Below are 57,671 nucleotides of genomic sequence, written 5' to 3'. Positions count from 1 at the left end.
CATAGTTTTTGTGGAGCTTCACGTAAAACCGTCACAAAGGTTTTCGTTGTAATGGAAAGATTAGGGCAACCGTAAGCCCAAAGGTTTATGAACGCCACAAAAAGCCGATGGAATCTACAATGTAAAAATTAGGGTCCATGACAAAGGAGAGAAAAATTCATTGATACGCCTCATTTTCTTTCTTTAAAACAACTCACCAAAGTGAAAGGAAAAAGAATTTAGTATTAAAGATCCCTTTGTCCTGGACATAGTTGGCAAGAAGCTAAAGGACTACCGTAAAACGATCAGTGAGCTTGAAGATAAGCTGGTTTTTTTATAGCCGAATTGTTAAGAGAGTATCTAAAAAACAAGTATGAAAAAGATTGTTTCATCAAATTCTGTGGTAACTATATTCAACAGGAAAAAGATAATGGACGAGATGGTTCCGCTGCCAATCATTGAGCGGTTAGGAATCATTTAATTGATTTTTCAAACGGAGTAGTGTTTCAGCTAATAAAATTCATTACAATAGGTACTAGTACAAATAGTTAGACAGTTATATGTATCCGTTCCTGCTTCGAATTATCCTCAATTTTTACAGAGAGCAGTTACATTTCTATCTTGACTCTCATTATGCTAAGGGAAAATAGGGTCAATTCTACCTGTGTACTCGAAAAATTTCAATGACGATATCAGCAAAAGGCATTGCTTGGTTTTTACCTTTATTTGTGAATGCTGCGACTTTCATTTCCGCATCCCTGGCCGCAATCATTTCGCAATTTGAGTCCTTAATAGCGATGTATTTATGAGGAAGGATATTAAGCTGCTTGGCTGTTTATAGATATATCTCAGGATGAGGCTTACCGTGTGTAACGAAATCAGCTGAAGTAATTACTTGGAAGTACTTGTGTAGTCCGATATTTTGAAGAACATCCGGAATTAAGCTATATAGCGAATTAGTTGCTAATTCTAGCAAAAGATTTTCTGATTTCAGATAATGTAGAAATTCAACTACGTCAGGTAGAGCACAGTCCTATTCTTAAATTAGCTCCTTCACTCGTTCTATCACCGTATTACTGAAATAATTCCCCACGGATGCAATTTGTGTCAGAACTCCGTAACTTCTGGAGTAGCCATTGAGCTCGTTAACAATGCGTTATCTTTCATTACTATTACTCACAGAGAACTAAATATTTCATACTATGCCTATTTTCAGCGGCCTCATGAATCCATAATTACACCATCGATATCAAAAATTACAGATTCAACACTTCTCCTATTTTTGGTACACGATTTTTTAAGTAATCCGAGCATCAATGCTAGTAAACCTATTAATATTAAATATCATTCAAAAAGTCAAAAGAGTACCAATTGAACATGCTGCATTTTAACACCATATGAAAATAAATCATAGCTTCTTCAACTTTATTTCCGGGTAAGATCAGGTGGTTTTCATTAGTAAAATTTCTTGTAATTTATTCTCCTCTATTACTATAATAATATATTTTGATCCCCCCCCAAAATATTTTTTTCATACGCTTACGTTACGAATTAGTTATGCGTCCACTTAATGAAATGGGAAATGGCTCCAGCAGTCTTCGTGCATCTTCCGGATCTTGTCAATAAAGTATGGGTGACTATAATTACTGCAATCTTATCGAATATCTTACTACTTATTATAATAAAACCCTAGTTTTCGTGGATTGATTTGCAGGATCTAGGCTAGTAAATTTGAATTCGATATATAAAGAATAATGCCATGAAAAAGTTGTTTAGCATTGTCGTGCAGATTTTTACATTCTTAGTATTCGCCTCTTGTTCAAAAGATAACGCCGGAGGATCCAGTCCTTATCCTTCTTTATTGAAAGGTACCATTTATTATGACTGGGCTACTGAAGGTATTCTTAAGATGAGCCTACCAGGTGGTACGGGTGGATCTTTTATCCCCGACGATTCCAAGCTTAATAATTTTGATATTTCTCGCGATGGAAAATGGAAGCTAACAGCCGTGAATGCAAGTACATTTGGACAATATGAGGTCAGGTTCACGATCAGCGATATGAACAGCGGAAAAATAGTAGAGGAATTTATATACAATAGCCCCGCAGGCAATAGCTATTGTAAAGGGTATCTATCGCCTGACAATAGTTTGATCCTGGTCACATCAAACGACTTTCAAGACGGTATCACGATCTTAAAACGAAACGGTGAATTTGTAGCACGTATCGTGGACATCAATGGTGAAAGGCTTGGTATGAATGAATCTCGCTTATGGCTACCGGGAAATAACGTCATCTTTACACATGGTAAATATATTATTAAGATGGCCCCTCCCTTTAATTCGGGAACATTAGTTAAAGAAATGAGCTATCAGGATTGGGGCAAGCTAACAGTTAACCAGGCTGGTACCCAGTTTGCCCTAAATATTGGTAATCATATTTACACGATGGATATAAATGGGAATGACCTTAAGCAGGTGACTGTAAGCAATTTTAAAGAATCTGTACCGGAGTTTTCTCCAGATGGAAAACATTTATTGATTGGTACCAATTATCGATCTACCGGAACGCTCGGATATTTATGGGATTTGAAAATCATTCCCAATGATGGAAAGCAATATAACGTTGATGCAGATGCAAATAATTCTCGGGGAGTTATTCCTGTAATCTGGAGAGGAAAAGACAAAATTGAAAGTGCTGGTGGACAAATGATCTGGAGGTGATATGATGTGCTGTTAGATACGATAGGTTTGGTATTTTATGCCGTAACTCTCAATGGTTAGTTAAAAATTATTTTTTATTTTGAGAATTCAATATAGTGCTTCAGGAGCATGAATAAAAGCTTAATATGTATTGCAGTACTTTATGGACTTACGATAATCAATAGCTTCGCTCAGACTAAGAATGAACTTCAACAGCATAGTGATAGCTTATATCAGCAATTGCTGCACCTCAAAGATCAGGAGCAAAAGGCTAGAGCACTTTATGACTTAAGTTTTTTTTGGTCTGATTTCGATACTGTAAGGGCCCTGAGGTATATAGACGAAGCGGAACAATTACTGGGGGCAAAAAGCAAATCCAGCTACTATAGAGGATTATCTAGTTTTTACCGTGCCGCAGTCTATTTTGACACAGCCCCATTAAAGGCGAAGCAGCTTTATTTACAGGCGGAGGTTCAACTTAAGCAAACTGACAAAAAGAATGAACCGGACGCCCAAAGACATCTTGCAAGGCTCTGGGGAAGTTATGGAGCATTGCTTCAACGCGATGGAAAATCGGATGACTATGTAAATATATTGCTGAATAAAGTGATCCCGATAGCCAAACATCTCAAAGATTCTACCCTACTGGGCAATAATTACCAAAATGTTGCCATGGCCTTAATGAACCTAAAAGCATTTAATAAGGCTCAACAGTATTATGAAAATGCTTGGAATTTATTAAAGGGAAAGAAAGATGCGAATGAGCAGCTTTTTACACTATGTGTAAACGCTACCCGAAATGCCCTGTTTCTTAAAGATGATATAAAATCCAAAATATTTTTGGACAAAGCGGATGTATTAGCCCAGCGTATTCCCAACTCAGCATATATCCCTATGTACCATAGTGTGGCAGGAAGCTATTGGGCAGCGAAAAAGGATATGTCTAAAGCAAATTGGCATTTTGACCAAGGGCTCCATACGGCGAAAAAACAGCATAACGACGATATGGTTGCCACCATAATTTTTGACCAGTTCAGTGCCTTGCAGTCCGCTAAGCAATACCAGGCTGCTATGAACAAATTGTTAAGGGTACTCCCTTATGTACAAACCAACAAGTCCTTAAGAAATAAACAGATGGTATACTATAACCTAGCAAATACCGCTGTTAAATTGGGACAATATCAAAACGCGATCAATTGGTACGAAGCCCATAAAAAACTGTCAGACACTCTCTTCTTGGACAAAGGCGAAGAGCGAATCATGGAACTGGAAAAGATCTATCAAACTACGGAAAAAGAGAAAGAACTTTTGCGGATAAGGACAGAGAATCAGCAACATCAACTCTCCCTACACAAGACCCGCATGTGGGTCGGTATTCTTGTCTTAGCCATTCTTGTCTTATCGTTATTATCCTTTACATGGTACTCTGCACTCAATAACAAGAAAAAATTGACGAAGCAGAAAGAAATGTTCCTAAGAGAGGAAATGAAAAATCGCAGACAACAGGAAAAATTGAATCTTTATAATGCGATGTTACAGGGCCAGGAAAGAGAGCGTAATCGCATAGCACGGGACTTGCACGATGGATTGGGTGGCATGCTGGCAAGTACTAAATTAAAACTTTCTGCGGTTGCCGCGAATATTAACCCTAAAAGAGAAACAACTATAGATTTGAATATAATTATTAGTCAGTTGGACCATTCTGTTGACGAGCTTCGGCGGATAGCACGCAATATGATGCCAGAATCTTTATTATATATGGGGCTCGAAGCCGCACTAAGGGATTTATGCAATGCCATGTCACAGAGGGACTTGCAAATTGATTTTCAAGCATCAAATCTACGTGAGGATTATCCGCAGGCTTTTCTGATTGCAGTATACAGGATTTTACAGGAGTTACTGACCAATGCCGTAAAGCATAGCGGAGCTTCGCAGGTGTGGGTACAGTGTACCGAAGTTGAGGATAAATTTCATATCAATGTTGAGGATAACGGCAAGGGATTTGATCCAAAAAATGAGCTATTGTCTAAAGAAGGAATTGGCATTTCCAACATCCGCAACCGGGTAGATATATTGAATGGACAATTGGAGATCGATGCCGCCATAGGTAACGGAGCATCATTCCATATTCAACTTAATGTAAATGGATAAAATTATTTCAGTAATTATCATAGACGATCATCCTCTGGTGTTGAATGGGTTTGAATTTATCTTGAAAAATACGACCGAAATTGTATTGAAAGGTACATTTACTCGTGCTGAAGATGCTTTGGAATTTTTAAATAAGCAGCCGATAGATGTTGTCTTGGTCGACATTAACATGCCGGGAATGAACGGTATTGACACTACCGCGGTGATAAAGAAGGATTATCCAAACACGCAGGTTATCGCAATCAGTAACCTGAACGAAGGAAGCATTGCACTCCGTATGCTCCAAACTGGGGCTTTGGGTTATCTACTTAAAAATACATCAGCTGAAGACCTGATTACGAGTATTCATGCCGTCCATAAGGGGGAACAGGTCTTAAGTCGGGAAATGGAATTTATAAAAATGGCTAATCAACAGGACACTATTCCAAAAATCACCGAAAGGGAACGGGAAGTACTTAAATGGATGGCCCAGGGGTTTACGACTCCTAAGATAGGAGAATTGATGTTTATTAGCCCACTAACTGTTGAAAGCCATAGAAGAAATCTATTACAAAAATTTGACGTAAGCAATACAGCCTCATTGATTCACAAAGCAACTGCAATGAAGTATATCTAGAGATGTTACAATACCATAACACATATATACCGATCTTCATAATCTAACTTAAAAATATAGACTCTCTCAAACTTATTAAATTTGAGAGAGTCAAGATACCAATTGAGTCTTAGTTTAGGCAATTGAATACTAGTGGCATACGGGTACATAGATAAGATCAATGCCCCCAGAATAGAGGTTGAAAGTCGGTCGGCTTTCCCAAACGATTGTGCAGCCTTGTTGCCCACCACCAGCTTGTTGACTACCAGATCTTACGAGTTCAAAATGCGTATCTAAGATGGACTCCTCTGGTATCCCACCTTCTTCACTGAGGTATTTAGTCTTTACATCTAGCATGAGCTTGTCGTCAAAAAGACGACCCTTCCACGTTATCTTCTTAGCACTGGTTGTAATAGACCCGTTTATTTCACCATTGTCTTTGATAGATACCTCGCTGGGATCAGCACTAAACTTCCAGGATTGGCCATTTTGCTTCCCAGGAATGGATAAGGAAAATCCCTCTTGCCCAGAAAGTTCCATCCGCAGCACAAGCCTTGAACTATCCCCTTTGATTTTATCTATGCTGAATGATCCTGTACCATTAATAGGTGTTAAGCGGTCGTAACCGCGTAAGTACATCGTGGACCGTGCCGTACCCATATATGCCTGTCTATTCATGCGTTCATTGAATGAATGCAGCTCTGAGTCAGGATTTTGCGACTTTCCACATCCTAAAGTTGTGAATAAAAACAGTAGAATTAAAAAATTGATAGTGCAATTCATAGCTATATGTTTAGTATTACCTGATTCGTAAGTTGTGTTACCTACGGCTAATAATTAGTGTAAAATTAAGTGTTATGCTTTTTTCTTACTATCCACGAAAACCGTGATTTTATTACTTAAGCTATTTATAAGAATTATGTTATATGAAGTTAAAATATATTATAGTAGTTGACAATTTCAATTCTTCCACACAATTAAATCCTCACAAATACTTCGAAGACATAAATTTTGAATAGTACTAAATTGTTTATGAATACCCTTACCAACCGTTTGAAGTTTATCTCTATACTAGCTTGCCAAGGAGCTTGGAGAATTGCGAACAAAGTCCTTCTCGATCATTCTTTCTACCTACATCTTATTTGCTTTTTCTAGTATTAATGAATTACAAAAGACATAAAAAAAGCACTTATCTCTACAGATAAGTGCTTTTCTATCAAATTGTGATACTTACAAATTCATTAGCGATTCACGACGACGCATTTTGCCGGCAGGAATGCCAAACATCATTTTAAAGCGACGACAGAAATAAGCCGTATCCTTATAGCCTACTTCGGCACCAATGGCACGAATACTTTTTTTGGACGTACGCAGCAAATTCACCGCCGCTTCCATTCGCTGGTATTCGATGTAATCCTGAGGGTTGATACCCGTCAACATCTTGAAATACTGACCGACGTAATCTTCGGAAACGTTGGCTACGTTGGCGAGTACCTTATTGGACAGATCACCGCCAATATTATCCTTGATATAAGTGAAGATGTCGATCAGACGAGGATCTTTGAAATACGTACTGTTGGTAGCTAATTGCTCCACAAACAGACGGTGTTTCAAAATATACCGAATGATATTGATGACGATCTCTTCCGTCTTGATTTTGATAATACGACCTCGACCCGCTTCGTCCCGGAAATCTTCCGCCAGAATCTCTTTCAAGGCGTGAGCCAACGATTCTTCGCCTTTAATCAGGAAAGGCGGTACATCCAGAGACGTAAAGAAGTTAACGGAATCGAAAACCTTGGCTTCAAATGCTACCAGACCGAATGAATGGGGCAATTTTCCAATCTCAGCCGGGTCCCGACGCGAATCGAAATAGCGTTCGCGGAAGGTAAGAAATTCTTCGTTTGAGATAGCCTTTGGGCTTTCACTGCTACCGTAGGTAATATTCAACGACTTCCCACCGGGGATAAATAGCATATCGCCGGGTTCAGCTAAGGTTCCGTCTTCGCCAAATGACACCTCTCCGTCGTATAGAATCAACAGCGAGTTTTCGATGTCATAAAAATTCTTGATTCGGATGGCTTGTTGCATCCGAATATGCCGGGCCTTGATGAATCGGACGCCCAGCGACTCAATGATTTTGTTGTAATCTTCCATTGCGATGGGGTAAGGCCGGTGTTTTTCGAAAGTCTGGCCTTTCTAAAATTAGGACAAAACTAATAATTGTATTTTTAAAAGCAAATTGGACAAAAAAAATAAATGCGATTCGAAAACCGCGTTTCTTTAAAAAGAATGCCCGTTTGTACTAACGAAAATTTCACACCAGGGGATGTAGAACCTGCCCATTTTTTGTATTTAGCAGGTTATATGGTCTTTTCTTTACTATAAAAACAAGCCTGAAGCTACCGAAAGGAAAGCCGCATGAGGCGTTGAGACGTAGACTAACGAAGGATTCTCGGAGACGAAAATTTAGCATGATGTACTAAATCAACTCTGCCACTATACGTACTTGTTTACCTGCGAAAGGAAGTTTTAAGCAGGGGAAAGCCTATAAAAGGAGATTTTTAGCTGGACGCTTATGGATCCGTTAACGATGAAGTAATGATTTAGTATTTGCGAAGGCTTGATTCACGGGGGAAGAAGAAAAAAACATAAAATTGGTATGCTAGCATACCAATTTTATGGCGGAAGTAGCTATAAAGCAATGCTTTAGCAAACGATACTTTAGAAAGTAATAATGAATCTATGTTTTAATCGGCGTAAGGATTTTGTAAAGAAAAAGTACAAATTCTTCCTCAAGCCTAGGCTTTTCTTGAAAGAACATCCAACCAGTAAAGGCGTTTATAGGCTAAGGCATTAGATTGAAACCTTCACAAGTATGACTCAATACACCCCATCTGAAAGTTTAGTACAGTTGTTGATAGAAAATGGATTTCGAGAAGTAACCGAACAGTATTTTCCCCACAGTCACGTTCGGTTAGAGCTAAAAGGTGAATCCTACCACCCAGCCTACTTTCAACGAGCCTTTCGTTTTAGTACCGGCACTGCTCTGCTCATTCTGAATTACCTTACCATTCGAATGATTTATAAGTCGTACGTACTCGTAGAAAGTCGTCGACTGACGGAAGAAGAAGCTCAGGCAATTATGGCTTTTTGTAAACTCCCTGCCAAGCAACAGGGAATTCTATCCCGCAAAATTTCCAATCTTACGGATCTTCAGTCCGCTTTGCAGCAACACCTGACGATGCCTGAACCTCGGCTCAGACCTTATCTGGTACGCTAAAGAAGGGAAAGCTCCCAACCCTATTAATTAGGGGTTGGGAGCTGTAGTATTTTGAGTGGCTTTAATAACGACCCGATGGGTAGGACGTAGATCTACGTTGGTTTTCGACGTAGGAATACAGCCGGGGCAGTTGGCCGTCCAGGTAGCGGGATCATCCCAGTTACCCGACTGAGCCGAGATATAAGACGTAATCACTTGTACCGGTTTGCTCGTCGTAGCCGTGCAACCGTAAATGTTCGTCGTCGTTAAGTTGTAAGTACCCGTTTGAGTAGCTGAAACATCGGCTAGTTGAATGGACTTCTGGGCAGAGGTGTAGCCATTCGGGCCACTCCAGCTATAATACGGAGCATCGGCAGCCGTCAGTCCGAGTGTGTGGCCCGCTGACAGCGGCGTATTGCCAGTAATGGTTGCGGCAACCGTACCCAGTGAAGCAGGAACGATGATACGCGGCGAAACAACTACATTGCCCTTACTGTCGCTTACTTTCAACTGATACGTACCGGCCGTGAAATCGGCTGAATTACCTGATGCTACGGAGTTCACGCCATTATTGTTTAGCGGATTTACCCACGTATACGAAGCCCATCCATCCTGGCCTTTCACTCGCATTTGGGTACTGCTCAAACACGAGGGGTACAGGCGAGCCGGAGCCAAAGCCGCATACGGAGTCGCCTGCGAACGAATGCTAGCCGCATCCAGAGCATCCGCCCAAGCTTTGGCTAAAAGCAGAAGCCCCTGACCTTTAAAGTGAACATCTACAGCATCGCGGTACTCGGGGCCGTGAATATCATCCGTAGCGGGTCCAGCAAAGATTTGCTTGGCAGGATTGATCAGGGCGTTCTGAGCACTGATAATCGTCGGATTGTTGATACTAGGACCGGATACGTTCGTACGGTCAAAGTAACGACTGGCTCGGGAAATGACCCAAGGAAGATTTTCTTTACCCGAATTTGATCGACTGGCCGTAATAACCGCATTCCAGTTCGATACATAGGTTTCTTGAGAAGTATTGGCAAAGTTGTCCGTTTCGCCCTGGTGGAGCAGTACCGCCCGAACGCCATATTGCGAGGCGTAGTTATTCAGGCTAATTCGCAGGTTTCCGTAAGGTTGACCTTTAGGGTAGGAATAGCTAAAAACGGGATTTAAAGCCGGGTCTTGCGAAGGATCGATACTCGTCAGCCAGTTTACACTGCCCGTACCCGACCAGCCGCCCTGGAAAAAGGCAACAGGCACTCGCCAACGTTGAACCAGCAGATCGCCCAAAGCTCCCCAGCACCAAGCCGAAAGGCCGAAAGGAGCTAACGTAGTCGTAGCGTCCAGGTGAACAAACTCGGGAGTAGCTACTTTGTCCTTGATGTTCGAATAACTCCAGGGACCCCATTGATCAGGTTGATTAGGATCGGGATTCTCGGCGATTTTGTAGCCAATGCCTACTGCACTTACCTGATCATACGTTGCCGAAGGACCCGTATTGTCAGGATCCGCAATTCCGGTTGCATTTGACTGTCCGGCAATTACGAACACTTCACCAACACCAACTTTTGACAACGTAGTTTCTTGTCCCAGTAAGGAACCGTTCTGGTAAGCCCGTACTTTGAGGTCATACCAACCACCTTTGGCCGTAACTGAACCCTGAAAATAGCCGTTGGAAGGAGTACTGGTGGTGTTGCCAGGGTACGTCCACAACGTTTGCCATTGCGTATCGACGGCATCGTTAGGTCCAATCGAACCACCCGCCGGAATCGGTACTAAGCGAACTTCAATCCGCTCTACTTTTTCCGTATAAACACCCGCTACATGGACAGAAGCTTGGTTGGATAAGTCACGCTGAAAAACTGCTCGCGTGGTAGGAAAAGTAATGCTTAACTGGGCTAAACTTTGGTGATACGTAAGGATGAAAAAGAGTAGACTAGCTAATTTGTAAAGATGTTTCATAAAGGACAAACCAGTTCGATGGGTGGGTAAAAATACAGACAAACGCCTGAATAAAAGCTATAAATCTAAACGAATAATTTGCTTTTCCTGTAATAAACTCATTTGATGATAACGCAAGTATAATTGAGCTAATACAACAACATCTTCCCGGCAATATTGAGCAATAGAAAGTAGGCCATCCTGATGATAGTACGAGGTATTAACTTCACTCCCCGACAGGGTACCCTTACTGGACGGAATGCCGAACAAAGCTGCCAATAATTCAAGGCTGGTGTAGTTTTTAAAATCGCCAAATTTCCAGTAATCCATGGTATCCAGATGAGGGGAGTCGTAGCGTTTCCAATGCGTATTCCAGAAAGATCGGGGAATGGGTATACCGTGAATCATCATCCGCCGACAGAGATACGGATAGTCAAACTCCCGACCATTATGAGCACAGAGAATCAAATTACGGGGATATCGCTTTTCAACCAGCGTGCAAAATTGGCGAAGTACGCTGGCTTCATCATGGCCATGAATGGTACGAACCCGGAAGGTAGGCTCATCCGCTTCCTCCCCGTGGAAAAAGCCTAAGCCGATGACAATAACTTTACCGAATTCTGCGTAAACAGCCGCTCGGTCAAAGTACAGCTCTGCGTCTGTAAAACTTTCCGTTGTGCGAATTCGGCTCGCTTTTCGTAGCCATTCTTTCTGTAATCGTTCAGATACTAACTCCAACGAGGATTCGCCCGAAACGGTTTCTATGTCAATGAATAAGAGGGGTTTGGCTGAAGATTGAAAGGCAGCATTCATGAGCGAGCATCGAAGGTTGGCTTCTAAATTACACACCAAGTTCCTGCCTTCATTCATCCAATGAGCGAACGGTACAGGTAATAAACTACCGGGAAGTGAGTACAAAAAAACGTGGATCTTACTACTGTAAAATCCACGTTTTTTAAAACCTGAAAAACTTTATTCGTGCAGAATACCTTCCTGGGCCAATTGGTTGATTTGAATCAGATTAGCCTCGTCCAGACTACCCGGTACGAAAATAAATCGCTTATCGTAAACCTGATTATCGATGAAATAACTCACCCAGTATTCATTCGTTAAATGAAATACGGACGAATCAATGGGTTCGATTGGCTGGTGACTATGGGCGGGAACTTCCTGGAAAAAATGGCGTAAAGTTGAAGTTTCTTGTCCCTCTTCGCCTTGATGTTGGGGTTTACTGTAACCACGAGAAGTTACAAAAACGTTTTGAATGGCTTTGTCATTGCGGTTGAGTAAGTACACCCGCCAGGCAACTTCATTGAATTCGTTTACTTCGCGGGCTATGGCTACTTTTACCCCTTCTACGGGTAAAAATGGGATGTCTTTTTTCATGGGAATGAATGGTTTTATGGGTTACTCAAACGGTCGGCATGGTGAGTGATTCTTCGACAAAAACCATTTCGAACAAATCGGCCAGATGAGCTTTTAATCGCTGCGAAACTTCCTGGAAATCGAGGGAATGTCCTAGCTCTTTGGCCAGTGAGGTTACTTCTTTTCCCTCCAAACCACAGGGTACAATATACTCGAAAAAAGCCAGGTCATTATTGACATTCAGGGCAAAACCGTGCATGGTTACCCAGCGGCTGGCTTTTACGCCCATCGCACAGATTTTCCGGGGATTTTTCTGTTCAACGTAATCCAGCCATACGCCCGTCATACCCGGAATGCGGCCCGCTTCCAATCCGTAATCCGCACAGGTACGAATGATAGCCTCTTCCAGCGTTCGCATGTACCAGTGAATATCCGGCCGGAAATTATCCAGATCCAGAATCGGGTAACCTACCAACTGACCCGGGCCGTGATAGGTAATATCACCACCCCGATTGATTTTGTAGTACTGAATGCCGAGCTGTTCCAGCTTTTGTTCATCCTCCAGCAGATGTTCGGGTTTGCCACTTTTGCCGAGCGTAAATACAGGTGGATGCTGCACAAAAAGAAGGTAATTATTCGTGGGCAGTTGCTCCGCTACTGCGGCCTGCCGATTCTGAACCTTACGGGCTACGGTAGCGGCTAGCAGCTCTTCCTGGGCGTCCCAGGCCGACTGATAGTCCCGAAGGCCCCAGTCCTGAAAAATCACTTGCTTATTCATGAATACGCTTAAAATTCATTCTAAAGGTAACAAGAAGCCCGTAGATATAATTCCCTGCTTGAGTCTAAGCCTCTTGTCGTTAAAAAAGTAGTGCGATGCACTCAAAGAAGCTTTGAATGCATCGCACGTATAATGAAGTAACAAATCTAAAGTTTGATCGGATTTGAGGTTTCAAACATTTCGTGGAATCCTATCAAAGGAATCCAGCAAAACCCCTTAGGGGTGACTTATTTAAAAGCCTCGGATTAAAAGCCCAGGTAGCCATTAACCCCGCCTAACCAATCAACTCCGCGAATCAAAAAATTGACCGTTTTGCAGAAATTCCTGCCAGTCGGTAGACGGCGTTCCCGAGCCGTATCGAACGACTTCGCCCAATACAATCACCGCTGGATTGGACAATTTATGCTCCAAAGCCAGCCGGGGCAACTCCTGAGCGGTACCGATGGCGGTTCGTTGTTCGGCTGTTGTACCACTTTGCAGAATGGCTGCGGGTACATCCGCCCGGCCCATTTGTACGCAGAGGTCCGCAATCTCCTGAAGTTTGTTCATGCCCATCAGGACGACAATCGTAGCCGTTGAGCATAGAGCCAGACAGAGGTCGCGGGAAAGCGATCCATCCGTCTTCGTACCCGTAATGACCCAGAAGCTTTCACTCACGCCGCGAGCCGTCATGGGAATGCCCGCGTTGCCGGGCACGGCCAGAGCCGAAGACAATCCGGGTACGTAATCCGTTTCGATACCGAACGGGCGGGCATAGGCCAGTTCTTCCTGACCCCGTCCAAACACGTACGGATCGCCCCCTTTCAGGCGGACTACATGGCCTGCAGCAAACGCTTTTTCCACGATCAGTTCATTGATCCAGTCCTGCGAATGGCTTTCTCCGGGGCGTTTGCCGACGTAGATTTTCTCTGTTTCAGCCCGACAATGTTCCAGTAATACGGGATCAATCAGGGCGTCATATAAAACCACGTTGGCATTCTGTAGAGCCTTGACTGCTTTCAGCGTAATTAAATCGGGGTCACCCGGTCCTGCTCCGACAACGGTCAGTTTAGGGTTCGTTTTTCTGCTCATGCGTAGTAATCGCGTCTCAGGCTTTAGCCGCAACCGCTTCTTCGCGGAACGCCTTCGCCCGTTGAAGAAAATCCAGGGCCTCTCCCAGAAAACGCTCGGCGAACTCCGGCGAGGGTTCCTGTTGATTAATCTGTAGTACTCGCTCCGTAAAGGTTTGACCAGCGAACGAGAATTCACCACTTTCCACAAATTGCTTGTCAAATTCTTTAATGACCGCATGTTGCGTACTTACGCTAACGCTCTTGTCCAGTAACAGAGCTTTCGCTCCCGATACAAAAACGCTGTAGCTATAGTAGATCGAATCGGCGTAGCGACCTTCTTTCAAGGCTTGCTCAGCCCAGTCGAATTTCTCTTCGGTTTCAAATAGCAGCGTAGCGACCAGATCGATAATCACGCTGGCACATTCACCCACGCCAATTTCCGTAGCAAAAGATTCGGTCTGACCCCAATCCACAAAATCGCTGTCTACCACCGTCGAAAGGTCCGTCAGCGGTTTCAGAATTCCGTAGAAGTATTTTTCACCCTGACGATCGTAGTAATCGTTGAAATACTCGCCGTCAGTAGCGTTTTGTTCGTAATCATTCAGAATCCAACGCAGGGCTTGCGGACCACGTTTCGACGGGACTTTGATGACTTTATCAGCTACCCGACCCGAGCCATCGCCCAGCGTTCCACCACCCAGCAGAACCTGTAAAGCGGGCAGTACGCGTTTATCCGGAGCTTTCATCGAGCTGCCGTGCAAACCAATCTGGGCCATACTGTGCTGACCGCAGGCGTTCATACAGCCCGAGATTTTAATCAGAATATCATTGTTGAAAATCAGGTCGGGAAATTCCTGGCCAATGACTTTTTCCAGCTCCAGTGAAATGGACGTCGAATCGGAGATCGCCAGATTACAGGTATCCGTACCGGGGCAGGCCGTAATGTTGGCCGTGCTGTTGGCACCGGGCTGAGCCAGCACGTGAGCCGCCAGCATCTCAAAGACACGGGGTAAATCTTCGGCCTTTACAAAACGAAACAACAGTCCCTGATTGATCGATACCCGAACATCATTGGCCACGTACGGCTCGATCTGTCCGATCAGGCTACGGCTGGTTTCGGAACGAATATTGCCCAGCGGTACGCGTACGAATATGCCGTAGTAGCCATTCTGTTTTTGCGGGAATACGTTGGATTTCAACCATTGGTTGTAGACCTCGTCCGTTGCATAGGCCAAAGATCCTGTCGGTACTTCCAACGCTGTTTCTGCCGGAGCTTCAATCGTGTAGGTTTTGGATTTCAGGGCCGTCCATTCTTCCGTAACCAGTCGCTTGAATTCGTCGAAACCGATTTTAGCAATTAGGAATTTCAAACGAGCCTTATGACGGCTGTTGCGTTCGCCGTGACGGTCGAAAATGCGTAAAACCGCCTCCACCGTCGGAATGAGCTGATCGACGGGTAGAAATTCGTGGTACAGGTGAGCCAAAGCAGGCTGGGCACCCAGGCCGCCGCCCACGAGTACTTTAAAACCCCGCTGTCCATCCTTGATTTTCGGAACAAAGCCTAAATCGTGCATGTAAGACAAGGCCGTATCGGCGTCGGAGCTGGAGAAGGAAATCTTGAATTTCCGGCCCATCTCCTGACAAATCGGATTTCGCAGGAAATAACGGAAGGTGGCATCCGCGTAAGGCGTGACGTCGAAGGGTTCTTCCGGATCGATACCCGCCGTTGGCGAGGCCGTTACGTTCCGTACGGTATTTCCACAGGCTTCGCGGAGGGTAATATCATCCTGTTCGAGTTTGGCCCAGAGTTCGGGCGTACGATCCAGGCTAACGAAGTGAATCTGAATATCCTGACGCGTCGTTAGGTGAAGATTCCCCGTGGAATATTCGTCCGAAATATCCGCAATGCGTTTCCACTGGTTAAACGTCATCTTGCCGTAGGGCAATTTGATGCGAACCATCTGAACGCCCTGTTGCCGCTGACCGTATACTCCCCGGGCCAGACGCAGGCTTCTAAACTTTTCCTCGTGAATTTTTCCCTCCCGGAAAAGGCGGATTTTTCGCTCTAAATCGACGATATCTTTTTCTACGAGGGGATTCTCCAGTTCGGTACGGAAACTTTGCATGGCTCTGAGAAGTCTTTTATTCTATCGAATAACTAGAATTAGCTTACAAACGTAGGACTCTTACGCGTAACGGCCAAACCCGCGTACGAAAATTTTAGTGCCTTTTAGGTCCGATTTATTCTGAAAAACAATCGCTTATCCATCATACGTTCAGTGGTGGTCCAGACCTAAGTGATTCTGATGGGACATCTACTTAATACCCCCGTTCATCGACGAATTTATGAAAAGAGTCCTACGGCCTCTATTGGCCACTAAACTTCCACTACCCCAGCCAATCTATGAGACAATTCTTTACGAGCCTTCTAGCCAGCACCGCCGCGTGCGATAGACAATGAAAACGAACCATTACCTCTCTTTACTGATCGCTACGCTATCATTTTCCCAGGCCTGGGCTCAGGAAGGTGCCATCAGCGGCCGCGTGACGCAACCCACCCGAAAGCCAGTTTCTGAAGCTAAAGTAGTTTTACTCCAGCCCGCTGATAGTACCAAACGACTCACCAGCCAAACCGATACCGCAGGTCGATTTCTGTTTCGTGGATTGGAACAGGGACCCGCGTACCGCATACGCGTAGCTAAAGCGAATTTTCAGGCTCGTGAAGTGGAAGTAGCTCCCTTACGGGCTCAGGTGGATGTCGGTGCCGTAACCTTGTCGCCGGTTAGTGCTATAGCGATTGCGGACACGATTCGCCCCGCTACGCCTCAACCCAATCCGACGCTTCCTTCCAACACACCCGTACTGCCCGCCGATACCAGCCGTAAAACAGTGGTAACGACGCCCGCTGTTCGGGATACCTTACCCCCCACGACACGTCCTGTCACGCAACCCGTGCCTACGACCCCACCCACGCAGGCAACGACAGAACCCGGCGTGAATGGAACTGAACTACGGGGACGGGTCACGGATAAAGCCGACGGATCAGTGCTCTTTGGTGTAACGGTCCTGCTGATCAATGCCAGCGATAGTACCAAACGCAGTGGAACCACTACCGATGCCGATGGACGTTTTGCTTTCCCGAATCTGAGTCGGGGTAGTTATCGCTTACGTCTTTCAAATATTGGGTACAATACCGAACAGATTCAGGTACGGCCTTTCAACAATGTGCTCGATCTGGGTACCTTACCGCTGTCTTCCAATTCCAGAAACCTGAAAGAAGTGACGGTGAAAGGCATGCAGGAACGCGTGGAGCAGAAAGCCGATACGCTGATTTACAACGCCGATGCCTATAAAGTAACGAAAGACGCCAACGTTGAGGATCTGGTTACGAAAATGCCGGGGATTACGATGGAAAACGGAACCATCAAAGCCCAGGGACAGGATGTCAAACGCGTACTGGTGGATGGACGCGAGTTTTTTGGGGATGATGCTTCGCTGGCTTTGAAAAACCTGCCTTCTGAAGTAGTGGATAAAATTCAGGTATTTGACCGGCTGAGCGATCAGTCCCAGTTTACAGGTTTTGACGACGGTAATGCCGAACGTACCATCAACATTACGACGCGAAGTGGGAAGAATAATGGTCAGTTCGGAAAAGTATACGCCGGTTATGGTACTGACAACCGGTACTCGGCTGGGGGAAACATCAACTTCTTCAACGGAGCTCGCCGGATTTCACTCATTGGCCTAAGTAACAACATAAACCAGCAAAACTTCGCCATGCAGGATTTGCTTGGAGCCCTGGGCTCCGGCGGCGGAGGCGGCAACCGGGGTGGTGGTAACTTTGGTGGCAACCGGGGCGGCGGTGGTGGAGGTGGAAATCGTGGCGGCGGGGGCGGTGGGGGTGGATTTGGCGGAAACTCCGCCGGAAACTTCCTGGTAGGTCAGCAGGGCGGTATTACCTCTACGAACGCCATCGGACTAAACTATACCGACAACTGGAGCAGTAAAGTGAAAGTGACGGGTAGTTACTTTTTCAACAATGCCCGGAACCGATCCGAAACGACCTTGAGCCGTACTTCATTTGCTACGGGAGGCAACGGTCAGATTTACGATCAGAACAGCCAGTCTAGCAATAATAACAATAACCACCGGGCCAACCTGCGGCTGGAATATCAGATCAGCAAACGAAGTTCGTTGATCTGGACGCCGCGGATTAGCGTTCAAAACAACAACAGCAGCAGTACCGTCGAAGGAGCGACCCGCGAGAGCGAAACCGGAGCCCAGATTAGCCAGACCAGTACCCGCAATACGGCCCAGAGTAATGGCTACAACTTTGGTCAGAACCTGTTATTCCGCCATCAGTTTGCCAAGCCTGGACGAACGATTTCGGTAGGGTTAGGAACGACGTTGAATGCCAATAACCGTGATGGATTACTGAATTCAGAGAACCGCTACGCCCGCAGAAATGGGGTGGATTCGCTGGCCTTAATCAGACAACAATCGGAAACGGAAACCAACAGTAATACCTGGAATGCGAACGTGAATTATACCGAGCCGCTGTCGAAGATGAGTCAGTTGCAGTTGAGCTACAACGGTTCGATTACCAACAGCAAAAGCAACAAGGAAACGTACGATTACAACGAAGCCACACAGGGATACACATCGCTGAATTCCATTCTGAGCAACCGTTTCGACAATCAGTACTCGACCAATCGGGCGGGGCTTTCGTATCGCTTACGCAGCCAGAAAGGTTTTCTTTCGGCGGGTGTCGATTATCAGTTAGCGGATTTATCGGGGAATCAGTTATTCCCCCGGACGTTCTCGGTGGATAAAACTTTCCAGAACTGGATGCCGAATATGGACGTGAACTACAAATTCACGCAAACGAAAAACCTGCGGTTCAATTACCGAACCTCCACAAATGCTCCTTCCATCACGCAGTTGCAGAACGTGTTTGATAATACCAACCCGCTGTTTATTTCCAGCGGTAACCCGAACCTGAAACAGGAGTACTCGCATACGCTTTCTTTGCGGTATAACAGTACGAATGTAGCTAAGTCGGTGAATTTCTTTGGGGGGATGTTCGCCACTTTCACGGCCAATAACATTACCAATGCTACCGTAATCGCCAATCGGGACACGACGTTGACCGAAGGTGTATTACTGACGCGTGGGTCGCAATACAGCCGTCCGGTGAACTTGCAGGGCTACCGGAATTTGCGGGCGTTTATGAACCTGGGGCTGCCGATTCAGTCGATCAAAAGTAACCTGAACCTGAACGGCGGCGTGAACTATTCGCGTACGCCCGGTTTGATTAACGAAGTAGAAAGCTTCTCGAATAATTTCGCCATCAACGGCGGAGCTGTAGTAAGCAGTAACATCAGCGAAAATCTGGATTTCTCTGTTTCGTATTCAGGGGCGTATAACATCATTCGGTATACCATTCAGCCGCAGCAGAACAGTAACTATTTCTCGCATACGGCCCGTTTTCGTTTGAACTGGATTTCAGCCAAGGGCTTCACTATCAACCCGGACGTAGCCAATACGCTGTATACGGGTCTGGGTGCTGGCTACGACCGGAGTTTTACGCTATTCAATCTGGGCGTAGGGCAGAAGATCCTGAAAGATCAACGCGGCGAAATTCGTCTGACGATTTTCGACTTGCTCAATCAAAACAACAGCATCAGCCGGAATACGACAGAAACGTATGTGGAAGACACCCGCACGCTGGTGCTAAGCCGGTACTTTATGCTAACGTTCACGTATAACCTCCGGAACTTCAGGGGAGCCGTGGCGAAAAAGTAGGTGCTTGAACGAATAGTGAATGGCGAAGGCTTTCCCCGAGAGGGGAAAGCCTTTCTTTTAGAAAGCAATGAATGAATTAGTATAAGAACCAGAAGAGTCCTATTCAGCACCGCCGGTCCCAAATGGTTGTCAGAGGAAGGAGGGGAAGTAATAGCTTGCGGGAAATCAAGAGCGTTGCCCAATGTCCGAAATTCTGACGTTACTAGCGGAATCTATCTTAAGAATGATAGTCAGGGAATTGCTATGCAACGTGCCCGTAGGTACCCTGCGATGGCTTTTTTTTCGTGTAGGTCTGCGAAGAAATCGGGCGTGGATGGGTTTTATATCGGATGACTTTACCAATGCTAGTTTGGCAATCATCTTCTTCGCAGCTTGGATGATTTATACCCTTACCTATCAGAACGGAGTCGTTCCTTGAGCATCTTTGCAGGAATAATGTCACCGTATTATGTGGAAAACCCTGCCCTCGTATCTGCTCCTGGCAAGCGTATCGCTGCTTTTTGTGTTTGGACTGTTAACGGGTTATGACTTGTACCAATCCTATCAGGACGAAGCAACCTACATCCGTCTGTATGCGAATCTTGCTGATTATCGCAATCGAAGTGTACTGATTATTGGGCTGGCTGGAAGCGGACTACTAATCTTCAAATACTGGACCTACGCTCCTAGACGCATCACGCTACTCGTGTATCTAGCTTTACTGGTGGCTACGATAATCGTAGTTCTGATGGGTCCGGAACGCCAGTCGATCTAATCTGATTCCGGTTTCTATACACTTTCCCGGACTGCCAATACGGTATGATCCTGTAAAAGCGTCGTGAGAAACACCCAGTCGTCGAGATCGGTTTGAATACCCGTAACGTCTTTTACCCGTTGGGCGGTCATGGCCAGCAGATCGAACGTATGGTGGTGTTGCGTCTTGCGAAGTACCCGGCGGATGGTGTTCAGATCCCGGTCAGAAAGTAGTAAAGCCTGTGGAAATAGCACCTGGTACTCAGGATGGTCTTCTTGGGTGAGTTCATCCAGCCGTACGGATGGTCGCAATTTCACCACGGCCGTTTTAGCGGCCCGGTCACCCAGCCGTTGACCCTGATAAATCGCCATGGTAATCAAACCTATCAGTCCCGAAAAGATCCAGATGTCGAGCATTCGCAATAGCCATCGCAGGAAATAATCGCCTACGCTGGCGGGTGTACCGTTGAGGCGTACGACCCGAAGCCCCAGTACCCGTTTACCCACCGACTGGCCGTTCATAAAAATCTCCGACAGTAAACTGTAGCTCATGACAGGTAGAGCAATCACCAGCATATAGAAGGAGAATAGAAGACTCGTATTCTCTACTATCCTGCTTAAATAGCTACTGAACAGCAAAGAACCCAGAATCAACCACGCTCCCAGAATCACGAGATCAATAAGAAAAGCCAGAATCCGGTCGCCAATGCTGGCGGGCAGGAAATCCAGCGTAACATTCTGGGTCGTTTGGATGGATAAATGCGTAGACATGGCTGATTTAGGCAACTAATGGTTCTCGGGAATTAACAAACAGAAAATTCGTTCTGCGGAAAGGATCCGATGAATCCTTTGGGATTCGCAGCGAATTACGAAAAAGTTTTTGCTATTTTGGCCGATAGCCCGATAGTTTAGTCGCAGTTATCTGGTTTAAGCGGAGAAGCCCATGCGAGAAGCGGTATTTATCAAGAAAAATAAGGAAAAGTGGAAGTACTACGAAGACCATCGGACCAAGAATCCCGATGAATTATCGGAGCAGTTTATTGAACTGACCGACGATCTTTCGTACGCCCGTACGTTCTATCCCGATTCGCCCGTTACCCGCTACCTGAATACGCTGGCAACGCGGTTCCACCAGAAAATCTACGCCAACCGCAAGGAAAAAAGTAATCGCTTCGTCCAGTTTTGGGCGTACGAGTTGCCCTTTCTGTTTTACCAGTCGCACCGAACGCTGCTGTACGCCTTTCTGTTCTTTTTCGCTGCTACGGTGCTGGGGGTCATTTCGACGCTGTACGACGAGAGTTTCGTCCGTCTCATTTTAGGGGATCAGTACGTCAACATGACGCTCGAAAATATTCAACGCGGTGATCCGATGGCGGTGTACAAATCCCAACAGATGACCGTATCCTTCCTCACCATTACGCTCAATAATGTACGCGTAGCTTTTGCGGCTTTCGTCTACGGCATTGCTTTGTCGGTAGGAACGGTGTATGTACTGTTTCAAAACGGCGTCATGCTCGGAGCGTTTTTTACGTTTCTGTACCAGCAGGGCGTCATTCGGGCGGCTCTACTGACGGTCTGGATTCACGGCACGCTCGAAATTTCGGCCATCATTATTGCCGGTTGTGCGGGACTGACGATTGGGAATAGTATCCTGTTTCCTAAAACCTATTCCCGACTTGAGTCCTTCCAGCGGGGGGCTCGTCAGGGGATGAAAATCGCGATTGGCCTGGTTCCTATTTTCATTACGGCAGGTTTTCTGGAAGGCTTCGTAACCCGACAGCCGCTGTACCCGGCCGTTAGTATACTCATCATTGCGGCTTCGGCCTTTTTTATTGGCTGGTATTTCGTCTGGTATCCGATCCAGTTGAACCGGAAAGCCACCTTGCGACTTCCCCAATCCTAGCCTAAAAACGTACTTATGCGTACCATTCAACTTCGCGAAGAGCGAAATTTTAGCGAAATCATTAACGTTACCTTCCAGTTTACCTTTCAAAACCTGCGTACACTGGGGCCTATTCTGCTGTATTTCGCAGCTCCTTTCTCGCTGATTTCCGGAATTGCCACGGGCTTATACCAATCGCAGCTTTTCAGTTCAGGGCTCGGCTTGGCCGGAGCTACTCGCTTCAGCAATTTCTTCGGCCCTTCGTACCTGATGAGTATTTTGTTCAGCCTCCTGGCGAGTATTACCATTTCCCTAGTCGTTAGTAGTTATCTGGTACGGTACATGGACAGCGACGAGCCCATCGAGCCCGCCGAGGTTTGGCGAATCGTACTGCGGCATCTACTTCCTACGTTACTTCTGTACGTGATCTACGGGTTCACGTTACTACTGGGCTTTGTGCTGTGTTTTCTACCCGTAGCCTATCCCTATACCACGTTCAGTTTAGGTACGATCAGTCTGGTTCGGGAAGAGCGGCGACCTTCGCAGGCTCTACAACGTTCGCACGAACTGGTAACGATGAGCTGGGGCGACGCTCTGACTACCTTCGGTATCCGAATATTGGTCACGCTGGCGGCTAGTTTTTTAGGAGGAATTCTGTCGATCCCTATGTATCTGGTCATGTTTCTGCAAACCTTGAAAGTAGTGGGAGATGACCTGCAGTGGGTAACGATGCTTAGTTCGATCATAGCCGTAACGGGTACGACCATTCTTTCAGCCCTGGTCGATGTAGCTCTCGGATTTCAGTATTTTTCGCTCGTGGAAAAGAAAGAAGGTATTGGCCTCATGCAGGAAATTGAAGCCATTGGCCAGCAAAATCGTCGTGACGATGCGTATTAAAGGACTTTACTACTGGCTGATCGCCTGCTTGCTCTGGTTTCCGCTTTCGGGGGCATACGCTCAGAAGGATGCTACGGGCGTAGGTAAAAAGGTTCTTCCTGCCGAACCTGCCAGACCAACATTACGGCAACCGCTGTCCGAACGCTGGAACGAGATTAAAGAGGCCCGCGAATACCAGTATGGTCACGATGTGGAACCACCCACGGGTTTGATCGATGAGCTTTGGCAACGATTTCTAGCCTGGCTTTTTGAGTTTCTCTACAGTACCGATACCCGAAAAAGCCGCGAATGGGTACAGATTCTGTTCATTACGGCCGTGGTCGTATTTGTGCTGTATAAGTTCATGGGCATGGACAAAATGGGCCTGTTCCAGCGGAAATCGAAACGATCTACGCTTCCCTATTCCCTGATGCAGGAAGATATTCACGCGATTGATTTTCGGGAGGCGATTGATCAGGCGGTTCATCAGCACAATTATCGACTGGCCGTGCGACTGTTGTACCTGCAAACCCTCAAGACGATGGCCGATCGACAGCTGATTTCCTGGCAAATCAATAAAACCAACCGTACGTACGTCTATGAGGTGAATCAGCCGGGCTTACGGCCTACATTCGAACATTTGACTTCGTTGTTTGAATATGTCTGGTACGGCGACTTTCCGGTAACCGAAGAACGGTACCGTGAAATTCAACGGGAGTTTAATGAGTTTAGGGTGTAGCGTTCTTAGTTAATAGTTGTACTAATTCCGTAGGAGTTCCATAATCACTAGCCTAGGTGCAAGCCCAGGTCTCCTCCGATTTATATTTATAACGTTTTTCCGTTCGTGAAGCATTCGAAATTTCTGTTCTTTCTGCTTAGTATCATCGTCTTGTTTGTGGCGGTAGAATACTTCCGTCCGCGACCCATCGACTGGACGCGGACGTATCGGAATGACCAGAAAATGCCTTTCGCTACCCAAGCTCTTTATGACCTGTTGCCGGGACTGTTTCCCAAACAGCCCGTTCGCTCGGTACGTCTGCCCTTTTATAATCTCTGGAAAGAACAGCAACTCGCTCCTCGGAGTACCTACTTATACATCAGCGAAAACTGTACGTTCGAAAACGCCGACGTAAAGGCTTTGTTTGCGTACCTGAAACGCGGAAATGTCGTTTTTCTCTCGGCCAACGGTTTCCCAAAGCTTTTACTGGATTCACTGCATTTGAAAATAGGTACCAATCATCTGGTTGATTTCAACCGGGCGTACCAGGAACAGGCCCAGCCGGACGAAGATCAGCAAGCCTTTTACAACCGCTTTCGGCTCGATACCATGGCTCTGAATTTAACGAATCCAGCCTTCAAACGACCGGGTAAGGGCTTTGTCCTAGAAAGAGAAACTGCAGAAAATCATTTCCTTACCACCGAGTCTACACAGAAAGCCACTGTTTTGGGCGTAAACCAGCACGGTCAGTATAATTTCCTAAAATTCAACTTCGGAGCGGGTACGCTGTACCTGCATTCGGCTCCGGAAGTTTTCACCAATTACTACCTCCTGCAACAGGGTGACGCCAATTATGCCTTTCGGGCCCTTTCGTACTTACCCAATCTACCCATTCTTTGGGATGAGTATACGGAACAGGGTCGCGAGGGTGAAAAAAGCTTGTTCCGCTTTCTCTTTACCAGTCCGAGCCTAACCTGGGCGTATTACCTGACGCTGGCGGCTTTATTTCTGTTTGTACTCTTTGAAAGTAAACGACGACAACGCGTCATTCCGGTACTGGAGCCGCTACGAAATAGCTCTCTGGAATTTGTTGAAACGGTAGGCCAGTTGTACTACCATCAAGCCGATCATAGCGTGATTGCCGAAAAGAAAATTCAGCACTGGCTGACGTACGTACGCCAGCGATTTGGTCTGAAAACGACGGAGCTGGACGAAGAATTCAAAGAACTACTGACGGCAAAAAGTGGACTCGAACGTTCCGAAATTGATCGATTATTGGGTCGAATCGGGCAGGTACGATACTTTTCAGGAAATTTGCCCGAAAACCAGCTGGTTGATCTGAGTAACCAGATTGAACAATTTTACCAGCGTACCCAGTAACTCATGACCCAGATTCAGGAAACCATTCGGCGTATTCAGGAGATTGCCCGCTATCTGCAAAGGCTGGAATCGGATGATGACGCTTTGTTTGCTGAACTGAATGCGATCGACAAAGCCGTGATTGCTCAGTTGCTGGAAGAGTACAAAGTCGTTGAAAAACAGTTCAAGCCCATTAAACTGCTCCGGTACGAAGTGCTGAATCAGTTGCAGGAAGAACGCCCGCCCCTGCGTGCAGAAGACGTGGATTTTTACCGCGAACGCATCGAACGGAGAGATACCGAGTACTTTCAAAAGTACGGATTAAAAGTAGTTGAAGGGTTGGCTAATTCTCAGCCGCGAGATTCGTTTAGTGTGTATCGCCGTCAGGGCAAAAGTCTGTACTTCCGGCTGCTGTACCCGATTTTCTACCGGAAACTGCAATCCAACCTCATCAAACCGGCCCTAAAGGATATTACTACTGATATTGCCGAAACGCTGGGATTGAGTGAGTACCGTACGCATACCGTCGATTTTCGGGGAAGCACCAATTTTGGTTCACTCGTGTGCTGGCTAGCCCTGTACCCGGCTCGCTTTCGCTCGCATCAGGAATGTCATCACCTGTTTCTGACCATTACGGCCGATGGATTAAAGGCTGGTTTATGGTCGGGGCTTACTAATAAGGCTTCCTTTGAGGGTTCCGTCCAGAACGTTCAATCGTACGAAACGGCGGTAGAGTTCTTGAAACGATTGCGTAGCGATTACTACGTATTCAATCAAGAAGGAAAAACGCCTAAGAAATCCACAAAAAAAGCGGTTGTATCGACACCGGCCCCGGTCTTTGCCGAACCCATACCAGCGTATCAGCCCCGACCTTATACGGCAGCGGACGCTTTGCAGGAATTATTTCTTTCGGACGAACGCTTTCAGGAAATTCAGGATGCGTTGGCCTACAAGCAAAATTTGATTTTGCAGGGCCCACCCGGCGTGGGAAAGACCTTCGTCGCCAAACGGCTGGCCTATACCTTATTGGGTGCTCGGGATGAAAGCCGTATCGAAACCATCCAGTTTCATCAGTCGTACGCTTACGAAGATTTTATGCAGGGACTGCGGCCCGATGGAGCCGGTAATTTCTATTTGCGAAACGGCGTATTTTACGAATTCTGTAAGCGAGCTGGGCAATCTGACCAACCCTTCGTATTCATTATCGACGAAATCAATCGGGGCAACTTAAGCCGAATTTTTGGGGAATTATTTCAACTGATGGAAAGCGATAAACGGGGCCCTGCTCACGCCATTACGCTGACCTATTCGGAAGAACACTTTTTCGTACCCGCCAATGTCTATTTGATTGGGACTATGAATACCGCTGACCGCTCATTGGCCCTGGTAGATTACGCCCTAAGGAGACGTTTTGCGTTTATCGAGCTAGCTCCAACCTTCAGTACTAAGTTTCAAGCATTACTGGAAAACGAAGGCGTATCTACGGAGTTTATCCACATTTTGGTGAATAAATTGGAGTTTATCAACAAAGTTATCCACAATGATCGCAATCTAGGCAGTGGATATCTCATAGGTCATAGTTACTTCACCCATCCACAAATGCCCGAGAAAGAATGGTTCCTACGCATCATTCGACTGGAAATTGCTCCGCTGTTGCGAGAGTACTGGTTTGATGAACCGGATCAGGCGGAAGAACAAATTCAACGGCTACTGGCGTAATTTCACAAAATTCTATTTGGCAGGCCGGGGGGAAACCCCGAATTTTGTCCTCGTTTTATTAAAAACGATTTACTGTTACGTAGGCGGTGGTTTTCAGGCAAGAGGCTGCTGGAAAGACGGAACGGTAAATTGAAAACTTATTCGGATGAAACTATATTCCACCAAGCACCAGAGTCCTGACGTTAGCTTAGAAGAGGCTGTTTTTCGTGGGCTGCCCCCCGATAATGGGTTGTACATGCCCGAATATATTCCGACCCTTCCGCTTTCATTTTTTGAAACGATTCAGGACTTATCGCTACCCGAGATTGCTTTGGAAGTTTCCAAAGCGTTGATTGGCGACGACATTCCCGAAACCGACCTCAAACGCATCATCGATCAGGCCATTACGTTCGATGCTCCGGTGGTAGCGGTGGAACCTGATACGTACGTGCTCGAATTATTCCACGGCCCTTCCATGGCCTTCAAGGATTTTGGGGCTCGTTTCATGGCGGCATTGATGTCCTATTTTCTGGAAAAATCAGCCAAGGAAATTCATATTCTCGTAGCCACCTCTGGTGATACGGGCGGAGCCGTAGCTCAAGGGTTTTACCAAACTCCGGGCGTTAAGGTTACGATCTTGTACCCCCGTGGAAAGGTTTCTGACATTCAGGAGAAACAATTGACCACCCTTGGAGCTAACGTTACAGCGTTGGAAGTCGAAGGTACGTTTGACGATTGCCAGCGATTGGTGAAAGAAGCATTTTTGGATGCTGATTTGCGGGCGAAATTTAACTTAGCTTCAGCTAACTCAATTAATATCAGTCGTTTAATTCCCCAGGCGTTTTATTATTTCAATGCCTACGCTCGTCTCAAACATCTGGGTAAGCCCCTCGTATTCAGTGTGCCGAGTGGAAACTTTGGCAACCTGTCGGCGGGAATCATTGCCTACCGCATGGGTCTGCCCGTACGTAAGTTTATCGCGGCGACAAATAGTAATCACGTCGTTCCCGATTACCTGTCCACGGGTGTATTCGAGCCTAAACCTTCACAGGAAACCATTTCGAATGCGATGGACGTGGGTAATCCCAGCAACTTCCCGCGTTTACTGCTCCTAAGCGGCGGTGAATGGGAAACTGCTAAGGATTTGATAACGGGCATTTGGTATGACGACGCACAAACGCAGGATGCCATTCGCCACGCCTATGATTCGACGGCTTATCTGCTGTGCCCGCATACGGCCATTGCGTATCAAGGGTTAAAAGACACGGTAGCGGAAATGGAGGAGGATGTAACGGGTGTTTTCCTATCTACGGCTCATTACGCGAAGTTTCTTCCTACCATGGAAGCGACACTCGGTACTACACTACCCGTTCCTGAACGATTGGCTGAATTACTCGACAAGACGAAGGAAGCTATTCCTATGAGCAGCAATTTTGCCGACTTTAAAGCTTATTTACTAGGTTAATTACGTACTTGTTTTTTATGAAAAGGGCCAAACGAAAGACGTTTGGCCCTTTTTGGTTGAACAGATTGTAGAGGAATCGTGTAGAGTACTCAACGTAACGGTCTGCTATACGGAGGAATATTGGGATTTTATTTGCCCAATTTCTAGGCAGATACCGGTTTGGTATCGGTTTTTAACCTGTAGATTCATCTGAGATTCCTTCAACGCATTTAAAAGTAATAAACAACCGTCAACCAACCTTTGAATACATAGTACTTCAACCTGAACGATTGAATTTATAACCAACCTGCGTTACCATCAACTTATAGAGTGTCAACCTATCACTTAAAATTATTCCAACCTGCGTTATTGCCATGAAAAAAAGTTTGATTGCCCTTAGTACCGCTTTAGCATTAGGAATGTTTACTCTGACCTCTTGCGAAGAAAAACCGAAAAGTGCCGAAGAGAGCTTAGCTGAGGCTAAACAAGAGGCACGCGAAGAGAAAGCGGAAATCAATGAAGATTTACAGGAAGCAAAAAATGACGCGTCTGAGAAGCGGGCGGAAGTAAACGCTGAGCTGAAACAAGAAGAACGCGAGTTTCTTGCTAAAATGGAAGCCCAACGCGACAATATCGATGCTGAGCTGAAGCAAATCGACGCGAAGCTGGATAAGGCCAAAGGCGAAGAGAAAGCCCGCTGGGAAGCTCGGAAAGATCGGCTCGAAAAGCGAAAAGATAAAATCGACGAAAACATGATCGAATTAAAAGGTGGTCTGAAACGCGATTGGAAATCATTCAAAGCAGACGTAGACAAAACGTTTGACGATATCAAAAGAGATTTGAAGAACTAATGAATAGACCTCTCAATGGGGTTATATCATACAACATATTTAACCATGGCTAATAAAAGTCTTCTAGGATTTGCCGCTGCCGGAGCTGTAGGGGTACTGATCGGAATCATCGTTGCTCCTGAAAGTGGCAACAAAAACGTTAAAAAAATCAAACGCTTCGTTAACGATTGGGCTAGCAAAATGCTCGACGAAATCGAAGCAGGCAAGAGCTCTCTGGGTGAATTTGCTGATGAAGCCGAAGAAAAAGCTTACGAGCTGAAAGGCAGAGCAAAAGCTAAAGTAGAGGATTTCAAAGATACTGCGTATGAACTGAAAGGTGAAGCAGCTGCTAAAGCAGAAGACTTCGCTGATGAAGTAAAACAAACGTACTCAGACGTTCAAAGCGAAACCAAACGCTCATTCTCTTAAGCGTCTATCCAACCTCAACTTTGGTCTATAAACGGCCAACAAAAAATCCGGTAAGGTCACTTACCGGATTTTTTGTTTATCAGCTTTGTACTAGAATTTGATGCCTACACCCAGCAGAAAGTTGAAACCAGCCTGAGGGTAGTAGTAATTTTCAGTAGTAAACTGTCCTTCAGAAACATAACTGAAGCTATAGCCATTGGATTCGTAGAGTCGATTGAAAACGTTATTTAGTAATAGACTCACGTTAATCTCTTTGACAAATTTGGGCTTGATGCTGTAAATAGTCCGAATGTCATTCGTAAAATAGCCGTTGAGTTTTCGACCTTCATCCTGCGTATTATCCAAATATTGCTTTCCTACGTACTTGGCCAGCCATCCCAACTCCAAATTTTTGATTGGTTTCCAGAGGAGTTGTCCGCCAAAAATTACGTTCGGTGAAAAAGAGATGTCCGTATTTCTGGAAATTTGTTCCTGCTGCGTTTCGTCATCATAATTATCGTAGTACGAACGAAACTCCTTGATTTTGTTCTGGCTAAAGGTAGCATTGGCGTTCAAGGTCAAGGGTTTAGCGATCTGATAACCGCCTTCTACTTCCAGACCCATCCGATAACTCTTGCCCGCGTTGGTGCGAGTAGGGCTACCCACGTCGTTGAGTTTACCCGTCAGTACCAGCTGGTTTTTGTAGTTCATGTAATAGCCGTTAACTGTGAAAGCCAGTTTGCCCGCCTGTACACGATACCCCGCTACCCAGTCCTGAAGCTGTTCGGCTTTAGGACGACTTTGGGCCGTCGACTGGGTAAAGTCGTCGCGATTCGGTTCCCGATTAGCCACGCTAAATGAAGCGTACGCCGAGTGCTGTTCGTTAATCTGGTAATTCAAGCCCAGTTTAGGATTAAAGAAATTCAGATCCGCCTGCTGCTGTACATTCTGCAATTGACTGTTGATTCCCAGAAAATCGTAGTGAACCCGTCGAATCTGAGCGTCTGCGAAAACGTTCAAGCCTTCCGTCAACTGGTAATACGCTTTGGCATATAAGTTGAAGTCAGTTTTAGTCGCATCATCTTCGTAGTACCGCGTACGAATGTTGGAGTTACTGGCAAAACGAGCCCAGATGATTTCACCGAAGTGCTTACCCGTATAACGATTCCAACCTCCACCAATATTTACCTTCAGCTTCTTAAAGGAATCATAGTCGAGCGAGAATACCGTTCCATAAAAATCATTGTCAAGCCATTTGCGGCGGATGAGCGTAGTCGTATCAACGGTAACCCCGCCAATGACAACCGGAGCTAGTCCATACTTATTGAGTTTTTCGCCGGGTTTATATTCTTCGTAATAGCCACGTCCCTTCGTATAGTGAAGGTTGAAGTTGAAGGTCCAGTTACGGGAAAGCTGATGCGAACTCAGTAACTGGTAATTATCCTGCTGGTAATTATCGGTCTGGTTGTCGTACGTAAAACTATTGTAGGTGCGATTCGTCTTTAACAGATATTCCGGCACGCCATTCCAGGCCTGATACGTTTTCTCAATGCCGGAAAAAATATTAATCCGTACAAAGGATTTTTTCCCAAAATACGCTCCCGACAAGTAGAACGATTTAAGGTTGGAAGAAGCCCGATCCACGTAACCATCCGTGGTCAATCTGGACAGACGGGCATCTACGGTAAATTTTCCGTTAATGAGTCCCGTGCCTGCCAGTACATTGTTTTTCAGTGTATTAAAAGAACCCACGCTGTGATTCGTTTCAGCGTAGGCATCTTTCCGAAATTCATTCGTCTGGACGTTTACCGTCGCCCCAAAAGCTCCGGCCCCATTGGTCGATGTACCCACGCCGCGTTGGATCTGAATGCTGGTTGTACTGCTCGCAAAATCGGGCATGTTAACCCAAAAGAGCCCCTGACTTTCGGCATCATTGTAAGGAATTCCGTTGAGGGTTACATTAATCCGAGTTGCGTCGGAGCCACGAATCCGAAAGCCGGTATAACCAATGCCCGCTCCGGCGTCGCTGGTCGTTACTAAAGAAGGTTGGAAATTGAGAAGTACGGGTAGATCCTGACCCAAATTCTGTTTCTGAATTTCTTCACCTCCTACATTCGTATACGCCATTCCGGTACGCTGGTTGGCCCGCGTCGCGGATACTACCACTTCATCCGCGGTAAACGAACTACGTACCAGAGCAATACGCAGCGGTTGCGTAGCAGTCAGGTCAATACGCTGTTTTTCATAGCCCACGTAGCTGATTTCAAGCGTCGTCACCTGATTAGGTAGATTGCTTAACGAGAAGCTCCCATCCGTTTTCGTGGTTACGCCTCTTCGCGTGCCCACTGCCTGTACACTGGCTCCGGGTAGGGGCTGACCGTCCGATGCATCCGTTACCGTACCCGATGCATTTTTCTGAGCAAACGTATACAGCGAAGAAAGTAATAGGAAGAAAAGTAGAAAACCTTTACCCAAAAAATGGGGCAGTTTTACTGCGTGAGTAAAGCTTGTATGCATGGTCGTATAGCTACGACAGGCTAAGGGGCTGAAGCCCGTCCGGGTTTCAGTACATAAATGGATAAAAGTATTGATGCTGGGACAATCCGAAGAAATACAGGTTTTCAGACTATCTACGCTTCCCTTCGACGGCATTATCCGTGGCAGGTTCAATGGGTATGATCTCAGCCCGTTAGGTAGGGCACCCCTTTATGCGATCAGTTTGACAAAGGTAGGCGTTTGCGAAGGGATTTGATGTAAAAAACAATTTTTATCGAAAGAATGGAAGCTATTCCAACCCTTTAAATCGAAATTGGGTCTTTAGAAGGTCCTCCATACCTTTATCTATCATGAAAGTACTCACTATGCTGGGTTTTATGGTGATGGCTGCTTTCTTAGGCATCACGTTGGCATCCACGCAACAACAACTTCAACCCATTAATACTGTACTGGGCGATGAAAGCTTTATTGCCACCTACGGCCGTAAACCTGATTTGAGAACGCCGCAATCGCTTCGTATTGAAACGCATTTAGCATACGTAGAAGACAAGTTGCGACAAAGCTCTGTAACCCATCTGCCCGTACATCTCCAACAAAAACGCCAACGGTTGTTAGACCTATTACAGCAATACAGGGAGGCTGGTAACTTTCCCCAAAATGAGCCGAATGTAAGTCAACACAAACCCTGCTTCATGGATAAGAACGGCACCATTTGTGCAGTAGGCTACCTGATCGAGCAGACGGAAGGGAGAGCAATCGCCGAACGCATCAATGCCCGTCATCCGTACGACTATATTCAGGACATGGATATGCCCGAAGTGCAGGAATGGATAGAAAACTCAGGACTAACTGAAGAGGAATATGAAATGATTCAGACCAGTCATTAGGATCAGATTTAGTAACGGCATAAAAAAGCCCACTTTCAACAAGTGGGCTTTTTTAGTATAGACAAATCCAGTGCTTATTTAGCCTGATCTTGTTGCGGGGTCAGGAGTTGGAAGAACTCATCCAGACGGGGGGTCAAGATGATCTCCGTTCTGCGGTTGACCTTGCGTCCCGCCGAGCTCTTGTTGGAATCCTTGGGCTCGTACTCACCCTTACCAGCGGCCGTCAAACGGGCCGGATCCACCTTGAACTTGCTTTGCAGCAACCGTACCACCGAGGTGGCCCGACGCACACTCAAGTCCCAGTTATCCCGGTTGAGATCCGTCGAGATGGGTACGGCATCGGTGTGACCCTGTACCATGACCTCGAGCTCATTGTGATCGTTGATGACCTTGGCAACCTTACCCAGCACTTCTTCGGCCCGGGCATTCACGTTAGCCTGACCCGTGGCAAACAAGAGTTTGTCCGAGATCGAAACGTACACGACACCTTTCTTAACTTGAACCTCGACGTCCTCATCGTTGACATTGGCCAGCGAGCGTTTGAGATTCGTCACCAGGGTCAGATTCAGCGAATCCTTGCGTTGGATGGAGGTGTTCAGACTCTGGATGTATTTACTCTGCTGATCGATGGCTTCCAGGGAGCGTTTGATGGACTCGGCTCCTTGCTTGGAAACAATGGAGAGATCGGCCATGCGGTCCAGAAGACCGGCGTTGGTACGCTTTAAGTAATCCAGCTGATCTTCGACTTCCTTAACGCGGGCGGTTTTGGCCGTCAGCTCGTTGTTGCGGGCATCGAGCTGTGATTGCAGGGAAGCGGATTTTTGTTGACAATCGCCGAGTTCGACGCGGATGCGTTCGGCCAGGCGGGTGTTTTCGGTTTTTAGGTCATTGACCTGGGCTTGCAAGGCGGATGCTTTTTTCTTGCTCACGCAGGACTGACTCACAACGGCCACCGACAGGGCCATCATTACCCATACTTTTCTCATAACGGTGATAAGTTTAGCGAGTTAATTAATTTCCCATTCAAAAGACTCGCAAAAAAGATAAAAAAAAGTCAAGCGTCAAAACGCTTTCCGAATTCACCAAAAAATGAACATTATTTTTGCGGAATACGTTAAAATCCTAACGTACCATTCCCCGAAAAGCTCGCTTTTTCTATCCTTTCTTGCGTAAAGAAACTATGCCCGAGGAGTTAACTTCCATTCAGCCAAAAAATTACCTTGGATTATCGCTGGTTTTTTTCTAGGAAATAGACTATTTTTGCACCCCGATTGCCGGACTGTAAAATTCCCATTTCGATTGGAAGTCCTGGCAAGCAAGGGACCGGTACGGAAACAAACACAATCAAAAACCAATAATGGCAAGAGATTTAAAATTCACTCGAAACATTGGTATTGCCGCCCACATTGATGCAGGGAAAACGACTACTACGGAGCGTATTCTCTACTATGCGGGTGTTAGCCACAAAATCGGTGAAGTACACGATGGTGCTGCTACCATGGACTGGATGGATCAGGAGCAAGAGCGTGGAATTACGATTACTTCTGCTGCTACCACAGTAAACTGGAAGTACCGTGATCACTCTTATCACATCAACATCATCGATACTCCGGGTCACGTTGACTTTACGGTAGAAGTAAACCGTTCATTACGCGTACTCGATGGCTTAGTATTCTTGTTCAGCTCAGTAGATGGCGTTGAGCCTCAGTCTGAGACGAACTGGCGTTTGGCTGATAACTACAAAGTTCCCCGGATCGGTTTCGTTAACAAGATGGACCGTTCAGGTGCTGACTTCCTGAATGTAGTAAAGCAAGTAAAAGAAATGCTGGGTAGCAATGCAGTACCCCTGCAATTGCCGATCGGTGCTGAAGATAACTTCCGTGGTGTTGTTGACTTAGTAAACTTCCGTGGTCTGATCTGGAACGAGGCTGACAAAGGTATGACCTTTGAAGTAGTCCCCATTCCGGAAGACATGCTGGAAGAAGCTACGGAATACCGCGAAAAATTACTTGAAGCAGTAGCTGATTATGATGAAACGCTGATGGAAAAATACTTCGAAGATCCTGAGTCGATCTCTGAAGATGAAATCCTGAATGCACTTCGTCGGGCTACGATTGAAATGAAAATCGTACCGATGTTGTGCGGTTCTTCGTTCAAGAACAAAGGGGTACAGACGATGCTTGACTACGTGATGGCTCTGATGCCTTCGCCGCTGGACAAAGAAGCTATCGTAGGTACGAACCCTAACACGGATGCGGAAGTAGTTCGTCATCCAACGGAGTCTGATCCATTCGCGGGTCTGGCTTTCAAAATTGCTACTGATCCCTACGTAGGTCGTCTGTGCTTTGTACGGGCGTACTCAGGGGTACTGGAAGCCGGTTCTTACGTTTTGAATACCCGTTCAGGTAACAAAGAGCGTATCTCTCGTATCTTCCAGATGCACGCAAACAAGCAGAACTCTATCGACCGCTTAGCGGCTGGTGACATCGGAGCTGTGGTTGGTTTCAAAGACATCAAAACGGGAGATACCCTGTCGGATGAGAAGAACCCAATCGTTCTGGAATCTATGGATTTCCCAGATCCCGTTATCGGTTACGCAATCGAGCCGAAGAAATCAGCTGATCAGGATAACTTCTCGAAAGCCATTACGAAGCTGATCGAAGAAGATCCGACGTTGAAAGTTGAAACCAACGAAGAAACGGGTCAGACGATTATGCGTGGTATGGGTGAGCTTCACTTGGAAATCATCATCGACCGGATGCGTCGTGAGTTCAAGGTTGAAGTAAACCAAGGTGCTCCGCAGGTTGCTTACAAAGAAGCCCTGACGAAGAATGCCGAACACCGTGAAGTTTACAAGAAACAAACGGGTGGTCGCGGTAAATTCGCCGATATCGTATTCGAAATCGGACCCCGCGAAGATGGTAAGCCTGGTCTGGAGTTTGTAAACGAAATCGTAGGTGGTACGATCCCTCGCGAATTTATTCCTGCAATCCAGAAAGGTTTCGACGAGGCTATGAAAAATGGTCCTCTCGCCGGATACCAAATGGATTCTATGCGGGTTCGTTTATTCCATGGTTCTTTCCACGATGTCGATTCAGATTCACTGTCTTTCGAAATGGCTGCCCGTCTGGGTTACAAAGAAGCCGCTCGTTCAGCAGGTGCGAAACTGATGGAGCCCATCATGGCCGTTGAAGTACTGACGCCGGATGAATACACGGGACCGATCACGGGTGACTTGAACCGTCGTCGTGGTATCATGAAAGGTATGGATACCCGTAACGGTGCTCAGGTAATCAAGGCTGATGTACCTCTGTCAGAACTGTTCGGTTACGTAACGGATCTGCGTACGATGTCTTCAGGTCGTGCTACGGCTAACTTGACCTTCTCTCACTACGAGTTCGTTCCGCAAAACATTGCTGAAGACGTAGTGAAGAAAGCGAAAGGAGTATAATTTCTGGTTGATAGTTATTAGTTGATGGTTGTTAACGCATGTAACTGTACAAACAACTATCAACTAATAACCAACCACTACATAAAGACTTCCCTGCCGGAGTAAATGGTTCTTTCGGTGATGGGTATGCGGAAACGCAATTTTTTTAACGAACCAGTTATTAACTCTGATGAGCCAAAAAATTCGCATTAAGCTCAAGTCATTTGACCACAACCTGGTGGACAAATCGGCTGAACGCATCGTGAAAGCCGTAAAGGCTACGGGTGCTGTGGTAAGTGGTCCTATCCCCTTGCCAACTGACAAGCAAATCTATACCGTACTGCGTTCACCGCACGTAAACAAAAAAGCTCGGGAGCAATTCCAGCTTTGCACCTACAAACGTTTGGTTGACATTTACTCAACGTCAGCTAAAACGGTAGACGCCCTGATGAAGTTAGAACTTCCCTCAGGTGTTGACGTGGAAATCAAAGTTTAAGTAGCTTTAGGTATTAAAAAAAGCCCGTTTTCGAAAGAAGACGGGCTTTTTTAATACTCGTAATTTTGTAGTGCCAGGATAGCCACGATAACGTGCCCTGTGTAGTGTGAAACTGGTTATGTAAAAATTCTCAAGAGAAGAATTAAGTGCGTGGCGTTTGTAAAGCCAATAGAATAGAAGGGTAATCCACACCCATCCGTTTTTTTTATTGGAATCAACTGCGATAAAGCTAATACAATAGTTACATCTATTCACACTACAGAAAATAGGAATAGGCAAACCTTACTTTCAAATGCTGGTATAACAGCTAAACAGGTGAGTACTCGTAAGCTATCTACCATGCCTAGAAAGCAAAAAGCCCCGTCAGGGTAACTGACGAGGCTTTTTAAAAGAGCAAGATATAGATTAGTATCCGCCCCGGAACTTATACGTATCGGCTACCTTTTTCATCGCAACCATGTACGCGGCAATCCGCATGGGGACTTTGTACTCCTGAGAGGTATTGTACACCCGATCAAAAGCATCTTTCATAATCCGGTCCGAACGACGATTGATCCGGTCGAGCGTCCATTTGTAACCAATTCGGTTCTGTACCCACTCGAAGTAGGATACCGTAACGCCACCCGCATTCGCCAGAATATCGGGTACCACCAGAATGCCTTTTTCGTTAATGATTTCGTCGGCACTGGCGGAAGTAGGACCGTTGGCCCCTTCCACAATCAGTTTAGCCTGAATACCGCCGGCGTTATCATCCGTAATGACATCTTCCTTCGCTGCGGGTACGAGTAAATCTACCGGTAGCGTCAAGAGTTCTTCATTCGTAATTTTCGTCGCTTCTGAATAGCCTTCGAGCAAACCTTTATGCTGGTCGCGGTACTGCATGGCTTTCAGAATGTCGATACCGTTTTCGTTATAATAGGCTCCGGTTACGTCACTGATACCGAGCACCTTCACGCCACGTTCCTGCAACAGGGCTGCCGCATGGGAGCCTACGTTACCGAATCCCTGAACGGCGGCCGTAGCCCGGTAGGGATTAATGCGTAATTTTTCCATGGCGGAAATGGAGGCCGTCATTACCCCGCGACCCGTAGCTTCTTTCCGGCCCAGTGAACCACCCAGTACGAGAGGTTTACCCGTGACGACTGCGTTGACCGTCATGCCGTACGATTTGGAGTATTCGTCCATCAACCAAGCCATCTCGCGTTCGCTCGTACCCATATCCGGAGCTGGAATATCCCGATCCGGACCAAAGACATCAAGCATCGCACCGGTATACGCCCGCATTAATCGCTCGATTTCACCGGTGGACATTTCGCGGGGATTACAACGAATACCACCTTTCGCTCCACCATAAGGTATATCAACTACGGCACACTTCCAGGTCATCCAGGCTGCTAATGCTTTTACTTCGTCCATGTTCACATCGGGATCGAAGCGGATACCGCCTTTGGAAGGTCCAAGAATCGTGGAGTGTACGACGCGTATCCCTTCAAAAACTTTGACGGAGCCATCGTCCATGGTTACGGGCAAGCCCACCACCACTTGTTTACGGGGTACCATCAGAATATCATACATCTCTGGAGAGATGTTCAATAATTTAAAAGCTTCATTGAAGCGTTGCTTCATGGATTCCAGCGGACTTTCGTGTTGCAAGGGTGCTGGCTCTATATACGTCATGGCTTGTTCTTATTTTAGTAATAAATTGGATTAAAATAATAAATATTTTGATCCGCCGCAAACTTAACAGGATTCTTTTAAGAAAAACAAACGTGCTCGAATTAGCGGTTCCTGAACTCTCAACCAGAATTTATATATTTAAAGGGAATACGGAATTGTCATTTGAAAAACGAAACGATTGCCAAAGAAAGAATGCTTTTCATCGGTAAAGGAGTAGAATAATTTTTTTGATTGTTTGGGCGTTTCCGTAAAAAAGTTACTTTTGTTCCTTTTTTTTAGAATATATTTTTGTCACCGCCCCCAAGGGTAAGGGCCTGTTGATCACTGCCGCCGTAGAAACTATTTGGTATCGATATTCGTTTATATTTCTAACAAACCCCGTGCAATATGATGTCCCCAGTAGAAGAAAAAACCCGTTATTCGGAAGAAGAGTTAAAGGAATTTGAAGAGTTGATTCAAAAGAAATTAGGTGACACCCGAACGGAGCTTAACTACATTCGGGAGGCCCTGAGCAAGCGGAATGATCCTGGTACGGACACTACTTCGGGTAATACCAAATTGCTGGAAGACGGAGCAGATACGAGCGAACGCGAAAACCTGAGTCAGTTAGCCGCTCGTTTACAGAAGTATGCGACGCAGTTGGAAAATGCACTGATTCGTATTAAAAATGGTACGTACGGCGTTTGTGTGGATACGGGTAAACTGATTCCGAAAGAACGACTCCGCGTGGTTCCGCATACGCAGCAAACGATTGAAGCAAAACTACGGAAACAAAGCTAGCCGTACCTTTACTGCATTACAGCCGCTTTCCTTTTCCTCCTATTTTATACCCTTGTATCACAAAGGCCAGCCCACTCTGGCCTTTTTTTATGGCCTCTTGACTGTATCACGCTGCTTTTTAGGCAGTACTTCGTCGGGAATATCGGGCGAGTGCACGGAATCGCTAAGTTCAGCGTTGTAGGGACAGGCCTTTCATTTTTTATCCTTTTTCATGCGAATTCTTTTTACGTTCGGTATGCTTTTGTGGGCTTCACTGTCCTACGCCCAGCTTTCCTTAACCCCTAGCCGGATTTTTGCTTCCGGGATCAACGTACGGGCTGAAGTGACGCCGGCGGCCTCGATCAATGATACGGCTCGTTTAGGCTATTCCCGGTTTAACGTGCAGGGAATTATTCCCATTCGGGGTGGGGCAGGTGTGAAGTTCCATAATTTCAACCTGCGTAAAATCGACGTTGAAATCAACCAGATGTTTCTGGCCATCAACGCGGGGTACCGAATGCCGAATTTCTCCTTCGATAAAAATGATCAGGGCATTTATACAGTTTCCGCGGCCATTACGGGTATCCACGCCAGCTTACGGGATAAAATTTGGGTATACGCGGTGGGTTTAGGCGTGAGTGAAACCGAAGATTTATTCAGCTTTAGTAAAGCTCGCCCGTATGGCGTAGGTGGAGCCGTGCGGGTACGCATTGCGGGCTTGCGTACGCAGTGGTTTTACGGGGGAGCGGTCGTTTTTGAGCCGGGTCGGATTACGCCCATTCCCATTGGTGGTATCAACGCCCGTATTGCGAAAAATACCCGCCTGACGCTCATTTTACCTTTACAGGCTTCCATTGCCCAGAAGGTTTCCAAACAGACTTGGCTCGAAGCCGGAATCGCTGCTGGTGGTTTTAATGCGGGCTATCTTACGCCTAACCTCAATCCCAATGCCATTCGACTGGCGTATCGGCAGGGGAAAGCAAGCTTCACGGTGAACTATAGCCCGGTCAAGCCCGTACAGCTTTCGTTTGAGGCCGGTATGACCGGCTTGCGTACGTTGAAAACCATGCGAGCTGGGGATGTACTGGAGAAATTTACGATTAATAGTAGCCCCTTTATGGCCGTATCCTGTTATTTCAATTTATCGAAATCCGTGCTTGACTCCCGGGGCTTCGGCTCAATTCTCTAAGGAAACCAATTCGAGAAACGAAAGAAAGCGTTCATTTTAAGCGTATACCGTTGAGTTTATAAAAACTTCCTTCAATATTCGTTTCCTCAACGCCTGGTTTGCATGGAAACGCTTCACCTTCATACAACAGATACGACTCCTTTTGAAATTCATCCCATGTCTTGGGTGGACGAACAACGCCATGAACATACGCTGACGCCGCATCGCCACGATTACTACGTGATTATTGGCGTAACCAGTGGTCGAGGCAGTCACAACGTGGATTTCCAACACTATGACGTTCAGCCGGGTAGCTGGTGGTTTCTTTCGCCGGGGCAGGTGCATCACCTACAAATGGACGGACCGCACGAAGGCTGGGTACTGAGTTTTGAGCCGGATTTTTTCTGTGTATCCGAAGCCAATCGGGAGTTGCTTATTAATACGGGATTATTTCAAAACGTACTTGATTTCAAGCCGTATTTCATCCCACCCGAGCAACTGGATTTACTAGAACCGTATTTGCAAACGCTCCAGGGCGAGTACCAGCAAAAGCGGGCGTTACGGGAGGATATGATTCGGGCCTGGCTACAACTATTTCTGATTCAGGCGTCGCGAACCTTTGCCGACCAACTGGTAACGGTCTCCGAAACGTCGAAATCCGTGTGTATCGCCCGTCAATTCCAAGATCTGGTGGATCGGGATTTTACCCGGAAAACCCGCGTATCGGAGTATGCTGACCAGCTTAATATCACGCCCAGCCATTTGAATGATACGGTGAAAAAAGTAACCGGACAGCCCGCTTCCGAGCACATCAAGCAGCGGGTGGTACTCGAAGCGAAACGCCGGGCCTTTTACGGAACTACGTCCGCTAAAGAAATTGCTTACGAGCTGGGTTTTGAAGATGAAGCTCACTTCTCGAAGTACTTCAAAGCCAATACGGGTCAAACGTTTACCGATTATCGCAAAGCCATCCGTCATAAATACGTCGAAAAATAGCCGTACGTACACTAGGATAAAGAACTGTAGGCGTGGACTTTTTGAAAGATCAGTAATTCTGACAAGATATTCCGCGATTTTGACAAGTATAAATTATATGTATATACATACATTTGTATCAACAAAAACAACAAACACATGGCAACTCCAGCAAAATGGGTAATTGACCCTACTCACTCGGAAGTACAGTTTAAAGTAAAGCACTTAGTAATTACGACCGTAACGGGTCAGTTCAGCCAGTTCAGCGGTGAAGCTACGGCCAGCGATGATTTCTCAGACGCTCAAGTGCATTTCGAAGCCGAAATTGATTCCATCTCTACCAATAACGAAGCTCGGGATGGTCACCTGAAAAGCGAAGATTTCTTTGCCGCCGAGCAACACCCCAAATTGAGCTTCGTCTCTACGGGCATCAGCAAAAAAGGTGATGAAGAATTTGTATTGAATGGTGATCTGACCATTCGTGGCGTAACCAAACCTGTAGCGTTTGCTGTAGAATACGGTGGAACGGTAGTGGATCCGTACGGACAAACGAAAGCTGGTTTTGAGGTAAAAGGTAAAATCAACCGGAAAGATTACGGTCTGACCTGGAGTGCAGTAACGGAAGCCGGTGGAGCCGTAGTAAGTGACGAAGTACGTTTAATTGCAAACGTTCAGTTCGTGAAACAAGCCTAAGTAAGCATTCGATTTCTTCCCATTTGCAGTATATAAATTTAGCCGGGTCGTTTCCTTTCAGGAAATAGCCCGGCTTTTATGCATTACGAAAAATAGAGTAACCAAAAGCTAAAGCTATGTAGGAAGGGTTGACGGCTTTTCAATGTTTGATAGGTTGATTTTAAAGTAAAAAGGGCTTGATCGCCTTGTGTACTTGTTTTAACTTCAAAGCTCATAACTGCTCAGACTTGAAACCTGAACAGCTATCAAACCCAGCCAAACCCGTAGCCTAGTGGCCCGAGTTTTTTATTTTAAATCCTCAATCAACCTAGCATTTAAGTATTATGAGTAATTCACGTAAAGAAGCCATACACGCGGCTATGATGGCCGTTACTCAGGAAACCCTCGACGACCTCGTCAACCAGATGGAAACGATTCGTTCCAGCGTGATTGAAGATCAGGAAGAAGCACAGAGCGAATCCTACGAATCCAATAACGAAATGCTGATGAATGATCGTCGCGATCTGGAAGGCCGGGCGGAAGTCATTCGTCGTGACCTCGCCACCCTGGATCAGATGGGTACGGAAATGCAGCACGATGCTGTACAGGTAGGCTCCGTAGTATTAACCGATCAGCGTAACTTTTATGTAAGCATCAGCCGAAACTGTGAAGTCGATGGCGTGGAATACATCGGTATTTCTACTTCAGCACCGATCTATACGGTACTGGAAGGAAAGAAAGCCGGCGATCGCTTCGAATTTGCTGATCAGCATTATACAATCTCAGAAGTATTTTAAGTCATAGAGTGTTCCGTCTGGAAAAAGTGAACCCTGAGCAAAGAAATTCTTCGCTCAGGGTTCACTTTTTAATAGGCTACAGCAGCACCGTAACATGCAGTTGTAGCCGCTGTTTCGCCCGACTATCTCCCCCGGAAAGCTCTTGAGCCAGCGGTTGCTGAATATTGGCACCCGCTACGAAGCGACCGAAATAAGCTTCCACACCTGCCGTAGCAAGCGTTGCGTAGCCGCCCGTCTGGGAATTACGCACGCCCTCTTTCAGGTCGCGACTAGAATACTCAGCCGTTATACCCGCGTTTGGCATCAGCGTCAGCTTCTTTCCGGCACTGGTTACGTAAAAGACCGACGTAGAGCCGCTAAGCCGATTTCCGAATCGATAGTTTTGAGCGTTGGACGTCGTCATACGGTAGCTAACGTCCGAGTTCCAGCCCCAAGAACGGTACCGAAGCGTATAAATCGCATTCAGCAGGAAATCCGTACTGCCCGTTCCGAGCTGGAAATTAGCATTGGCTCCCAGCGATCCATCGTTTACGAAATTCGAGCGACCCGTGGCCAGCTTCACACCACCACCCAAGAGCAGGGTATGATTCACGGCCCGGTCCGTCGTGTCCATGTTCGTATTGAAAACGTTGTAATTAGCTAGTACCGTAATATCACCCAGTCCATTCAATCGTGAGGAAGTTGCGGCGTCGGACTGGTAATTGAAGTTGTAGGGTACAAAGGCCAGCATCTGAATTCGCTGGGTCGGATAAAAACGTCCCCAAAGCTCCGTGGTGTGAAAGGTTTCCTTGGTACGCAGGAGTTGGGAATTCAGGTGCGAGTTGTAGGTACGGTACCGATACCGAACGCCCACAAAATTGCGGTACGACTGCGGCATGATACCGTAATAGGCATTGCCCACGCCACAGCCACAGATATCGCAGGCCCACGCGGGCAGCGACAAGCTCCATAATAGAAGCAGTAGGATTTTTTTCATGAAAAGTGAAAGCGAAAAACCGACGGGTCAGGGAACCGCCAGTTGCTTGTTCGTAAGAAATTCTTCGTCGGTCAGTGTTTTCAGGAAAGCAACAATTTGCTGCCGTTCCTGCTGCGTGAGAGCGATTCCTCGCTTGCCGTTGCTGGCTTTCAGAATCGGGTCCAGGTTGGGCGTATCGTGTACGTTTTCGGCGTAATGATCCAGTACCGCTTCCAGGGTATAGAACCGACCATCGTGCATATACGGACCCGTAACCGCTACATTCCGTAAGCTGGGTACGCGGAAGGTATAGCGATCTTTCTCCTGATTCGTGATCCGGAACCGACCTTCATCGGCATCGCTAGTGAGAAAAAGTCCGTTGTTGCGATAGCTGCGATCCGTAAACAGTTCGCCCGTGTGGCAGGAGGAGCATTTCTGTTGAAAAAGGTGCAGACCAGCCTGCTCGTCGTTCGTCAGTGTAACGCCTTCTTTACGCACAAAATGATCGTAACGAGAATTGGCCGAAACCATCGTTAACATGAACTGGGATAAAGCTTGTAGAAATCGAGTCGTGGTGATTTCTTCTGTACCGTACGCCTTTTTGAACAATAGCGGATACTTTTTCGTGGCCCGTAGCTTATCCAGTACATTCGCCATAGTTTCACCCATTTCTACCTTGCTGATGATTGGAGCGATGGGTACCAGATCCAGATCCGGTACACCACCATCCCAGAAAAACTCCGATTCCCAGGCCAGATTCTGTAGCGGCAGGGAATTCCGGGTTCCTTTCAGGTTGTGGATACCATGACTGACGTCGTGCCCGTGGTGCGTAAATCCGTACGGTTGCGAATGACATTCGGCACAGGAAATGGTATTGTCTTTCGAAAGCAAGGTTTCATTGAAGAGAGCTTTTCCCAGTTCCACACCTGAAGTCGTAAGCGGGTTCCGTTCGAACGCATACAATGGCTTCGGAAAGTTGGTGGGTACGGTAAACGAGACTTCCGGCCCGGTCCGTTCGGGTGACGAACAGGACCAGAACCAGAACAGCAGTACTACCCATACACCGGCCCAGAGCCTAGTCATTGTGAATGTGGTCAACCGTAAACATATTCACGTAGTTGTTGGCCAGCGGAGCCGCTACGGAAGGATCATGTACTGATTTGGTATCCTGAAGTTTCAGGGCCGTCGTACTGTTGAAAAACTTCTGAAGATTGACTACAAAATGAATCGTCGGGCTGATGGCCTTACGTACCGTAGCCGTTCCGTTCAGGGGCAAGGTTACGGTGCGGATGTTATTGGGGGCCTTCGCTGAGTAACCGCCAAAACCGCCTACGTGGTACTGAAAGGGTCGAACTCCCGCTCCATTGGCCGGTACGACCGGGGAGGTTCCTTCAAACTTGAGGAAGATATAACCGGAATTCCATCCCCAGTACATGTTATCTTCTTTATAATTGGAAGGGTCCAGTACACCCGTACGTTCGCCTGCGGGGGAAGCACTCTTCAGGCTATCGACACCCACCATAAAGCTGACCTCGCTGTAATCGCCTTCTGGAACGTTTTTCAGTTTAGGCTCCCAAGTCTCCGAATCGGCCTGGCGAATCAAGAAGTACTGATCCGGAAATTTTGTAACGGTACCATCCGTTTTTTTCAGCGAAACATTGCTGATGAAGTAATTCAGCGTAGTTACTGAAAACTCCTCGCCGAAGTCGTTTTTATACGGCGTAGTACCCAGTACCAGCTTTTGAGCACCTACCCGGTTATCAAACTCAAGCGTCAAGCTAGAACCATCTGGTTCGGGTTCTTCGTTTTTACAGGACGTGAAAACGGTGGTACAAAGAGCAAATAGAAGTAGGAAAAAGGGATTGATTTTCATTGAAAAAAGTATCTTGAATTTGCCTACCGAACGGGGAATCCCGCTGGTTCGGCAAAGCGTTGGTCTTTTAAAAATTCAGTATCCGTCAGCGTATTCAGAAAAGCGATGATCTTGCGTTTTTCGTCGGCGGTCATGGATATGCCTAAGCGTCCGTTTTGCTTCAGCAGCGGATCGAGGTTGGGCGTATCCTGTACGCCTGAAGCGTAATGATCGAGCATTTCCTGTAACTTGGTAAAGCGGCCGTCGTGTGTATAGGGCAGACTTTCGGCGATGTTCCGCAGGCTGGGTACCTTGAACTTGAAGCGGTCCGATTCCTGTTTGGTCACGTTATATCGTCCTTCGTCTATTACCACTTGTAGCATAGGTTTACCATTAACGTATACCACTTTGGTACGCTCAAACTTCGGTAGGCCGTTATTGCGGAAGCTACCGTCCGTGAACAACTCCCCGGCGTGACAGCTTTTACAGCCTTTCGATTCGAAGAGTTTCATGCCTTCCAGCTCATCCGCCGACAGGGTCTCGCCTTCCTTGCGGACGTATTTGTCATACCGTGAATTGGCTGAAACCAGCGTCAGCATAAACTGAGTAAGGGCATGAAGCGTCCGGTCTGCCGTAATGTCTTCCGTACCGTACGCGGCTTTGAACAGGGGCGGGTAGCCCTTCGTCCGCTGGAGTTTCTTTACTACGTTTTCCATGGTATCGTCCATCTCATCGGGATGAGTGATTGGTACAATGGCTTGTAGATCAAGATTTTCTACGGCACCGTCCCACATGTAATGTTTTTGCCAGGCCAGATTCTGAAGAGCCAGCGAGTTGCGAAGGCCCGTCCGGTTTTCGATACCGTGACTCAAGTCGTGCATGTGGTGGGTAAAGGCGTAGTATTGACGGTGGCATTCGCCGCAGGCAATGGTACTGTCCCGCGAGAGGATTCCGTCGTAAAACAACTGTTTACCCAGGGCAAAACCCGCTTCGGTCACCGGCTTTTGGGCGACGGGGTAATCGGGTTGTGGAAAGTTCTTAGGTATACTGAACAAGGGCACGGGTGCCGAGGGAGCGGGGTCCTTCGAGCACGCCAGACTGATCAGAAAAATCAGGAATGGGTATACTTTTCTCATAAGCAAAGCCTTGCCGGCGGCACACAGCCGTACAATTCATTTATACGTCGAGAAAGGTGTAAAAGTGTCTGTTAGTACCTAAAAACTAGGAAAAGATCGCCTGGGGCGGGCGAAAACAATCACTCAATGAATCATGCACGTAGACTGGAGCCCGGAAAGGCGTGGGCTCTAGCTCACGTTCGGCCCATGAAGGAAGGCCAAACGTAAAGGTCATCAGCAGATGTTCATGCGGCAGTTCCAGCAACTGCGTTACCAGACGCTGGCTGGCCTCGCGTTCATCGTGTTCCTGAGCGGCTTTAAGTTTTTTCGCCAGGTAACATTTTCCGTCGCAGTGTAATTCGGGACGCAAACGATTTTCGCAGAGGTACTGGGCAATGTAATCGTGCCGAAGCTCGAAGTCAACCAGAATGACCGGGACTACGAGCGTGCGTAACATCAGAAGCGATGTCAGCACATACACGCCGAAAGTCCGCAGAGTTGCATTCATGCGTGCAAAGCTAAAGCCGGAAAGGAAATCACGTATTATTTATTTCACAAAAATCCGTGGAGAACAATCAGTCCAGTCGCGAGGTCGTCAAAACATGCTGTTTGGGAAGCTTACGTAATTCCTGGATCATCAGCGGTTTAATAATGGGTCGGGCTGTCCACATAATCCCGTGTCGCTGACGGGCGAGGTAAATGACATCAACGCTTGGAGCATTCACGAGTTGTTTCGCCGCCCAAAGTGGATTTACCGGGTACAGCAGTCGATCTTCCAGGCCATGTACCATGGTCACGGGCATACGAATGTTTTTCCAGAGCGGTACCATCGTGACCAGGTGCGGGTAGTGATTCTGTTTTTCATCGTCGGCCACGTGTATGAAACCTGGAATCCAGGCGGAAAATATCGGTACAAGCTTCGAAATGGGGTAGATTTTCTCGGCTCCGGGTTTGTAAGAGCCGCACACGAGGAGCAGTCGGTCAAAGGCATCCGGATTGTCCATCGCCAGTCGGGAAGCTACCGTAGCTCCGTAGGAAGTGCCGAAAAGTAGGGTCGGGCGATGATCCTGCGTTTGCCAGAGCATTTTTGTTAGTACTTCCGATTGCCGGGAAATAAACTTCTCTCCCCAACCGTAATCCGACTCACCGTAACCCGGCCGGTCGGGAGCAATGAGCTGAGCCTGTTTTTGTAAATCCGGATCATTCAGGTAAAAGCGTAAACCTTCCAGCGAACTCGGCGATCCGTGCAGCAGTACCATTTTTCTAGGCAAGGTGTCGGAACCAATTTTCAAGTATCGGATCGTACGGCCTAATGTATCGTAATAAACAATTTTAACCGGGATGCCTTTGTCAATCAGATCTTTGCGGATTTCTCGCCTGGAGTACCGCCGGTGCTCGAAACAGGACGTACAAACGAAAGTCAGAAGAATAAGAATAAAAAACAGCCTGGGTTTCATATAACGTGTCATGACTTACAAACGGAAATGGGGCTACGCAGAATTCCGGATAGAAAGCTTAATTTCCCGGAAAATCGAAGCAATCCCATGAAATACCTTTTACCCTTTTGTTTTTTACTGCTCCCGTTGGGAGCCCTGGCCCAAAATCCCGTCCCTGAGAAAGAGCGTTTAATTCGTAAACTCATGCAGGTAAGCAAAGTTTTTGAGTTAGCTCGCTATACAATGGATGCTACCATCGAAGGGCAGCGTAAGGTGGCCAATCCGAACTTGCCCGAGGGTTTTTGGGAAGAATTCAAAAAGGAAATTACCGATGAGAAGCTGTACGAATTGTACGTTCCCATTTTCTCTAAACACTATACGGAAGAAGATTTGAAAGGACTGATCACTTTCTATGAAACGCCGCTTGGACAAAAAATGGTACAAAACCAGCCGCTGGTTATGCAGGAAGCGTCCCAGGCAGGGGAACAACTGGGGGCCGAAATCGCTATGAAAGTGTATACAAAACTGAAGAAAGAATAATAAAAGCAGGGTACAAAAAAAGGTGATACACGAAGCGTATCACCTTTTTTTGTGGGTGCCAGTGGGCTTTCGATAGCCCTTATTTTTTCGCTAGCTTAAAGACGTATACGGGTGAATCGCCCGCCTGCTTGCGAAGACTTTCCGGCAGTTTTACAACTTTATCCTGGGCTTTGATCGAGCCTTTGGTACCGAGTAACTGAATGGTCTGCGACTTTTCCAGAATCGGGATTTCCAGTGAAGCGGGTAGCGTCTCACCTTCTGCCGCCCGGTACAGAGCATACAGCGTATTTCCTTTCTTCGTGTACGCCCATTTGCCGGACTGGTACGGAGCTACGGCGGTCGTTTCATAAATCGCTTCCCCGTTTACGTTCATCCATTTGCCAATGTCAGCCAGTCGCTGGTAGGCTTCTTCGTGCCATTCGCCGTCGGGACCGGGAGCCACGTTCAGCAGCAGGTTACCGCCTTTCGACACGATGTCCGCCAGCATATGAATCAGCTTCCGCGTGGATTTGAAGTTTTCCTTGGGAATATAGCTCCAGGAATCGCCCATGGTCATGCAGCTTTCCCAGGGGAAGGGAAGGGCTTCGCTGGGTACCGATTGCTCGGGCGTAACGTAGTTTTCGTACTCGCCCGCTACCGTACGATCCACCACGAGCAGACCCGGCTGATGCTCGCGGGCCATTTTGGCAATTCGCGGCATGTCAATGTCCTGATCGAAAGGAATGGCTTTCTGCCAGCTCACCGTTGAGTCGATGGTACTGAACGGACGAACCCAACCGCCGTCGAGCCAGAGAATATCCATTTTACCATAATCCGTCATCAATTCCTGAATCTGGTTGTAGGTAAACTGCTTGAACTGATTCCACTTCTCGGGGTACTTGCTGGGTACGTAACTGGAATTGCGGTCTTTGGGAGGAAAGTATGACCACCAGTAGCTATCGGTGTGCCAGTCAGGCTTGGAGAAATACGCTCCAACCATGAATCCCTGATCCCGGAACGACTTGAACACTTCCTTGGCTACGTTGGCCTTCGGATTGGTTTTAAAGGGCGTATTAGTGATTTTGTAATCCGTCTGCTTGGTATCAAACATGCAGAAGCCGTCGTGGTGCTTCGTCGTAAAGACCACGTACTTCATTCCCGCCTCTTTGGCGGCTTTCGCCCAGCGGTCGGGGTTGAATTTGACGGGATTGAACGTTTGGGGAATTTTTTCGTAGGCTTGTTTATAATCGTACCAATTCGCCGCGTAAGGGCCTTTCCGTTCACACCAGCCTTCGTCCTCGGGGCACAAGGACCAGGATTCAACGATGCCCCACTGGCTGTAGGTTCCCCAGTGCATCAGCAAGCCAAATTTGATGCCCTGCCACTGATCCAGTTTTGCTTTAACCGCCGGATCTTTGGGCGTTACGTACCCTACATGGTGCTGTTCGGAATGTTGCTGAGCCCGAACGAAAAGACTCGTCAAAACGAGAAGACTAGTAAAAAATGACTTCATAACAGGAGAAAGAAAGAAACAAAAAACCGTGCTCAGCGACCTGATCCGGTACGCGGATTTGGCGACAGGCACGGTTCAAAAAAGAATTCTAAACGGTAGCAAAGAGCTGGTCCATCACGTAAATGTGAATGCCGACCCATTTGGCCCGCTCGCCCAATTGCGAGATTTCAATGCTGAGTTCGTTGCGGAAATCACTCAGACAGTATTTATTGATGGCTTGTCCGATGGGATTAGTAATAAAGGCATCGGCTTTTACGACAATACCGTCCACAATCACAATTTCCGGATTGAATAAGTGTACGGCCATCGAAAGCCCTTTCCCTAATTCCGTACCTACGTCAAAAAGAATATCAATGGCGAAAGCGTCACCTTCCAAAGCGGCTTCGATTACTTTTTCAATGTCGATTTCTTCAATACGATCGAGGTAGGCCGATAATTTCGAAGCACGGCCTTCTTTCAGTCCTCGCTGTACGCGGCGACTTAGCGAACGAGCCGAAGTGATTGTATCCAGACAACCTACTTTGCCGCAGTGGCATAATTCACCGTCGGGATCGATCTGGATGTGACCCAGCTCCCCGGCAAAACCGGCGGCTCCCTGAAAGATTTCGCCGTTCAGGATAATTCCTAACCCGACGCCCCAGTCAATGTTAATGGCTAGTACGTGCTTTTTGCCACGAGCCAGCCCGAACCGATGCTCGCCAAGTACCGTAGCTTTGGTATCGTTAATGACGTAAACGGGTAAACCAAATTGCTCAGAGATGAGGGTACTGAGTGACTTATCTTCCTGATTAATTCGCCGATAGGTCATGTTCGTGCCGTTCTGGTAGTGAATCAGACCCGGCATGGAAATTCCGATCGCCACCAGATCAGCGGTTTGCATCCCTGATTCATGGAGCACTTCCTGCGTAACCGTCAGTAGGGATTTGGTAAACTCCGCACTATCTTCCAGGCCTAACAGCACATCTCTACGGAAAATAACCTCCCGTTGCATGTTCATAATCAGTACCTTCGTATCGTGCGTACTGATGTCGAGAGCGAGGATGTATTTATCCTGCGGATTCAGGCCAAATAAAACCGGACGGCGTCCGTGATTACCAACCGCCGTGCCGAAAGTGGTCACCCATTTTTCTTCGACTAGCTCTTCAACAATATTGGTGATGGACGGAACACTACTATGTAAATTCTTCGCCAGTTGAGCGAGTGTACCCACTTCGGCCTGATATAACTCAGCCAGAACGCCCCTGCGGGAGACGCTCTTCTTATAATCAACAACACTTTTCTTGGGTACTATTTCTTCTTCGGCTGGAGCTGGATGCATTATCAAAAAGGTTAGGAGACAGGGGTACGAATCAAATTATTTGGTCGAAAGGTATTATACCGATAGATGATTGTACTTTTGAAATTTTATTGTAAATAAACACCTGTTTTTTAAAAATATTAACAAATTATTTAAAAATCCAGTCTGTTTTATAAAGAAGGTACGCTAGGATTTGGCATCTTCACCATTAAATTCAATGATTTTGTTGAAAATAGGAAAATTTCCAACGCGGAACCGTACCTGTTTCAAAAATAAAGAACATCGCTCAAAATGCATTACTGATCCGGTAATGCGTTGATAGCGAAAGCAATACAGTTTTATCCATTGATCACACACTTCACTTATGACAACGCGTCGATCTTTCCTTCGCTGGTCCACACTGGCAGTAACCTTTGCTCCAGTACGCTCGCTAGTAGCTAGTCCGCAGGCTACGGCTGCCAAGCCGGTAGTTGTTTCCACCTGGGATAGCGGTCTGGCTGTAAATGCGGTCGCCTGGAACGTACTCAAACCCGGTGGATACGCTTTGGATGCCGTGGAGGAAGCCGCTAAATCCATTGAAAAAGAAATTAGCTGCTGTGTGGGCTTGGGTGGATATCCTGACCGGGAAGGCCACGTATCACTGGATGCGTGTATCATGAATGAGAAATACGATTGTGGCTCGGTAGCGGGGCTTGAACGCATTCTACACCCAATTTCCGTGGCTCGTAAAATCATGGAAACCACGCCGCACGTCATGCTGGTAGGCGAGGGAGCCCAGCAGTTTGCCGTAGCGAATGGCTTTAAGCTGGAATCCGACGAACTTTCCGCTGATGCCGCCAAAGCGTACAAGGAATGGCTGAAAAAATCCGAGTACAAACCCCTGATGAACATTGAACAGCAGCAGGGTAAAACGCCTAAACGGGCGGCAGGCGGACCCTTTGCTCCCAATCAGTTCGAGGACGGTTCCTTTAACCACGATACCATGGGTACGATTGCTCTGGATAGCAAAGGCCGACTGGCCGGAGCTTGTACCACCAGCGGTATGGCTTTCAAAATGCGGGGCCGTATCGGCGACTCTCCTTTAATCGGCTCTGGTTTATATGTAGACGGCGAAATTGGAGCAGCCACCTCATCGGGGCAGGGAGAAGAAGTAATTCGTCTGGGCGGAACGCACCTCGTCGTTGAGTTTATGCGAAACGGAGCCACACCAATGGAAGCCTGCAAAAAGGCCGTGGAGCGTCTGGTCAAAATCAATCCTAAAAAAGCGAAAGAATTTCAGGTGGGTTTCATAGCTATCAACCTGAAGGGCGAAGTGGGTGCTTATTCCGTCAACAAAGGTTTTAGCTACTCCGTTACCCAAGGCGACGACGGTGGTAAAGTCTTCATGGCCGAGAGTTACTACAAATAAAATTGATCCAAAATTGTGCATTCGTTTGCAGACCTCTGTGCACACGTTTGTTCATCCCCGGTACAACAGATGCACCATACTTGCGAAAGCAAAGGCTCGTATCTTGCCGTACTCCGAAGCAAGTTGCCTCGCTTCGTATTATCCCGTTTACTCCAAAAGTGAAGCGTAACTGCTCATTTTTGAAACCTATTGTACATGAAACGTTTCGTACTTTCTGCTTTTCTGGCGGCGGCTAGCGTAGCCACTTTCGGGCAGTCACTCATTCCTCAGCCCGTATCCCTGCAACAGGGTTCCGGAGCCTTCCGTTTTAATGCCCAAACTCAACTGGTAGCGTCTACGCCCGAAGCGAAGCGACTGGCGGTTTTACTCAACCAGTACCTGAAGAAACAGGCGGGTTATGAGTTGAAAATAGTCGCTAAAGCTCCCGCTTCTAATTTTGTTGCTTTTAACGAAAAAACGGGCTTACCTACCGAAGGTTACGAGCTCAAGGCTACCGCTCAGAGTATTCAGATTGCGGGCAAAGACGCGGGCCTGTTTTATGGCTTACAGTCATTACTGCAATTATTTCCGGAAGGAAAAGCAGAAATCGCGGCGGTTACCATCGAAGATCATCCGCGGTTTGGCTATCGCGGCCTGATGTTGGATGTAGGTCGGCATTACATGCCCGTATCGTTCATCAAACAAATGATTGACGAAATGGCCCGACTGAAATTCAACCGTTTTCACTGGCATTTAACCGAAGATCAAGGCTGGCGGCTGGAGATTAAAAAGTATCCTAAACTAACGCAGATAGGGGCTTTTCGTGATGAAACGCTGATCGGTGGATACGGAGACCGGATGCCACAACAGTTCGATGGTATCAAGTACGGCGGGTTTTACACGCAGGACGAGGCCCGTGATATCGTTAAGTACGCGGCCGACCGGCATATTGTCGTGATTCCTGAAATTGAATTGCCTGGTCACTCCACGGCGGCTTTGGCGGCTTATCCGGAGCTGGGTTGTACGCCCGGACCTTTTAAAGTACAGACAACCTGGGGCGTACACAAAGACGTATTTTGTCCGAAAGAAGAGACGTTTACATTCCTGGAAAATGTACTGACGGAAGTAATGGCCATTTTCCCTTCTCCATATATTCACATCGGTGGTGATGAGTGCCCCAAAGACCGATGGAAGGAATCGGAATTTTGCCAGAATCTGATCAAGAAAGAAAATCTGAAAGACGAGCACGGCCTGCAGAGTTATTTTATTCGACGGATCGAAAAGTTCCTGAATTCAAAAGGCCGTAACATTATTGGCTGGGACGAAATTCTGGAAGGCGGTCTGGCTCCCAACGCTACCGTGATGAGCTGGCGTGGCGAACAGGGAGGCATTGCGGCGGCGAAGGAAAATCACGACGTCATTATGACGCCCAACAGTCACCTGTACATCGACCACTACCAGGGAAAAGACCGCAAACAGGAGCCACTGGCCATTGGCGGATTCTTGACGCTGGAGAAAGTGTACTCCTACGATCCAACGCCGAAAGAGCTAACGGCCGAGCAGCAAAAGCACATCAAAGGAGTACAGGCCAACTTGTGGACGGAGTACATCCCAACCCCGGCCAAAGCTTCCTTCATGTTGTTTCCACGGGCGTTGGCTTTAGCAGAGGTAGCCTGGTCGCCAGTGAACCGGAAAGAATATACCGAGTTTTCGGAGAAACGAGTACCTAACTACCTACGGCGTATGGAAAAGCGGGATTGGGTCTACCGGGTACCAACGGCTGTTGGTATGCCCGCAGAAGATACGTTACGGGGGAATCAGTTTACGATTCATCTGAAGTCGCCCGTCGAAGGATCCAAAATATATTACAGTATCGATGGTTATGCTCCCAATGAAACGACGCATTTGTACGCCAAACCCATTGCGTTGACCATTCCCGAAAACCGTCGTGTGGATCTGAAAACCATTGTGATTACACCCGAAGGGTTACGGAGTGTGGTGGCTACGACTACCCTGGTGAACGGTACGCCGATGCCCGATAAACAGCCCAGAAAGAAGAATTAATCGAAGTATAGTGGTATAAAAAAGCCCGTCGTAGCAAGTGGTACGACGGGCTTTTTTATAGGGATAATGAGCTTAACTGTATTTACGACGCTTGAGAGCCAGGTCATGGGCCGTATCGTAGTAGCTACGGAGGTTTTTCCAGTCGAACACTTCCGAAATGCTCTCCGTACGGTTCCGCTGCATGATCCGATCCCGGCGAGAAGCCCGTACGAATTTAAACAGCAGTTCCGAAAGCGTCTCGGCAGCTTGATGGAAATCCTGCTCGCTACGATTCAGTACGTAGACACCCCAGTTCTCCGGATCGGCCATGATCTGATTCATGTAATCACCGAAACCCGAAAGGTCACTCGTCACGGTCGGTACGCCCCGTACCACGCATTCTAGCGGCGTATAACCCCAGGGCTCGTAGTAACTTGGGAAAATACCTAAGTGACAACCCCGTACGAAATGACTGTAATCCATTCCGAACAGTGGATTCGTTGATGCGATGAAATCGGGGTGGTATACAATCTTCACCCGGTCCGTTTCATGGTTCTGCATATTGGACTTCCGCAGAAAATCCACGATGGCATCTTCCTGCTTTAGGTAGTGCGTAACCGTCTTGGGTAGATGATGCGTTTTCCAGGATTGAATGGTACGGCGAAGACGAAGCTGCCAGTATTCATCCACGAACTGGTTGAGATCCGGCATCTTCAGATCGTTGCTCGTGGCTGAAGCCATGAACAGTTGTTCCCCAATTTGCCGTTCAATCGCTTCGCAGGTTTGCCGGATTTCGGCCATTACCGCTCGCGTTTGCAGCACATCCGCATCCATCGAATACACCGGGTTTTTGGTAACGATAAACATCACCACCGTCATATCCGAGTTGCTGGCCTGTAGCTTGGCATTGAGTCGATTCAAAGCTTCCAGCGTCAGGTCATACCCCTTGTTAGAGTACTCAAAACGTCCCGACGTAAAGAAATAGAGGGTACGATCCAGATCAAAGGAATAGTTCTGGAAGAAGTGACCCATCACAAACTGGTGAATCTTCTGTTTGTACTGGACGTGCAGGTTCTGAAATTCGTGCGTAGCTGTGAAACGGGTGACGTTAAGCCCATTGGGCAGCGTCAAATCACACTTACGACCGAGTAGAAACTCACATTCTCGAGCCGTAACGTCCGAAACGGTCGTCATGACGTGGCAATGCTGAGCGGCCAGGTATTCGATTGTTGCCTGAGTTTCAATGCCAAAGTGCTTCGCCTGTTCGAGCCAATTAAACGAGGGTAAATTGTCGTAAAAATTAGGGACATTGGGAGCCATATACCGACCCAGCATGGTAGCATGCGTGGTAAAGACGGTTGCCAGTTTGGGAGCTTCCTGAGCCAGATCGGGCAGAGCCGTAGCGGCCATCCACTCGTGAAAGTGGGCCGTAATGTCGTAACGTCCGCTGTGATCTTTTGACAATTCATTCAGGAAAACCCGAACACATTCACCAAAAGCGACCACCTGATTGACCAGATCCTCCGCATTGAGCGTAGAAAGCTGGTGATGGTTCCAGAGGTCGTACTTGAGCTGGTCGAGCCGATCATAAAGCGTATTGAAATTGAACAGCACCAGGCGGGGTTTACCCGTCACCAGCCAGTATCCATACTGAACATCGAAGCCCATGTCCCGCATTTTTCGTACGGTTTTTCCAAGGATCGAATCATCCAGATCGGTAATTGGTTCAAACTCAGCCAAGGCTTTGTCTGGGAAGTAAGGCCCAAGCAAAAAGTAATCATCGCCCCATTTCTCGACCATTGCCGGAACTTTGGAGCGGATTACTGTGTAAATACCCCCTACCTGATTGCATACTTCCCAGGCAATTTCAATCAGGAGTCGAGGCCGTATTTTGGGCTTAATGGGTTCTACTTCGAAAGCCATAGCCAAGCATAAATGTAAATGTTGTGAATGTAAACCGCTTCTTTCCTAAACCTTCTTGAACTGTCAAATATAGAATGGTATTTTTCAAGGGAATTATTCGTCTAAAATAATTCTAAAGTTTTATGCCAAGCTTAGTCAATATTTCTACAATTGACTGACTTTTCTACTACGTTCACTTACCCAACCGAAGATTTAGCAGCGAATTTTAATGCGTAGTGAAATGAAAACCTGTTTCCACCTTAGAATGTTATAGACGCGTAAAGCTGGCGGCCTTTCGTATCTTGATTTATATTCGGCGAGTTTCTAAAAACGATTGTAATATAATCGTTGCCGATACCCGATCTACAACGCCCTTATCGCGACGGTCTTTCTTGGTGGTGCCCATCGAAATCAACGCCTGCAATGCCATCACCGAAGTGAACCGTTCATCGTGTTCGTGCACGGGTGTTTCCGGAAAGCTTTTTCGTAACAGGCGAATAAATCCCCGTACGTGAGGCGTATTGGACGTATCCGTACCATCAAGATTCGTAGGCATGCCTACCACAAAGGCTTCTACGCTTTCCCGCTGGCAGTACGCTTTCAAAAAGTTCATCACGTCTTTCGAATGAACCGTTTCCAGGGCCGTTGCAATGAGTTGCAACGGATCCGTAACCGCGAGTCCTACGCGTTTGGTACCGTAATCTATAGCAAGAATTCGTGCCAAT

Annotated in this window: 47 protein-coding genes, 1 pseudogene and 1 riboswitch; of the genes and pseudogenes, 25 read left to right on the top strand and 23 right to left on the bottom strand. The window is 46.9% G+C overall.

Translation table 11 applies throughout. The features are described from left to right. Positions 1-814: 814 nt before the first annotated feature. Positions 815-994, bottom strand: a pseudogene (locus ACOJTG_RS01940) (HAD hydrolase-like protein); the annotation flags it as partial. 744 nt (positions 995-1,738) lie between these two features. On the opposite strand from ACOJTG_RS01940, the gene ACOJTG_RS01935 reads away from it, so the two are divergent. The 3 genes from ACOJTG_RS01935 to ACOJTG_RS01925 all read left to right on the top strand — a co-directional run bounded on the left by ACOJTG_RS01935 (position 1,739) and on the right by ACOJTG_RS01925 (position 5,447). After that, positions 1,739-2,701, top strand: coding sequence for a hypothetical protein (locus tag ACOJTG_RS01935; protein ID WP_420152263.1), 963 nt, complete (start codon positions 1,739-1,741; stop codon positions 2,699-2,701). 108 nt (positions 2,702-2,809) lie between these two features. Continuing rightward, on the top strand, positions 2,810-4,831 hold the full coding sequence (locus tag ACOJTG_RS01930) for a sensor histidine kinase (RefSeq protein WP_420152262.1): 2,022 nt from the start codon (positions 2,810-2,812) through the stop codon (positions 4,829-4,831). Then, on the top strand, positions 4,824-5,447 hold the full coding sequence (locus tag ACOJTG_RS01925) for a response regulator (protein WP_420152261.1): 624 nt from the start codon (positions 4,824-4,826) through the stop codon (positions 5,445-5,447). Before ACOJTG_RS01930 ends, ACOJTG_RS01925 begins: the two co-directional genes overlap by 8 nt. A 129-nt stretch (positions 5,448-5,576) precedes the next feature. Here ACOJTG_RS01925 and ACOJTG_RS01920 read toward each other — a convergent pair whose 3' ends face one another. Then, on the bottom strand, positions 5,577-6,209 hold the full coding sequence (locus tag ACOJTG_RS01920) for a hypothetical protein (protein WP_420152260.1): 633 nt from the start codon (positions 6,207-6,209) through the stop codon (positions 5,577-5,579). Positions 6,210-6,656: 447 nt separating this feature from the next. Further along, positions 6,657-7,583 carry a helix-turn-helix domain-containing protein gene (locus ACOJTG_RS01915; protein ID WP_104716210.1) on the bottom strand — a complete coding sequence of 309 codons (927 nt, stop codon included), beginning with the start codon at positions 7,581-7,583 and terminating at the stop codon, positions 6,657-6,659. 721 nt (positions 7,584-8,304) lie between these two features. Between ACOJTG_RS01915 and ACOJTG_RS01910 the strand changes: the two genes are divergently transcribed. Beyond that, the gene (locus ACOJTG_RS01910; RefSeq protein WP_420152259.1) at positions 8,305-8,709 is read left to right on the top strand and encodes a hypothetical protein; all 405 of its coding nucleotides are present in this window, start codon (positions 8,305-8,307) and stop codon (positions 8,707-8,709) included. A gap of 27 nt (positions 8,710-8,736) precedes the next feature. Here the strand turns inward: ACOJTG_RS01910 and ACOJTG_RS01905 are convergent, their stop codons facing one another. The 6 genes from ACOJTG_RS01905 to ACOJTG_RS01880 all read right to left on the bottom strand — a co-directional run bounded on the left by ACOJTG_RS01905 (position 8,737) and on the right by ACOJTG_RS01880 (position 15,944). Next, complete coding sequence (locus tag ACOJTG_RS01905) at positions 8,737-10,644, bottom strand: sialate O-acetylesterase (RefSeq protein ID WP_420152258.1); 1,908 nt, start codon at positions 10,642-10,644, stop codon at positions 8,737-8,739. Positions 10,645-10,701: 57 nt separating this feature from the next. Next, the gene (locus tag ACOJTG_RS01900; RefSeq protein WP_420152257.1) at positions 10,702-11,436 is read right to left on the bottom strand and encodes a 3'-5' exonuclease; all 735 of its coding nucleotides are present in this window, start codon (positions 11,434-11,436) and stop codon (positions 10,702-10,704) included. A 159-nt stretch (positions 11,437-11,595) separates the two neighbouring features. Then, positions 11,596-12,009, bottom strand: a complete 414-nt coding sequence (locus tag ACOJTG_RS01895) for a hypothetical protein (RefSeq protein ID WP_420152256.1) — start codon at positions 12,007-12,009, stop codon at positions 11,596-11,598. Positions 12,010-12,034: 25 nt separating this feature from the next. Beyond that, entirely contained in the window at positions 12,035-12,766 is a 732-nt protein-coding gene (gene lipB / locus ACOJTG_RS01890) for a lipoyl(octanoyl) transferase LipB (protein WP_420152255.1), read from the bottom strand. A 282-nt stretch (positions 12,767-13,048) separates the two neighbouring features. Next, complete coding sequence (gene cobA, locus ACOJTG_RS01885) at positions 13,049-13,837, bottom strand: uroporphyrinogen-III C-methyltransferase (protein ID WP_420152254.1); 789 nt, start codon at positions 13,835-13,837, stop codon at positions 13,049-13,051. Positions 13,838-13,853: 16 nt separating this feature from the next. Continuing rightward, positions 13,854-15,944: a nitrite reductase gene (locus ACOJTG_RS01880; protein WP_420152253.1), complete on the bottom strand. Its 2,091-nt coding sequence runs from the start codon at positions 15,942-15,944 to the stop codon at positions 13,854-13,856. Positions 15,945-16,275: 331 nt separating this feature from the next. Here ACOJTG_RS01880 and ACOJTG_RS01875 point away from each other — a divergent pair, with 331 nt between their 5' ends. After that, positions 16,276-19,623 (top strand): TonB-dependent receptor domain-containing protein, encoded by a 3,348-nt coding sequence (locus ACOJTG_RS01875; protein ID WP_420152252.1) that lies wholly within the window; start codon positions 16,276-16,278, stop codon positions 19,621-19,623. 448 nt (positions 19,624-20,071) lie between these two features. Next, a complete protein-coding gene (locus ACOJTG_RS01870; RefSeq protein WP_420152251.1) occupies positions 20,072-20,377 on the top strand; it encodes a hypothetical protein in 306 nt (101 codons plus the stop codon). Positions 20,378-20,391: 14 nt separating this feature from the next. Here the strand turns inward: ACOJTG_RS01870 and ACOJTG_RS01865 are convergent, their stop codons facing one another. After that, a complete protein-coding gene (locus ACOJTG_RS01865) occupies positions 20,392-21,126 on the bottom strand; it encodes an RDD family protein (RefSeq protein ID WP_420152250.1) in 735 nt (244 codons plus the stop codon). Between the two features lie 172 nt (positions 21,127-21,298). Between ACOJTG_RS01865 and ACOJTG_RS01860 the strand changes: the two genes are divergently transcribed. From ACOJTG_RS01860 to ACOJTG_RS01825, 8 genes are all read left to right on the top strand, one after another. After that, positions 21,299-22,258, top strand: a complete 960-nt coding sequence (locus tag ACOJTG_RS01860) for a stage II sporulation protein M (protein ID WP_420152249.1) — start codon at positions 21,299-21,301, stop codon at positions 22,256-22,258. A gap of 15 nt (positions 22,259-22,273) precedes the next feature. Beyond that, positions 22,274-23,134 (top strand): hypothetical protein, encoded by an 861-nt coding sequence (locus tag ACOJTG_RS01855; protein ID WP_420152248.1) that lies wholly within the window; start codon positions 22,274-22,276, stop codon positions 23,132-23,134. Then, positions 23,124-23,852, top strand: a complete 729-nt coding sequence (locus tag ACOJTG_RS01850) for a DUF4129 domain-containing protein (protein ID WP_420152247.1) — start codon at positions 23,124-23,126, stop codon at positions 23,850-23,852. Before ACOJTG_RS01855 ends, ACOJTG_RS01850 begins: the two co-directional genes overlap by 11 nt. Positions 23,853-23,957: 105 nt before the next feature. After that, positions 23,958-25,211 (top strand): DUF4350 domain-containing protein, encoded by a 1,254-nt coding sequence (locus tag ACOJTG_RS01845; protein WP_420152246.1) that lies wholly within the window; start codon positions 23,958-23,960, stop codon positions 25,209-25,211. A 3-nt stretch (positions 25,212-25,214) separates the two neighbouring features. Next, positions 25,215-26,909, top strand: coding sequence for an AAA family ATPase (locus ACOJTG_RS01840; RefSeq protein ID WP_420152245.1), 1,695 nt, complete (start codon positions 25,215-25,217; stop codon positions 26,907-26,909). A gap of 145 nt (positions 26,910-27,054) precedes the next feature. Continuing rightward, a complete protein-coding gene (gene thrC / locus ACOJTG_RS01835) occupies positions 27,055-28,353 on the top strand; it encodes a threonine synthase (protein ID WP_420152244.1) in 1,299 nt (432 codons plus the stop codon). A gap of 353 nt (positions 28,354-28,706) precedes the next feature. Then, complete coding sequence (locus ACOJTG_RS01830; protein ID WP_420152243.1) at positions 28,707-29,183, top strand: hypothetical protein; 477 nt, start codon at positions 28,707-28,709, stop codon at positions 29,181-29,183. A gap of 45 nt (positions 29,184-29,228) precedes the next feature. Beyond that, on the top strand, positions 29,229-29,591 hold the full coding sequence (locus ACOJTG_RS01825; RefSeq protein ID WP_420152242.1) for a YtxH domain-containing protein: 363 nt from the start codon (positions 29,229-29,231) through the stop codon (positions 29,589-29,591). Between the two features lie 90 nt (positions 29,592-29,681). Here the strand turns inward: ACOJTG_RS01825 and ACOJTG_RS01820 are convergent, their stop codons facing one another. Next, positions 29,682-32,087 carry a TonB-dependent receptor gene (locus tag ACOJTG_RS01820; protein ID WP_420152241.1) on the bottom strand — a complete coding sequence of 802 codons (2,406 nt, stop codon included), beginning with the start codon at positions 32,085-32,087 and terminating at the stop codon, positions 29,682-29,684. A 102-nt stretch (positions 32,088-32,189) separates the two neighbouring features. Then, a riboswitch (TPP riboswitch) is annotated at positions 32,190-32,286 on the bottom strand. A gap of 130 nt (positions 32,287-32,416) precedes the next feature. Between ACOJTG_RS01820 and ACOJTG_RS01815 the strand changes: the two genes are divergently transcribed. Then, positions 32,417-32,953 (top strand): hypothetical protein, encoded by a 537-nt coding sequence (locus tag ACOJTG_RS01815; protein WP_420152240.1) that lies wholly within the window; start codon positions 32,417-32,419, stop codon positions 32,951-32,953. A 74-nt stretch (positions 32,954-33,027) separates the two neighbouring features. Here the strand turns inward: ACOJTG_RS01815 and ACOJTG_RS01810 are convergent, their stop codons facing one another. Next, positions 33,028-33,939, bottom strand: a complete 912-nt coding sequence (locus ACOJTG_RS01810; protein ID WP_102200780.1) for an OmpA/MotB family protein — start codon at positions 33,937-33,939, stop codon at positions 33,028-33,030. A gap of 371 nt (positions 33,940-34,310) precedes the next feature. Between ACOJTG_RS01810 and fusA the strand changes: the two genes are divergently transcribed. Together fusA and rpsJ are read left to right on the top strand one after the other, a co-directional pair. Then, complete coding sequence (fusA, locus tag ACOJTG_RS01805; protein WP_420152239.1) at positions 34,311-36,404, top strand: elongation factor G; 2,094 nt, start codon at positions 34,311-34,313, stop codon at positions 36,402-36,404. Between the two features lie 169 nt (positions 36,405-36,573). Further along, positions 36,574-36,879 carry a 30S ribosomal protein S10 gene (gene rpsJ, locus ACOJTG_RS01800; protein WP_094811061.1) on the top strand — a complete coding sequence of 102 codons (306 nt, stop codon included), beginning with the start codon at positions 36,574-36,576 and terminating at the stop codon, positions 36,877-36,879. Between the two features lie 405 nt (positions 36,880-37,284). On the opposite strand, the gene ACOJTG_RS01795 is transcribed toward rpsJ, so the two are convergent. Further along, complete coding sequence (locus ACOJTG_RS01795; RefSeq protein ID WP_420152238.1) at positions 37,285-38,556, bottom strand: Glu/Leu/Phe/Val family dehydrogenase; 1,272 nt, start codon at positions 38,554-38,556, stop codon at positions 37,285-37,287. Positions 38,557-38,946: 390 nt separating this feature from the next. On the opposite strand from ACOJTG_RS01795, the gene ACOJTG_RS01790 reads away from it, so the two are divergent. From ACOJTG_RS01790 to ACOJTG_RS01770, 5 genes are all read left to right on the top strand, one after another. After that, positions 38,947-39,336, top strand: a complete 390-nt coding sequence (locus tag ACOJTG_RS01790; protein WP_094811071.1) for a TraR/DksA family transcriptional regulator — start codon at positions 38,947-38,949, stop codon at positions 39,334-39,336. A 211-nt stretch (positions 39,337-39,547) separates the two neighbouring features. Next, the gene (locus ACOJTG_RS01785; RefSeq protein ID WP_420152237.1) at positions 39,548-40,504 is read left to right on the top strand and encodes a hypothetical protein; all 957 of its coding nucleotides are present in this window, start codon (positions 39,548-39,550) and stop codon (positions 40,502-40,504) included. Between the two features lie 102 nt (positions 40,505-40,606). Next, the gene (locus ACOJTG_RS01780) at positions 40,607-41,479 is read left to right on the top strand and encodes a helix-turn-helix domain-containing protein (protein ID WP_420152236.1); all 873 of its coding nucleotides are present in this window, start codon (positions 40,607-40,609) and stop codon (positions 41,477-41,479) included. A gap of 138 nt (positions 41,480-41,617) precedes the next feature. Further along, positions 41,618-42,151, top strand: a complete 534-nt coding sequence (locus ACOJTG_RS01775) for a YceI family protein (RefSeq protein WP_420152235.1) — start codon at positions 41,618-41,620, stop codon at positions 42,149-42,151. A gap of 323 nt (positions 42,152-42,474) precedes the next feature. Next, positions 42,475-42,927: a hypothetical protein gene (locus tag ACOJTG_RS01770; RefSeq protein WP_420152234.1), complete on the top strand. Its 453-nt coding sequence runs from the start codon at positions 42,475-42,477 to the stop codon at positions 42,925-42,927. A gap of 76 nt (positions 42,928-43,003) precedes the next feature. Here the strand turns inward: ACOJTG_RS01770 and ACOJTG_RS01765 are convergent, their stop codons facing one another. From ACOJTG_RS01765 to ACOJTG_RS01740, 6 genes are all read right to left on the bottom strand, one after another. Further along, on the bottom strand, positions 43,004-43,903 hold the full coding sequence (locus ACOJTG_RS01765) for a hypothetical protein (protein WP_420152233.1): 900 nt from the start codon (positions 43,901-43,903) through the stop codon (positions 43,004-43,006). A 27-nt stretch (positions 43,904-43,930) separates the two neighbouring features. Then, positions 43,931-44,965: a cytochrome-c peroxidase gene (locus tag ACOJTG_RS01760; protein WP_420152232.1), complete on the bottom strand. Its 1,035-nt coding sequence runs from the start codon at positions 44,963-44,965 to the stop codon at positions 43,931-43,933. After that, a complete protein-coding gene (locus ACOJTG_RS01755; protein WP_420152231.1) occupies positions 44,958-45,755 on the bottom strand; it encodes an MbnP family protein in 798 nt (265 codons plus the stop codon). Before ACOJTG_RS01755 ends, ACOJTG_RS01760 begins: the two co-directional genes overlap by 8 nt. A gap of 23 nt (positions 45,756-45,778) precedes the next feature. Then, entirely contained in the window at positions 45,779-46,870 is a 1,092-nt protein-coding gene (locus tag ACOJTG_RS01750) for a cytochrome-c peroxidase (protein ID WP_420152230.1), read from the bottom strand. A gap of 85 nt (positions 46,871-46,955) precedes the next feature. Next, positions 46,956-47,357: a hypothetical protein gene (locus tag ACOJTG_RS01745; RefSeq protein ID WP_420152229.1), complete on the bottom strand. Its 402-nt coding sequence runs from the start codon at positions 47,355-47,357 to the stop codon at positions 46,956-46,958. A 67-nt stretch (positions 47,358-47,424) separates the two neighbouring features. Further along, complete coding sequence (locus tag ACOJTG_RS01740; protein WP_420152228.1) at positions 47,425-48,318, bottom strand: alpha/beta fold hydrolase; 894 nt, start codon at positions 48,316-48,318, stop codon at positions 47,425-47,427. Between the two features lie 75 nt (positions 48,319-48,393). Here ACOJTG_RS01740 and ACOJTG_RS01735 point away from each other — a divergent pair, with 75 nt between their 5' ends. Then, complete coding sequence (locus tag ACOJTG_RS01735) at positions 48,394-48,825, top strand: DUF2059 domain-containing protein (protein WP_420152227.1); 432 nt, start codon at positions 48,394-48,396, stop codon at positions 48,823-48,825. Between the two features lie 79 nt (positions 48,826-48,904). On the opposite strand, the gene ACOJTG_RS01730 is transcribed toward ACOJTG_RS01735, so the two are convergent. Both ACOJTG_RS01730 and ACOJTG_RS01725 read right to left on the bottom strand, forming a co-directional pair. Next, positions 48,905-50,317: an alpha-L-fucosidase gene (locus ACOJTG_RS01730; RefSeq protein ID WP_420152226.1), complete on the bottom strand. Its 1,413-nt coding sequence runs from the start codon at positions 50,315-50,317 to the stop codon at positions 48,905-48,907. A gap of 88 nt (positions 50,318-50,405) precedes the next feature. Next, a complete protein-coding gene (locus ACOJTG_RS01725) occupies positions 50,406-51,635 on the bottom strand; it encodes an ROK family transcriptional regulator (RefSeq protein ID WP_420152225.1) in 1,230 nt (409 codons plus the stop codon). A 343-nt stretch (positions 51,636-51,978) separates the two neighbouring features. On the opposite strand from ACOJTG_RS01725, the gene ACOJTG_RS01720 reads away from it, so the two are divergent. Both ACOJTG_RS01720 and ACOJTG_RS01715 read left to right on the top strand, forming a co-directional pair. Next, positions 51,979-53,022, top strand: a complete 1,044-nt coding sequence (locus ACOJTG_RS01720) for a N(4)-(beta-N-acetylglucosaminyl)-L-asparaginase (protein WP_420152224.1) — start codon at positions 51,979-51,981, stop codon at positions 53,020-53,022. 195 nt (positions 53,023-53,217) lie between these two features. Then, positions 53,218-55,065 (top strand): beta-N-acetylhexosaminidase, encoded by a 1,848-nt coding sequence (locus tag ACOJTG_RS01715; protein ID WP_420152223.1) that lies wholly within the window; start codon positions 53,218-53,220, stop codon positions 55,063-55,065. 72 nt (positions 55,066-55,137) lie between these two features. Here the strand turns inward: ACOJTG_RS01715 and ACOJTG_RS01710 are convergent, their stop codons facing one another. Next, the gene (locus tag ACOJTG_RS01710; protein ID WP_420152222.1) at positions 55,138-56,967 is read right to left on the bottom strand and encodes a glycogen synthase; all 1,830 of its coding nucleotides are present in this window, start codon (positions 56,965-56,967) and stop codon (positions 55,138-55,140) included. A 286-nt stretch (positions 56,968-57,253) separates the two neighbouring features. Next, positions 57,254-57,670, bottom strand: coding sequence for a Holliday junction resolvase RuvX (ruvX, locus tag ACOJTG_RS01705; protein ID WP_420152221.1), 417 nt, complete (start codon positions 57,668-57,670; stop codon positions 57,254-57,256). Between the last annotated feature and the right edge of the window lies 1 nt (position 57,671).

Origin of the sequence: Siphonobacter sp. (assembly GCF_048595215.1) — a bacterium.
In the GTDB taxonomy this organism is placed as follows: domain Bacteria; phylum Bacteroidota; class Bacteroidia; order Cytophagales; family Spirosomataceae; genus Siphonobacter.
This window is presented reverse-complemented; position numbering and strand designations above follow the sequence as displayed.

Bases quoted from the DNA above. Each gene is read 5' to 3' on its own strand.
- rpsJ (WP_094811061.1), top strand. From the start codon at position 36,574: ATGAGCCAAAAAATTCGCATTAAGCTCAAGTCATTTGACCACAACCTG.
- ACOJTG_RS01730 (WP_420152226.1), bottom strand. From the start codon at position 50,317: ATGAAGTCATTTTTTACTAGTCTTCTCGTTTTGACGAGTCTTTTCGTT.
- fusA (WP_420152239.1), top strand. From the start codon at position 34,311: ATGGCAAGAGATTTAAAATTCACTCGAAACATTGGTATTGCCGCCCAC.
- ACOJTG_RS01820 (WP_420152241.1), bottom strand. From the start codon at position 32,087: ATGCATACAAGCTTTACTCACGCAGTAAAACTGCCCCATTTTTTGGGT.
- ACOJTG_RS01850 (WP_420152247.1), top strand. From the start codon at position 23,124: ATGCGTATTAAAGGACTTTACTACTGGCTGATCGCCTGCTTGCTCTGG.
- ACOJTG_RS01905 (WP_420152258.1), bottom strand. From the start codon at position 10,644: ATGAAACATCTTTACAAATTAGCTAGTCTACTCTTTTTCATCCTTACG.
- ACOJTG_RS01765 (WP_420152233.1), bottom strand. From the start codon at position 43,903: ATGAAAAAAATCCTACTGCTTCTATTATGGAGCTTGTCGCTGCCCGCG.
- ACOJTG_RS01910 (WP_420152259.1), top strand. From the start codon at position 8,305: ATGACTCAATACACCCCATCTGAAAGTTTAGTACAGTTGTTGATAGAA.
- ACOJTG_RS01760 (WP_420152232.1), bottom strand. From the start codon at position 44,965: ATGACTAGGCTCTGGGCCGGTGTATGGGTAGTACTGCTGTTCTGGTTC.
- ACOJTG_RS01840 (WP_420152245.1), top strand. From the start codon at position 25,215: ATGACCCAGATTCAGGAAACCATTCGGCGTATTCAGGAGATTGCCCGC.
- ACOJTG_RS01865 (WP_420152250.1), bottom strand. From the start codon at position 21,126: ATGTCTACGCATTTATCCATCCAAACGACCCAGAATGTTACGCTGGAT.
- ACOJTG_RS01720 (WP_420152224.1), top strand. From the start codon at position 51,979: ATGACAACGCGTCGATCTTTCCTTCGCTGGTCCACACTGGCAGTAACC.
- ACOJTG_RS01770 (WP_420152234.1), top strand. From the start codon at position 42,475: ATGAGTAATTCACGTAAAGAAGCCATACACGCGGCTATGATGGCCGTT.
- lipB (WP_420152255.1), bottom strand. From the start codon at position 12,766: ATGAATAAGCAAGTGATTTTTCAGGACTGGGGCCTTCGGGACTATCAG.
- ACOJTG_RS01780 (WP_420152236.1), top strand. From the start codon at position 40,607: ATGGAAACGCTTCACCTTCATACAACAGATACGACTCCTTTTGAAATT.
- ACOJTG_RS01935 (WP_420152263.1), top strand. From the start codon at position 1,739: ATGAAAAAGTTGTTTAGCATTGTCGTGCAGATTTTTACATTCTTAGTA.
- ACOJTG_RS01755 (WP_420152231.1), bottom strand. From the start codon at position 45,755: ATGAAAATCAATCCCTTTTTCCTACTTCTATTTGCTCTTTGTACCACC.
- ACOJTG_RS01895 (WP_420152256.1), bottom strand. From the start codon at position 12,009: ATGAAAAAAGACATCCCATTTTTACCCGTAGAAGGGGTAAAAGTAGCC.
- ACOJTG_RS01880 (WP_420152253.1), bottom strand. From the start codon at position 15,944: ATGCAAAGTTTCCGTACCGAACTGGAGAATCCCCTCGTAGAAAAAGAT.
- ACOJTG_RS01740 (WP_420152228.1), bottom strand. From the start codon at position 48,318: ATGACACGTTATATGAAACCCAGGCTGTTTTTTATTCTTATTCTTCTG.
- ACOJTG_RS01900 (WP_420152257.1), bottom strand. From the start codon at position 11,436: ATGAATGCTGCCTTTCAATCTTCAGCCAAACCCCTCTTATTCATTGAC.
- ACOJTG_RS01710 (WP_420152222.1), bottom strand. From the start codon at position 56,967: ATGGCTTTCGAAGTAGAACCCATTAAGCCCAAAATACGGCCTCGACTC.
- ACOJTG_RS01930 (WP_420152262.1), top strand. From the start codon at position 2,810: ATGAATAAAAGCTTAATATGTATTGCAGTACTTTATGGACTTACGATA.
- ACOJTG_RS01715 (WP_420152223.1), top strand. From the start codon at position 53,218: ATGAAACGTTTCGTACTTTCTGCTTTTCTGGCGGCGGCTAGCGTAGCC.
- ACOJTG_RS01750 (WP_420152230.1), bottom strand. From the start codon at position 46,870: ATGAGAAAAGTATACCCATTCCTGATTTTTCTGATCAGTCTGGCGTGC.
- ACOJTG_RS01830 (WP_420152243.1), top strand. From the start codon at position 28,707: ATGAAAAAAAGTTTGATTGCCCTTAGTACCGCTTTAGCATTAGGAATG.
- ACOJTG_RS01775 (WP_420152235.1), top strand. From the start codon at position 41,618: ATGGCAACTCCAGCAAAATGGGTAATTGACCCTACTCACTCGGAAGTA.
- ACOJTG_RS01725 (WP_420152225.1), bottom strand. From the start codon at position 51,635: ATGCATCCAGCTCCAGCCGAAGAAGAAATAGTACCCAAGAAAAGTGTT.
- ACOJTG_RS01920 (WP_420152260.1), bottom strand. From the start codon at position 6,209: ATGAATTGCACTATCAATTTTTTAATTCTACTGTTTTTATTCACAACT.
- ACOJTG_RS01785 (WP_420152237.1), top strand. From the start codon at position 39,548: ATGCGAATTCTTTTTACGTTCGGTATGCTTTTGTGGGCTTCACTGTCC.
- ACOJTG_RS01860 (WP_420152249.1), top strand. From the start codon at position 21,299: ATGCGAGAAGCGGTATTTATCAAGAAAAATAAGGAAAAGTGGAAGTAC.
- ACOJTG_RS01915 (WP_104716210.1), bottom strand. From the start codon at position 7,583: ATGGAAGATTACAACAAAATCATTGAGTCGCTGGGCGTCCGATTCATC.
- ACOJTG_RS01925 (WP_420152261.1), top strand. From the start codon at position 4,824: ATGGATAAAATTATTTCAGTAATTATCATAGACGATCATCCTCTGGTG.
- ACOJTG_RS01790 (WP_094811071.1), top strand. From the start codon at position 38,947: ATGTCCCCAGTAGAAGAAAAAACCCGTTATTCGGAAGAAGAGTTAAAG.
- ACOJTG_RS01745 (WP_420152229.1), bottom strand. From the start codon at position 47,357: ATGAATGCAACTCTGCGGACTTTCGGCGTGTATGTGCTGACATCGCTT.
- cobA (WP_420152254.1), bottom strand. From the start codon at position 13,837: ATGAGCAGAAAAACGAACCCTAAACTGACCGTTGTCGGAGCAGGACCG.
- ACOJTG_RS01815 (WP_420152240.1), top strand. From the start codon at position 32,417: ATGAAAGTACTCACTATGCTGGGTTTTATGGTGATGGCTGCTTTCTTA.
- ACOJTG_RS01795 (WP_420152238.1), bottom strand. From the start codon at position 38,556: ATGACGTATATAGAGCCAGCACCCTTGCAACACGAAAGTCCGCTGGAA.
- thrC (WP_420152244.1), top strand. From the start codon at position 27,055: ATGAAACTATATTCCACCAAGCACCAGAGTCCTGACGTTAGCTTAGAA.
- ACOJTG_RS01810 (WP_102200780.1), bottom strand. From the start codon at position 33,939: ATGAGAAAAGTATGGGTAATGATGGCCCTGTCGGTGGCCGTTGTGAGT.
- ACOJTG_RS01825 (WP_420152242.1), top strand. From the start codon at position 29,229: ATGGCTAATAAAAGTCTTCTAGGATTTGCCGCTGCCGGAGCTGTAGGG.
- ACOJTG_RS01855 (WP_420152248.1), top strand. From the start codon at position 22,274: ATGCGTACCATTCAACTTCGCGAAGAGCGAAATTTTAGCGAAATCATT.
- ACOJTG_RS01875 (WP_420152252.1), top strand. From the start codon at position 16,276: ATGAAAACGAACCATTACCTCTCTTTACTGATCGCTACGCTATCATTT.
- ACOJTG_RS01735 (WP_420152227.1), top strand. From the start codon at position 48,394: ATGAAATACCTTTTACCCTTTTGTTTTTTACTGCTCCCGTTGGGAGCC.
- ACOJTG_RS01870 (WP_420152251.1), top strand. From the start codon at position 20,072: ATGTGGAAAACCCTGCCCTCGTATCTGCTCCTGGCAAGCGTATCGCTG.